The organism is Arthrobacter sp. zg.Y820 (genome assembly GCF_030125555.1).
GTDB lineage: Bacteria > Actinomycetota > Actinomycetes > Actinomycetales > Micrococcaceae > Arthrobacter_B.
In genome coordinates this window covers 57494-113833 of record NZ_JASKLX010000003.1, presented here as the reverse complement: position 1 = coordinate 113833, position 56340 = coordinate 57494, and the positions used below count along the sequence as shown (strand labels likewise).

The 56340-nt window shown below is 67.4% G+C and carries 54 protein-coding genes (2 of these 54 only partly in view); 16 read left to right on the top strand and 38 right to left on the bottom strand.

Features of this window, described 5'->3' with window-relative positions:
- The 4 genes from QNN99_RS04635 to QNN99_RS04620 form a co-directional block, all read left to right on the top strand.
- Positions 1–1276, top strand: partial view of an efflux RND transporter permease subunit gene (locus QNN99_RS04635; RefSeq protein WP_229965259.1) — the 3' portion only. It extends 1871 nt beyond the left edge of the window; only the last 1276 of its 3147 coding nucleotides appear in the window; its start codon lies off the left edge, out of view; its stop codon occupies positions 1274–1276.
- Positions 1277–1373: 97 nt separating this feature from the next.
- Entirely contained in the window at positions 1374–2474 is a 1101-nt protein-coding gene (locus QNN99_RS04630; RefSeq protein ID WP_229965258.1) for an LLM class flavin-dependent oxidoreductase, read from the top strand.
- 9 nt (positions 2475–2483) lie between these two features.
- Positions 2484–2951, top strand: a complete 468-nt coding sequence (locus tag QNN99_RS04625) for a MarR family winged helix-turn-helix transcriptional regulator (protein ID WP_229965257.1) — start codon at positions 2484–2486, stop codon at positions 2949–2951.
- 34 nt (positions 2952–2985) lie between these two features.
- Positions 2986–3909: an oxidoreductase gene (locus QNN99_RS04620; protein WP_229965256.1), complete on the top strand. Its 924-nt coding sequence runs from the start codon at positions 2986–2988 to the stop codon at positions 3907–3909.
- 6 nt (positions 3910–3915) lie between these two features.
- Here the strand turns inward: QNN99_RS04620 and QNN99_RS04615 are convergent, their stop codons facing one another.
- From QNN99_RS04615 to QNN99_RS04605, 3 genes are all read right to left on the bottom strand, one after another.
- Complete coding sequence (locus QNN99_RS04615) at positions 3916–5406, bottom strand: MFS transporter (RefSeq protein WP_229965255.1); 1491 nt, start codon at positions 5404–5406, stop codon at positions 3916–3918.
- A complete protein-coding gene (locus tag QNN99_RS04610; protein ID WP_229965254.1) occupies positions 5403–6833 on the bottom strand; it encodes a M20/M25/M40 family metallo-hydrolase in 1431 nt (476 codons plus the stop codon). Before QNN99_RS04610 ends, QNN99_RS04615 begins: the two co-directional genes overlap by 4 nt.
- 133 nt (positions 6834–6966) lie before the next feature.
- On the bottom strand, positions 6967–7434 hold the full coding sequence (locus QNN99_RS04605) for an Lrp/AsnC family transcriptional regulator (protein ID WP_229965253.1): 468 nt from the start codon (positions 7432–7434) through the stop codon (positions 6967–6969).
- A gap of 145 nt (positions 7435–7579) precedes the next feature.
- Between QNN99_RS04605 and QNN99_RS04600 the strand changes: the two genes are divergently transcribed.
- Positions 7580–8998 carry an amino acid permease gene (locus tag QNN99_RS04600; protein WP_442860479.1) on the top strand — a complete coding sequence of 473 codons (1419 nt, stop codon included), beginning with the start codon at positions 7580–7582 and terminating at the stop codon, positions 8996–8998.
- 382 nt (positions 8999–9380) lie between these two features.
- Here QNN99_RS04600 and QNN99_RS04595 read toward each other — a convergent pair whose 3' ends face one another.
- On the bottom strand, positions 9381–9512 hold the full coding sequence (locus QNN99_RS04595; RefSeq protein WP_269439146.1) for a hypothetical protein: 132 nt from the start codon (positions 9510–9512) through the stop codon (positions 9381–9383).
- A gap of 468 nt (positions 9513–9980) precedes the next feature.
- Between QNN99_RS04595 and QNN99_RS04590 the strand changes: the two genes are divergently transcribed.
- The 5 genes from QNN99_RS04590 to QNN99_RS04570 all read left to right on the top strand — a co-directional run bounded on the left by QNN99_RS04590 (position 9981) and on the right by QNN99_RS04570 (position 14455).
- Positions 9981–11111: a thiamine pyrophosphate-dependent enzyme gene (locus QNN99_RS04590; protein ID WP_229965252.1), complete on the top strand. Its 1131-nt coding sequence runs from the start codon at positions 9981–9983 to the stop codon at positions 11109–11111.
- Positions 11112–11184: 73 nt separating this feature from the next.
- Positions 11185–12150 (top strand): alpha-ketoacid dehydrogenase subunit beta, encoded by a 966-nt coding sequence (locus QNN99_RS04585; RefSeq protein ID WP_229965266.1) that lies wholly within the window; start codon positions 11185–11187, stop codon positions 12148–12150.
- Positions 12143–12472, top strand: coding sequence for a biotin/lipoyl-containing protein (locus tag QNN99_RS04580; RefSeq protein ID WP_229965251.1), 330 nt, complete (start codon positions 12143–12145; stop codon positions 12470–12472). Before QNN99_RS04585 ends, QNN99_RS04580 begins: the two co-directional genes overlap by 8 nt.
- 3 nt (positions 12473–12475) lie before the next feature.
- Entirely contained in the window at positions 12476–13273 is a 798-nt protein-coding gene (locus QNN99_RS04575; RefSeq protein ID WP_229965250.1) for an alpha/beta fold hydrolase, read from the top strand.
- A 234-nt stretch (positions 13274–13507) separates the two neighbouring features.
- The gene (locus QNN99_RS04570) at positions 13508–14455 is read left to right on the top strand and encodes a serine/threonine-protein kinase (RefSeq protein WP_229965249.1); all 948 of its coding nucleotides are present in this window, start codon (positions 13508–13510) and stop codon (positions 14453–14455) included.
- Positions 14456–14554: 99 nt separating this feature from the next.
- On the opposite strand, the gene QNN99_RS04565 is transcribed toward QNN99_RS04570, so the two are convergent.
- The 11 genes from QNN99_RS04565 to QNN99_RS04515 form a co-directional block, all read right to left on the bottom strand.
- Positions 14555–14728 carry a hypothetical protein gene (locus QNN99_RS04565; protein WP_229965248.1) on the bottom strand — a complete coding sequence of 58 codons (174 nt, stop codon included), beginning with the start codon at positions 14726–14728 and terminating at the stop codon, positions 14555–14557.
- 123 nt (positions 14729–14851) lie between these two features.
- The gene (locus tag QNN99_RS04560; protein WP_229965247.1) at positions 14852–16474 is read right to left on the bottom strand and encodes a thiamine pyrophosphate-dependent enzyme; all 1623 of its coding nucleotides are present in this window, start codon (positions 16472–16474) and stop codon (positions 14852–14854) included.
- Positions 16471–17370 (bottom strand): ABC transporter ATP-binding protein, encoded by a 900-nt coding sequence (locus QNN99_RS04555; RefSeq protein WP_229965246.1) that lies wholly within the window; start codon positions 17368–17370, stop codon positions 16471–16473. Before QNN99_RS04555 ends, QNN99_RS04560 begins: the two co-directional genes overlap by 4 nt.
- Positions 17360–18133 carry an ABC transporter permease gene (locus QNN99_RS04550; RefSeq protein ID WP_229965245.1) on the bottom strand — a complete coding sequence of 258 codons (774 nt, stop codon included), beginning with the start codon at positions 18131–18133 and terminating at the stop codon, positions 17360–17362. The genes QNN99_RS04555 and QNN99_RS04550 overlap by 11 nt, the downstream gene beginning before the upstream one ends.
- On the bottom strand, positions 18130–18918 hold the full coding sequence (locus tag QNN99_RS04545; protein WP_229965244.1) for an ABC transporter permease: 789 nt from the start codon (positions 18916–18918) through the stop codon (positions 18130–18132). Before QNN99_RS04545 ends, QNN99_RS04550 begins: the two co-directional genes overlap by 4 nt.
- 23 nt (positions 18919–18941) lie before the next feature.
- The gene (locus QNN99_RS04540) at positions 18942–19940 is read right to left on the bottom strand and encodes an ABC transporter substrate-binding protein (RefSeq protein ID WP_229965243.1); all 999 of its coding nucleotides are present in this window, start codon (positions 19938–19940) and stop codon (positions 18942–18944) included.
- A 166-nt stretch (positions 19941–20106) separates the two neighbouring features.
- Entirely contained in the window at positions 20107–21543 is a 1437-nt protein-coding gene (locus QNN99_RS04535; RefSeq protein ID WP_229965242.1) for an MFS transporter, read from the bottom strand.
- 153 nt (positions 21544–21696) lie between these two features.
- A complete protein-coding gene (locus tag QNN99_RS04530) occupies positions 21697–22734 on the bottom strand; it encodes a M14 family zinc carboxypeptidase (RefSeq protein WP_229965241.1) in 1038 nt (345 codons plus the stop codon).
- Between the two features lie 130 nt (positions 22735–22864).
- Complete coding sequence (locus QNN99_RS04525; protein ID WP_229965240.1) at positions 22865–26044, bottom strand: AAA family ATPase; 3180 nt, start codon at positions 26042–26044, stop codon at positions 22865–22867.
- The gene (locus QNN99_RS04520; RefSeq protein ID WP_229965239.1) at positions 26041–27204 is read right to left on the bottom strand and encodes an exonuclease SbcCD subunit D; all 1164 of its coding nucleotides are present in this window, start codon (positions 27202–27204) and stop codon (positions 26041–26043) included. The genes QNN99_RS04525 and QNN99_RS04520 overlap by 4 nt, the downstream gene beginning before the upstream one ends.
- Positions 27205–27318: 114 nt before the next feature.
- Positions 27319–28278, bottom strand: coding sequence for an MIP/aquaporin family protein (locus QNN99_RS04515; protein WP_229965238.1), 960 nt, complete (start codon positions 28276–28278; stop codon positions 27319–27321).
- Between the two features lie 270 nt (positions 28279–28548).
- On the opposite strand from QNN99_RS04515, the gene QNN99_RS04510 reads away from it, so the two are divergent.
- Positions 28549–29568, top strand: coding sequence for an ADP-ribosylglycohydrolase family protein (locus QNN99_RS04510; protein ID WP_229965237.1), 1020 nt, complete (start codon positions 28549–28551; stop codon positions 29566–29568).
- 14 nt (positions 29569–29582) lie between these two features.
- Here the strand turns inward: QNN99_RS04510 and QNN99_RS04505 are convergent, their stop codons facing one another.
- The 8 genes from QNN99_RS04505 to clpS form a co-directional block, all read right to left on the bottom strand.
- Positions 29583–30587 (bottom strand): 3'-5' exonuclease, encoded by a 1005-nt coding sequence (locus QNN99_RS04505; protein ID WP_229965236.1) that lies wholly within the window; start codon positions 30585–30587, stop codon positions 29583–29585.
- A 71-nt stretch (positions 30588–30658) separates the two neighbouring features.
- Positions 30659–31357, bottom strand: a complete 699-nt coding sequence (locus QNN99_RS04500) for a DedA family protein (protein WP_229965235.1) — start codon at positions 31355–31357, stop codon at positions 30659–30661.
- 83 nt (positions 31358–31440) lie between these two features.
- Positions 31441–32070: an RdgB/HAM1 family non-canonical purine NTP pyrophosphatase gene (gene rdgB / locus QNN99_RS04495; protein ID WP_229965234.1), complete on the bottom strand. Its 630-nt coding sequence runs from the start codon at positions 32068–32070 to the stop codon at positions 31441–31443.
- Positions 32067–32852 carry a ribonuclease PH gene (gene rph, locus QNN99_RS04490; RefSeq protein WP_231712144.1) on the bottom strand — a complete coding sequence of 262 codons (786 nt, stop codon included), beginning with the start codon at positions 32850–32852 and terminating at the stop codon, positions 32067–32069. The genes rdgB and rph overlap by 4 nt, the downstream gene beginning before the upstream one ends.
- An 80-nt stretch (positions 32853–32932) precedes the next feature.
- Entirely contained in the window at positions 32933–33784 is an 852-nt protein-coding gene (locus tag QNN99_RS04485) for an MBL fold metallo-hydrolase (protein ID WP_229965233.1), read from the bottom strand.
- Positions 33781–34851 (bottom strand): glutamate racemase, encoded by a 1071-nt coding sequence (murI, locus tag QNN99_RS04480; protein WP_229965232.1) that lies wholly within the window; start codon positions 34849–34851, stop codon positions 33781–33783. Before murI ends, QNN99_RS04485 begins: the two co-directional genes overlap by 4 nt.
- A gap of 59 nt (positions 34852–34910) precedes the next feature.
- On the bottom strand, positions 34911–35468 hold the full coding sequence (locus QNN99_RS04475; RefSeq protein WP_229965231.1) for a DUF2017 domain-containing protein: 558 nt from the start codon (positions 35466–35468) through the stop codon (positions 34911–34913).
- A 66-nt stretch (positions 35469–35534) separates the two neighbouring features.
- On the bottom strand, positions 35535–35843 hold the full coding sequence (clpS, locus tag QNN99_RS04470; RefSeq protein WP_229965230.1) for an ATP-dependent Clp protease adapter ClpS: 309 nt from the start codon (positions 35841–35843) through the stop codon (positions 35535–35537).
- Between the two features lie 87 nt (positions 35844–35930).
- Here clpS and QNN99_RS04465 point away from each other — a divergent pair, with 87 nt between their 5' ends.
- Both QNN99_RS04465 and QNN99_RS04460 read left to right on the top strand, forming a co-directional pair.
- Positions 35931–37256 carry a nicotinate phosphoribosyltransferase gene (locus QNN99_RS04465; protein ID WP_284015674.1) on the top strand — a complete coding sequence of 442 codons (1326 nt, stop codon included), beginning with the start codon at positions 35931–35933 and terminating at the stop codon, positions 37254–37256.
- Between the two features lie 2 nt (positions 37257–37258).
- Positions 37259–37882, top strand: coding sequence for a nicotinamidase (locus QNN99_RS04460; RefSeq protein WP_229965229.1), 624 nt, complete (start codon positions 37259–37261; stop codon positions 37880–37882).
- 139 nt (positions 37883–38021) lie between these two features.
- Here the strand turns inward: QNN99_RS04460 and QNN99_RS04455 are convergent, their stop codons facing one another.
- From QNN99_RS04455 to QNN99_RS04420, 8 genes are all read right to left on the bottom strand, one after another.
- Entirely contained in the window at positions 38022–39809 is a 1788-nt protein-coding gene (locus tag QNN99_RS04455) for a DEAD/DEAH box helicase (protein WP_229965228.1), read from the bottom strand.
- Positions 39806–41218, bottom strand: coding sequence for an MFS transporter (locus tag QNN99_RS04450; RefSeq protein WP_229965227.1), 1413 nt, complete (start codon positions 41216–41218; stop codon positions 39806–39808). The genes QNN99_RS04455 and QNN99_RS04450 overlap by 4 nt, the downstream gene beginning before the upstream one ends.
- Before the next feature lie 13 nt (positions 41219–41231).
- The gene (locus QNN99_RS04445; RefSeq protein ID WP_442860477.1) at positions 41232–41534 is read right to left on the bottom strand and encodes a DUF3039 domain-containing protein; all 303 of its coding nucleotides are present in this window, start codon (positions 41532–41534) and stop codon (positions 41232–41234) included.
- A 57-nt stretch (positions 41535–41591) separates the two neighbouring features.
- Positions 41592–43166 carry a transporter gene (locus tag QNN99_RS04440; RefSeq protein ID WP_229965225.1) on the bottom strand — a complete coding sequence of 525 codons (1575 nt, stop codon included), beginning with the start codon at positions 43164–43166 and terminating at the stop codon, positions 41592–41594.
- Positions 43148–43942 carry an ABC transporter ATP-binding protein gene (locus QNN99_RS04435; protein ID WP_229965224.1) on the bottom strand — a complete coding sequence of 265 codons (795 nt, stop codon included), beginning with the start codon at positions 43940–43942 and terminating at the stop codon, positions 43148–43150. The genes QNN99_RS04440 and QNN99_RS04435 overlap by 19 nt, the downstream gene beginning before the upstream one ends.
- Positions 43943–44088: 146 nt before the next feature.
- Entirely contained in the window at positions 44089–45201 is a 1113-nt protein-coding gene (locus tag QNN99_RS04430; RefSeq protein WP_229965223.1) for an NADH:flavin oxidoreductase/NADH oxidase, read from the bottom strand.
- 11 nt (positions 45202–45212) lie between these two features.
- Positions 45213–46181, bottom strand: a complete 969-nt coding sequence (locus QNN99_RS04425) for a tetratricopeptide repeat protein (protein WP_229965222.1) — start codon at positions 46179–46181, stop codon at positions 45213–45215.
- Between the two features lie 64 nt (positions 46182–46245).
- A complete protein-coding gene (locus QNN99_RS04420) occupies positions 46246–48114 on the bottom strand; it encodes a DUF8094 domain-containing protein (RefSeq protein WP_229965221.1) in 1869 nt (622 codons plus the stop codon).
- A 238-nt stretch (positions 48115–48352) separates the two neighbouring features.
- On the opposite strand from QNN99_RS04420, the gene QNN99_RS04415 reads away from it, so the two are divergent.
- Positions 48353–49657 carry an AI-2E family transporter gene (locus QNN99_RS04415; RefSeq protein ID WP_229965220.1) on the top strand — a complete coding sequence of 435 codons (1305 nt, stop codon included), beginning with the start codon at positions 48353–48355 and terminating at the stop codon, positions 49655–49657.
- Between the two features lie 73 nt (positions 49658–49730).
- On the opposite strand, the gene QNN99_RS04410 is transcribed toward QNN99_RS04415, so the two are convergent.
- The gene (locus QNN99_RS04410; protein WP_229965219.1) at positions 49731–50099 is read right to left on the bottom strand and encodes an Rv1322 family protein; all 369 of its coding nucleotides are present in this window, start codon (positions 50097–50099) and stop codon (positions 49731–49733) included.
- Between the two features lie 40 nt (positions 50100–50139).
- On the opposite strand from QNN99_RS04410, the gene nucS reads away from it, so the two are divergent.
- On the top strand, positions 50140–50835 hold the full coding sequence (gene nucS, locus QNN99_RS04405) for an endonuclease NucS (protein ID WP_229965218.1): 696 nt from the start codon (positions 50140–50142) through the stop codon (positions 50833–50835).
- 325 nt (positions 50836–51160) lie between these two features.
- Positions 51161–51364: a cold-shock protein gene (locus QNN99_RS04400; RefSeq protein ID WP_104101230.1), complete on the top strand. Its 204-nt coding sequence runs from the start codon at positions 51161–51163 to the stop codon at positions 51362–51364.
- A 113-nt stretch (positions 51365–51477) separates the two neighbouring features.
- On the opposite strand, the gene murA is transcribed toward QNN99_RS04400, so the two are convergent.
- From murA to atpA, 6 genes are all read right to left on the bottom strand, one after another.
- Positions 51478–52743, bottom strand: coding sequence for a UDP-N-acetylglucosamine 1-carboxyvinyltransferase (gene murA, locus QNN99_RS04395; RefSeq protein ID WP_229965217.1), 1266 nt, complete (start codon positions 52741–52743; stop codon positions 51478–51480).
- An 84-nt stretch (positions 52744–52827) separates the two neighbouring features.
- Positions 52828–53256, bottom strand: coding sequence for a DUF2550 domain-containing protein (locus QNN99_RS04390; protein ID WP_229965216.1), 429 nt, complete (start codon positions 53254–53256; stop codon positions 52828–52830).
- Between the two features lie 9 nt (positions 53257–53265).
- A complete protein-coding gene (locus QNN99_RS04385) occupies positions 53266–53559 on the bottom strand; it encodes a F0F1 ATP synthase subunit epsilon (protein WP_229965215.1) in 294 nt (97 codons plus the stop codon).
- Between the two features lie 5 nt (positions 53560–53564).
- Positions 53565–55028, bottom strand: a complete 1464-nt coding sequence (gene atpD / locus QNN99_RS04380; protein ID WP_229965214.1) for a F0F1 ATP synthase subunit beta — start codon at positions 55026–55028, stop codon at positions 53565–53567.
- Positions 55029–55105: 77 nt separating this feature from the next.
- Positions 55106–55999: a F0F1 ATP synthase subunit gamma gene (locus QNN99_RS04375; protein WP_229965213.1), complete on the bottom strand. Its 894-nt coding sequence runs from the start codon at positions 55997–55999 to the stop codon at positions 55106–55108.
- A gap of 97 nt (positions 56000–56096) precedes the next feature.
- Positions 56097–56340: the final stretch of a F0F1 ATP synthase subunit alpha gene (gene atpA / locus QNN99_RS04370; RefSeq protein ID WP_229965212.1), read on the bottom strand. Its footprint extends 1394 nt past the window's final position; the window shows 244 of its 1638 coding nt (coding positions 1395–1638); its start codon lies off the right edge, out of view — the gene reads right to left on this strand; the stop codon is at positions 56097–56099.

Genomic DNA, 56340 nt, shown 5'->3' with positions numbered 1-56340 from the left:
TTCGTACACCGTCATCACCGAGCCCGGGGTGGACCAGGTGGCGCTGCGGGAGACCGTCAGCGCCGAGCTGGACGGCCTGGACGACGACGCCGGGAACCTCACCCTGGGAACCACCGGCGGCGGTTTCGGCACCTCGAACACCGTGGACATCAGCCTCTCCGCCGGTGATCCCGCCGAGCTGCAGCCGGCCGCCGAGCAGGTCACAGAGGCGATGTCCGAGCTGCCCGCAGCCGCCGAAGTCACCAGCAACCTGTCCTCCTCCTCCCCCGTGGTCCAGATTTCGATCGACCGCGCCAAGGCGGTGGCGGCCGGGCTGAATGAGCAGCAGATCGCCGGCCTGATGGCCTCGACCCTGAGTCCGCTGCCGGGCGGAACCATCCGGATCGGCACCGACGACTTCCCGGTCCTGATCGGCGAGGGAACCACCGTCACCAGCATTGAGCAGCTCAGTGCCGTGCCGGTGCCCGCCGGCTCCGGCACGGTGCCGCTGAGCTCGCTGGCGACGGTCGAGGAAGTGGATGTCCCGACGTCGATTTCCTCCTCCGGCGGCGAGCGCACCGCCGTCGTCTCCGTGGCCCCGGCGGGCGACAACCTGGGGGCGGCGATCACCGAGGTGCAGGCCCAGCTCGACGGGCTGGAGCTGCCGGCCAGCGTCACCGCCACCCTCTCCGGTGCCGCCACCCAGCAGAACGAGTCCTTCACCCAGCTCGGACTGGCGCTGCTGGCGGCCATCGCCATTGTGTACGTGATCATGGTGGCGACGTTCAAATCCCTGGTCCAGCCGCTGATCCTGCTCGTCTCCGTGCCGTTTGCCGCCACCGGGGCGATCCTGCTGCTGCTGGTCACCGGGGTGCCGCTGGGTCTTCCCTCCCTGGTGGGCATGCTGATGCTCGTCGGCATTGTGGTGACCAACGCCATCGTGCTGGTGGACCTGATCAACCAGTACCGCCGGCCGCACGACGGGCGGCCGGGAATGAACGTCCCGGATGCCATCATGAAGGGTGCCCGGCAGCGGCTGCGCCCGATCCTGATGACCGCGCTGGCGACGGTGTTTGCGCTGACCCCGATGGCGCTGGGCGTCACCGGAGAGGGCGGCTTCATTTCCCGGCCGCTGGCCATCGTGGTGATCGGCGGACTGGTGTCCTCGACCGTGCTGACCCTGATCCTGGTGCCGGTGCTGTACCGGCTGGTGGAGGGGTCGCGGGAAAAGCGGCGGGCCGGATCCGCCGATGCATCCGGCGGGTTCGCCCCGGCAGGTGCCGGCCCCACGGAATGATTCGTGCCGAACCGTCGTTGTGGCACCATGTAGATGCAAATGCATATACTTGGAGCAGTTCGGTTCGGCAGCCGCCGGAACACCATCGGAGGACACCATGCAGATCGGCGTATTCAGCGTCAGCGACATCACCCGCGACCCCGTCACCGGGCGGATCCCCACGGAAGGCGAACGGATCAAGTCCGCCGTGGCCATCGCGAAGAAGGTCGAAGAAATCGGGATGGACGTCTATGCCACCGGCGAGCACCACAACCCGCCGTTTTATGCCAGTTCCCCCACCACGCTGCTGGGCTACATTGCGGCGCAGACCGAGCGGATCATCCTCTCCACCGCCACCACGCTGATCACCACCAATGACCCGGTGAAGATCGCCGAGGACTTTGCCATGCTCCAGCACCTCTCCGACGGCCGGGTGGACCTGGTCCTGGGCCGGGGCAACACCGCCCCCGTCTACCCCTGGTTCGGCAAGAACATGCAGGACTCCGTGGAGCTGACAGTGGAGAACTACAGCCTGCTCCGCCAGCTCTGGGACAAGGACACCGTGAACTGGGAGGGGAAGTTCCGCACCCCGCTGCACAACTTCACCGCCACGCCCCGTCCGCTCGACGGCGTCGCCCCCTTCGTCTGGCACGGCTCCATCCGCACGCCGCAGGTGGCGGAGATTGCCGCCTACTTCGGCGACGGCTTCTTCGCCAACAACATCTTCTGGCCGAAGGAGCACTACATGCAGCTCATCGGCCTGTACCGCGAACGCTACGAGCACTACGGCCACGGCCGCGCCGATCAGGCGATCGTGGGCCTGGGCGGCCAGTTCTTCATGCGGAAGAACTCCCAGGACGCCGTGAACGAGTTCCGTCCGTACTTCGACAACGCCCCGGTGTACGGCCACGGCCCCACCATGGAGGACTTCACCGCGCAGACCCCGCTGACAGTGGGCAGCCCGCAGGAAGTGATCGAAAAAACCCTGTCCTTCCAGGAATACTTCGGAAACTACCAGCGCCAGCTCTTCCTGATCGACCATGCCGGCCTGCCCCTGAAGACCGTGCTGGAGCAGCTGGACCTCTTCGGCGAATACGTGCTGCCGGAGCTGCGCCGAGAATTCGACTCCCGCCGCCCGGCCGATGTTCCGGACGGTCCTACGCATGCCGCACGGGTAGCCGCAGCGTCACGTGCATCAGCGGCTCCTTCTTTTCAGTAGGGTAGAGGCATGTCCCCGGATACCAGCAGCGTCCCCGTTCGACAGGCAGCAGAGGCCTGGGAGTCCCTTTTCCGGACCCAGGTGGGGGTGATGAGGCGGCTCCAGAAGGATCCGGCGTTCAAGAACCTGACGATGCGCGAGTACGACGTCCTGTTCAACCTCACCCGCTGCCCCACCGGCTGGATCCGCCTGAACGAGCTCAATGAGCACCTGCTGATCAGCCAGCCGAGCCTCAGCCGCATGGTGGAACGGATGGAGGCCAAGGGGCTGGTGCAGCGCCGTCCGGCGCAGAACGACCAGCGCGGCGTTGAGCTGGCACTGACCGACGAGGGCCGGGACATGCAGCGCCGCCTGGGCCGGGTCCATGTGCAGGGAATCCATGAGCTGCTCTCGCCGGCGCTCAGCAGCGAGGAACTCAACCAGCTCAAGCTCCTCACGGACAAGGTGCTGGCCAGCCTGGCCGCCAGCGACGACTAGCACCGCCTGATCCGAACCACGGCGGGAGCCAGCAGTGGAAACCTTCAGCGCCGACAGCATCCCCGACCAGAGCGGAAAAACCGCAGTCATTACGGGCGCCAACAGCGGCTTGGGACTGCAGACCGCCCTCGTCCTCGCCGCGAAGGGCGCCTGCGTGGAGCTGGCCTGCCGGAACGCAGCGCGGGGCGAAGCGGCGCTGCAGCGGATCCGCGCCGAGACCGGAAGCGACCGGGTGCGGGTGCGCCCGCTGGATCTGGGCTCCCTGGCCTCCGTGCGGGCCTTCGCCGCCGCGCAGGAGGCCCCGGTGGACCTGCTCATCAACAACGCAGGGGTCATGGCCACCCCGCACCGCGCCACGGCCGACGGGTTCGAGCTCCAGTTCGGGGTGAACCATCTGGGCCACTTCGCACTGACCGGGCTGCTGCTGCCGATGCTGCGCGCCGCCCGCGCTCCGCGCGTGGTCACCGTCTCCAGCCTCGCCCACCGCGGCGGAAGGATGTATTTCGACGATCTGGACGCCGCACGCAGCTACCGGCCCTGGGCGCGGTACAACCAGAGCAAACTGGCCAACCTGCTGTTCACCTTCGAGCTTTCCCGCCGTCTCGAGGCCCGCGGCGAGAACCTCATCGCCGCAGCGGCCCATCCCGGCTTCGCCAGCACCAACCTCACCTCCGGTATGAACTACCCCGCCAGCCTGGACGTCCTGGGTGCCTTCTTCCGCCTGCTGGGCCAGAACGGGGCACTCGGGGCGCTCCCCACGCTGTATGCCGCTACGGCTCCCGAGGTGCGGGGCGGGGACTTTTACGGGCCGGACGGTCCCGGACAGCTGCGCGGCACATTGCACGGCAAGCCCGCCCCGGTAACTCCGGCGCCCCAGGCCCGGGACCCGGACGCCGCCCGCCGGCTATGGGAGGTCAGCACCAAGCTCACCGGCGTTACGTTCCCCGGGTTGGAGTAACCGCCCCTACGGTCCGGGGGTGCCGGTGTCGGCAGCCGTCAGCGGCACGTCCGAAAACGCCAGCCGGGGCACCAGCAGCAGCAAGCCGGCGGCAAGGAAGCCCGTTCCCGAGCACACGGCCCACACCGTGAGATAGCCCGACAGGGGCGCCGCGGTCTGCAGGCCCGTGCCTCCGGCCACGGCGTCAGTCGCCGCGCTCAGCAGCGCTATTCCGAACACCGCTGAGGCAAACGACCCGCCGATGGTCTTCGTTGTGTTCGTGAGGCCGGTGGCCATGCCGGTGCGGTTTCGCGGGGCGGCAGCGGCCGCGGCGGAGGGCAGCGCGGCGACCAGCGCACCCGAGCCCAGCCCGGCAACGATCATGTTGGTCAGCGTCTGGGCCAGGGTGTCGTGGAAGGGCAGGAACAGCAGGTAGCCGATGCCCACCAGCGCCGCGGCACCGCAGAGGGTCAGCCTCGGCGTCGTGCGCCGCGCAACCACCGGAAAAATCAGGGCTCCGAGGAGCACCGACAGCACATAGGACCCGATGATGATCGACACGTCCCCCGCGTCCAGCCCCAGGCCGTAGCCGTGCACCCCGCGGTCAGTGCGGGCGAAAGTGGACATGGGCGCCTGCGCGCCGAGGACCGAAATCCCGAACAGGCCGGCGGTGAGCTGGACAGGCCACATGGATTTCTCCCGCAGCATTCGGAAGTCCACCAGCGGATCGGCCAGGCCCAGTTCGTAGCGGACGAACGGCACGAGCGCTGCCACCCCGGACAGCAGGACCAGCCAGACCCACCAGGTGCCCGGACCGTTGATCCGCAGGAAGCTCAGTCCGGACGTGATCAGCAGCAGTCCGAACGCGAGCAGCAGGAAGCCCCGGCCGTCCAGGATCCCGCCGGCGCGGTCGGTGGTTTCCGGAACACCGAAGTGGATGGCGGCGATGCACAGCGTCACGGCCGCTGCGGGAATCATCAGGGTGAGCTCCAGCCTGCCGGCGAAGACTTCCACCAGGGCACCGGCAGCCAGCGCTCCGACAATAACGCCGAATTGGAGGGCGCCGACCAGCAACCCGGCTGCCTTGCGGGTCAGGGCCGCGCCGCCCGGGGACCCGGCAGCCCTGCCGAAAATCAGCGCGATCTCCAAAGGCAGCCAGACCACGTAAAACCCCTGCAGCGACCAGGCCGCCAGGAACGTCCAGAAGTCCGGCGCAAAGGCCACGCCCCAGGACGCGGCGGCAGTTACCACGGTGGAGACCAGCAGGATCCGCTTATGCCCGTGGATATCGCCCAGCTTGGCCAGGACCGGCACGGCGAGCGCGCTGAGCATCAGCTGCGCGGCCTCGAACCAGTTGACGTCGCCGTCGCTGATGCCCAGGCGGCGGGCAATGTCGGTGAGGATCGGCGTGTAGTACCCCTGCAGGATGCCGCTGGTGATTTCGACAAGGGCCAAGAAGAACACCACCGGTCCCAGCGAGCGCAGGCTGCGGCGCCCGACGTCGGCGGCCGGCTTCACCGGGCGGCCTCGAGGCTGCGCAGCAGGCGGACGTAGAACAGGATCCCCTCGCCGAAGGTTTCCACTCCCAGCGATTCGTTGTCTCCGTGGATGCTGGCCCGGGCCTGGCGGTCCATCCGGAACGGGGCGAACCGGTACACCGCGTCGCAGATTCCGGTGAAGCGCCTGGAGTCGGTCCCGGCGAGCATGACGTACGGAGCGGGCGCGGCGTCCGGGAAGACTGCCGTGATGGTCCTGGCAAGCAGGGCGAACTGGTCATTGTCGGTGGCCGACACCGGAGACGGTTCATTGCCTTCAACCACCCGCAGCGACACCGATGGGTCCCTGATGATCCGCTTCAACCGCCTGACCGTCCCCTCCACCGTGTCCCCGACGGCGATCCGGATATTGGCGTTGGCCGTCGCCCGGGACGCCAGCACGTTGGCGGCGCTGCTGCCCCGCAGCTGGGTCACGGCCACAGTGGTGCGTGTCAGGGCACCGGGTTCTCCGCCCATGCGGGCCAGCACCGTGGTGAGCGGCCGCCGGAAGAGTCCCATGTTCCGAAAAACCAGCCGCGCCGGAAAGCGGGCGGCGGAAGCCAGCCGCCCGAACATTTCCACCGTGGGGTTGGGCAGGGAGGCAGGCAACGGGTTCTCGTCCAGCCGGACGACAGCCCGGGCCAGACGGGCCGTGGCGCCCCGGCTGTGCGGCGTGGACGCGTGACCCCCTGAATCCTCGGTGGAGAGTTCCACGTCCAGGATTCCTTTTTCGGTAACACCCACCACGGCCACCGGCCGGTTCACAAACGGAAAAGCCTGCGTGGCCACCGCCCCGCCTTCATCCAACACCAGCCAGGGCCGGATACCCCGGCTGGCCAGCAGAGCTGCAGCAACTCCGGCGGTGGTCCCCGCCGTTTCCTCATTGTTCCCAAAGGACAGGTAGACGTCCCGCGCCGGAACGAAACCCTCCTCGACCAGAAGTTCCACGGCCTGCAGGATCGCAGCCAGGGCTCCTTTGTCATCCAGTGTTCCGCGTCCCCAGATCCTGGCGTCGGAGATGGCCCCGGAGAAGGGCGGATGATCCCACGAACCCGGATTCGTCACGGGGACGACGTCGTAGTGCGCCATCAGGACCAGCGGACCGCCGTTGGCCTCCGCGCCGGCTTCCGCGCTCCCGGAGCCGGGGGCTGGGACCGCCGGAGTTGCCCCCTTCCAGTGATAGAGCAGCCCGTACCCGTTCACCCGCTCCAGCGTCAGGTTCCGGTGAACCTGGGGAAACAACTCCGGCAGCGCCCCGATGAAGCTGTCGAATTCGGCAATCTCGATGTCCTGCGGATCCCGTGTGGACACGGTTCGGCAGGTGATGAGGCGGGAGAGCTTCGCGGCGGCAGCCGACCCGGCTTCCAGCGCCGCGGCAGCCGGCGGGGGCACGATGGACTTCGATTTCATGCCCCGAGTGTAGCGAGGACCACAGCGGACGCGCCGGTGCAGCACCCGCGACCCGGGGAGCGGATGTCCACGCCGCCTGTTGTGCGGAGGCGGCCCCTTATTCGGAGGCGGCCCCTTATTCGGAGGCGGCCCCTTATTCGGAGGCGGCCCGGAGCAGGGGCAGGGTGCGGCCTTCAAAATGTGTGTTCAGCACGATCACTGACGAAGACCGCACGATGGTCCGGGTGGCGACGATCGAATCGATGACGCGCTGCAGGTCCGAATTGGAGCGGGCCGCCACGCGCGCCAGCAGATCGCTTTCGCCCGAGACGGTGTGGACTTCCTGGATTTCCGGGATCTGCTCCAGCGCGTGCACGACGGCGGCGTGCCCGGTGTCCTGGCTGATGGTCAGGGAACAGTAGGCCACCACTCCGTAGCCCAGGGCGGCAGGATCCACCCGCGGACCCCACCCGGCAATGACCCCCAGCCGCTGCATCCGGTCCAGCCGCGCCTGAACCGTGGCACGCGCCACCTGCAGTGTGCGCGACGCCTCCAGCACGGACATCCGGGGTTCGTCGGTGAACAGTGCAATGATGCGGGCGTCCAGGGCGTCGGTAGGCATGTTTCCCTCTCCTGCACCGCGATCAGCTGTGCAAACTGTAAGCATTCTGGCACACACACGGTGCATTCCTTGTAGCCGGTGCCCGAGGCATAAGATGGTTAGGCCGCTTCACGGCAATCCCCCAACCTCAAAGGCGCCTCCTTTCATGACCACCCGAACGTCCGCAACCGGTCCTTCCGGATCAGGCACCCCGATTCCGGCGGAGCCGCCCACCGTGCGGAAGATGCGCCCCCGCCATCTGGTGTTCATGAGCCTGGGAAGCGCCATCGGCACCGGACTGTTTGTCGGCTCCGGAGCCGGCATCCAGGCTGCCGGGCCGGCGGTCCTGCTGTCCTTCCTCATCGCGGGCACCATGGTCATCCTCGTCATGCGGATGATGGGCGAGATGGCCGCCGCGGATCCCAGCAGCGGCGCCTTCTCCGTCTATGCGGAAAAGGCACTGGGCAGGCCTGTCGGCACCACCATCGGCTGGCTGTGGTGGCTGCAGCTGGTGATCGTCATCGCGGCGGAGGCCACTGCTGCGGCGGCCATCGTGGCCTCCATGTGGCCCGGCTCCCAGCAGTGGGTGCTGGCACTGGTCTTCATCAGCCTCTTCACCGCCATCAATCTGGGGGGTGCGGCGAGCTTCGGCGAATTCGAGTACTGGTTTGCGCTCCTGAAGGTGCTCGCCATCGTTGCCTTCCTGGGAGTCGGCATCGCCTTCATCGCCGGCTGGCTGCCCGGTGTTCCCGCCCCGGGCCTGAGCAACCTCACCGGCAACGGCGGCTTCATGCCCCACGGCTGGAGCGGAGTGGGTGCCGGGCTGCTGCTGGTGGTCTTCGCCTTCGGCGGCACCGAGATTGTCGCCGTCGCCGCCGCCGACACCGAGAACCCGGCCACCAACATTGCAAAGGCCATCAACTCGGTGGTGTGGCGCATCCTGATCCTGTTCATCGGTTCGGTGCTCGTGATTGTCACCATCCTGCCGTGGGACAGCGATTCCCTCAGCACCGGCCCCTTTGTCGCTGCCCTTGCCGCGGCCCGGGTGCCGGGCGCCGACGTCGTCATGGCTGTGGTCATTGTGGTGGCCCTGCTGTCCGCGCTGAACGCGAATCTCTACGGCGCGTCCCGGATGGTGTTCTCCCTGGCCGAGAGGGGCCGCGCCCCCAAGGCCCTGGGCCGCAAGAGCGCCAACGGCGTTCCGCGGGCAGCCGTCGGCGCCTCGGTGGCGTTCGGTTTCCTGGCCGTGGTGCTGAACTACCTCTACCCGGAGACGGTCCTGATGATCCTGCTGAACCTCGTGGGTTCAACCTGCCTGGTGGTCTGGGGTGTATCGATCGTTTCGCAGATCATCCTGCGCCGCCGGGCTGAGGCGGCGGGCATGGAGCTCAGCTTCAAGATGTGGGCCTTCCCCTGGCTCTCCTACTTTGCCCTGGCCCTGCTGGCCGGCATCGTGCTGCTCGGCTTCCTGGACTCCGCCGTCCGCATCCAGCTCGTGGCGACACTGGCCCTGACCTGCGCCCTGGGCACTGCCGCCTGGCTGCTGGACCGCAAAACGACGCAGTCGGGCAGCCAACTCCGGTAGCCGCCCGGCGGGTGGTGGCCTGCTCCACGGAATGCGGCGGGGTTTCTTGGGGAAATTACCGGGCAATTCAACCCCGCCGCGTTGTTTATACCTGAGTACATAACGACACATTTCCACCCCGGGCATAAAAAGAAAGACCATGTTCGGAAATGTCGCGACTATTCCCGACATAAAAGTCCCCAAGCCGCCACAGGCGGCGTGACGCCGCCTGGGCCACTCGAGTCCGGCATGATCCCCCACCCGGTGGCGCGCAGCCCTGAACCGCCGAGGTGAAGTGAGGCGGGCCGCAGGGTGCTGCCCGGTGCTGGGCGGTGCTGGGCGGTGCTGAGCGGGCGAACACACGGCCCAGCCCGGGCGAGGTCAGTGCCGGCAAACGCCCCTGCTACTGCCCCTTGCGCTTCTTGGGAATCAGCTCTGAATCGCTGGAGTTTTTTGCTCGTTTTTCAGCCCGCTTGTCCTTGATCGACTTGCCCGGCTTCTTCTCGTTTGAACCCTGTGGGGATTTACCTGACAATTTAGGCTCCTCATAAAGAAAATACGGATAGCTCAGACCATACGCGGTAAATAAATAAAAGCCAGTCTTCGCGCAAAACTGTGCAAGACCACGCTGGACGCCCGGCCGATCGGGGCGCCTGCGGTGCCGAGTGTGCACCTATGGCGGCTTGGATCGGGCTGACTGCATTGAGGGTGCAGCTATGGCGGGTTCCGCGGCGTCGAGCCCGCCACACCTGCACTCTCGATGAGGCACGGGAGCAGGTATCCCGGCAAAGCTGCACTCTCGGGGAACCGATCCCGCCGAAGCAGGCCCGGCCCCGCACTGCGAGCCGGCCCCGGAGCCACCGCTCCGAAACAACCGGTGCGCACTTTGCACACTGCACACTTTGTACAGGGCATCGTCCTGTCGATGAGCAGGATCAGGCAGGCTGTACATCCCGCGGCGAACGGATTGCACTGCAGAACCGCGCCGGTTAGGTTTCGACATATGGTCCCAGTCACAACACAGGTTCCGGAACTTTCCGGTGACGAACTGCGCCGGCTCTATCGGCTGCTCACCGCGGTGCGGCAGCTCGACCTGGCCGCCGTCGCCTGGCAGCGCCAAGGCATCATTCCCGGTTACGCGCCGGAGCTCGGGCAGGAGGCAGCCCAGGTGGGCAGCGCCTTCGCCATGGACACCAGCCGCGACTTCATCTTCCCCACGTACCGGGAAATGGGCACCGCGCTGACCCTGGGCGTGGACATGGTGCAGTACATGGCCACGCACCAGGCGTCCTGGCACGGCGGGCTGTACGATCCGGTGACCACCCGGCTGGCGCCCATCCAGGCAGTGGTGGGCGGGTCGGTGCTGCACGCCGTGGGCTGGGCTCACGGCCAGCGGCTGGCCGCGCAGGCAGACGCCACGCAGGCAGACGCCACGGCAGAGACCGCCCCTCCCGACGGCGCCCCCGCAACCGCCACCCCGTCCGACGGCGAGCCGGACGCCGCCCCGGCAGCCGGCCTCCCGGCGGCGCTGACCTACTTCGGCGACGGAGCCAGCTCGCAGGGCGACGTCCACGAAGCCATGAACTTTGCCGCGGTGCTCAAGGCCCCCGTGGTCTTCTTCGTGCAGAACAACGGCTGGGCCATCTCGCTGCCCACTGAGGCTCAGGTGGCCGGCGGCCGTGTGGCGGCCCGCGCCGCGGGCTACGGCATGAAGTCCCTGACGGTGGACGGCAACGACGTCACCGCCGTCGTCCGCGCCACCCGTGAAGCGTTGGCCCACGCCAGGGCCGGCCACGGACCGGTGCTGATTGAGGCCATGACCTACCGGCGCGGCCCGCACTCCACCAGCGACGATCCCGGCCGCTACCGCACGCTGGATGAGGAACGGCGCGACGCCGGCGCCGATCCCGTCGCACTGCTGGCGGAGCAGCTCCTGGCGTCCGGCCACGCCGACTCCGACTTCCTGGACGCCGCGCAGGCCGACGCGCTGGCCGCCGCCGACACCGTCCGCGACGGAGTGCAGGCCCTGAGGCCGCGGCCCGGCTCGGAGATGTTCGAGTTTGTCTTCGCCGAATCCACGCAGCAGCTGACAGATCAGGCCAGTGCCTGGCGGAAGGAATCCGAACATGACTGACCAGATGACCGGCAGCTCGGACCTGGCCGCAGATTCCGGAACCGCCGGCTCCGGCCCGGCAGTAACGTTGTCCATGCAGGCTGCCCTGATCCGCGCCCTGACCGAGATCATGGAGCAGAACCCGAGGGCGCTGATCCTGGGCGAGGACGTCGGCCGACTCGGCGGCGTCTTCCGCATCACCGACGGCCTGCAGCAGCGCTTCGGCGCCGACCGGGTCCTGGACACCCCGCTGGCTGAGTCGGGCATCCTCGGCATGTCGGTGGGACTGGCGATGGCCGGGTTCCATCCCATTCCCGAGGTGCAGTTCGACGGCTTTGCCTACCCCGCGGTGAACCAGATCGTGACCCAGCTGGCGCGAATGAACTACCGCAGCCGCGGAACCCTGCCCATGCCGGTCACGCTCCGGGTGCCCAGCTTCGGCGGGATCCGCGCCCCCGAGCACCACGGCGAATCCCTCGAGGCGCTGTTTGCCCACGTTCCGGGCCTGAAAGTGGTTTCGCCGTCGAACCCGCACGAGGCCTACCACCTGCTCAAGTACGCCGCCGCTCGCCCCGATCCGGTAATTTTCATGGAGCCCAAGTCCCGCTACTGGCAGAAGGGCGAAGTTCTCCCGGCCGACGGCGGCTCTCCCCTAGGCTCCAAGGTGGTCCGTTCCGGCAAGCACGTCACGCTCATCGCCTGGGGGGCCATGGTGGCCCGCTGCCTGCAGGTGGCCGAGCTCGCGGCCGAGGACGGCATCGAGGTGGAAGTCCTGGACCTGCGCTGGCTCAAGCCGATCGACGCCGCCGGGCTGGCGGCGTCGGTGGCGCGGACGCGGCGCGCCGTCGTCGTGCACGAAGCGCCGCTGACCTCGGGACTCGGGGCGGAGGTCGCCGCGCTGGTGACCGAGCGCTGCTTCGGCACCCTGCGGGCGCCGGTTGAGCGGGTCACCGGATTCGACGTACCGTATCCCTCAGGTGACCTGGAAGATGAATACATCCCGAACATTGACCGCATCCTGTTCGGGATCCAGCGAGTATTGGAGTATCGACGTGGCTGAAATCCCCTTTCCCCTGCCGGACCTCGGCGAAGGCCTGATTGAGGCCACCGTGCTGGAATGGCTGGTGGCCGAGGGCGATCAGGTGGAACGGAACCAGCCGCTCGTGGAGGTGGAAACCTCCAAGTCAGCGGTCGAGCTGCCGTCACCGCAGGCGGGCCGGGTAGCCCGCACCTACGGATCGCCGGGCGAGAAGATCAACGTCGGTGAACCGCTGATCATCTTCGAGGTGCCGGACAACACCGCGGGCATCGTGGGAACCGTACCGCAGGAGGCACCGGCGCGCCGCCGCTTCCGCCTGACCGCGGCACTGGACGAGGACTAAGCCATGGAACTGAGGACACACACCGTCGAGGGCACCGATCCGCAGCTTTTCGCCGAAATCATAACGCCCGACGACGGCGGCGCCGCCTCCCGGCCGATCCTCCTGCTGCACGGCTTCGCCTCCTCGTCGCAGCTGAACTGGCACGATTCCGGCTGGATCGGCGCCCTGACCGCCGCGGGGCGGACGGTGCTCACCGTGGACCTGCCGGGGCACGGCCGAAGCGCCGCGCCCGCGGATCTGGACGCCTACCGTCCCAGCCGGATCCGCGCGGACCTGCTGCAGCTGCTGATGGACGCCGGAGTGCTTCCACTGGCCGCCGACGATCCGGCAACCGGCGTTGACATCATCGGATATTCGCTGGGGTCCCGGCTGGCCTGGGAGTTCGGCGCCACCCAGCCGGAACTGGTGCACCGCATGGTCCTCGGCGGACCCGGCAGCGGCGATCCGCTGGCGGACTTCGACTTCTCCGCAGCCCGGGAGAACCTGGCGGGAGGCGGAGCGGTGGCCGATGAAACCACTGCCGAACTGCTGCGCATGGCCACCCTCGTTCCCGGCAACGACGTGCCTGCCCTGCTGAACATGGTCGAGGCCGCCAAGGAAGAGCCGTTTGTCCCCGCGGAGGCCGTCCCCGCCATGCCGCTGCTGCTGGTGGCCGGGGACCGGGACATTCTCGCAGCGGGCGCCCCGGAGCTGGCGGCTCTGTCCGGACAGGCCGAGCTGCTGTGGCTGCCGGGACGGACCCACGCCAACGCCGTGACGTCCCGGGCCTTCAAGCAGGCGGCCATCAACTTCCTGGCCTAGCCGCGTCCAGGGACCGCCCCAGCCTCCTCCAGTGAGAAGACACATAATTACGGCTTGATAAAGCCGCGCCCGCCTCCCGGGATCCGCCGCTGGCGCAGGATAGGGTGGAATGGTGAGTGGGGCAGGACCGAATTAATCAGGCGGCTGATCAATTCCCCCTCCGGTGGTGAGCAACAGACCCGGACCCTCCTGCCCATTTCTTCTTTCTTCGACACACCCTCTAGGAGGACACCCGTGGATGTACTCCTTGGGAAGCGCTACCGGACCACCGAGCTCATCGGTTCGGGCGGCGCTGCCTCCGTTTACCGGGCGGCCGATGAGCACCTGGGGCGGGAAGTGGCGGTCAAGCTATTCCATCCCAGCGTTAACGACGACGACGAGAACCGCCGCCAGCAGACCGAAATCCTCCTGCTGGCCACTCTGAACCACCCCGGCCTGGTCACCCTGCTGGACGCCGGCACCCTGGAGGACGACGACGGACGCCTCTCCACCTTCCTGGTCATGGAGCTCGTGGACGGCCCGGACCTGCGCCGCACGCTGAAATCCGGACCGCTGGGCCCCATCGCCACAGCTTCCCTGGGCGCCGATTTGGCCGACGCCCTGAACTATGTGCACTCCAACGCCGTGATTCACCGGGACGTCAAGCCCGCAAACATCCTCCTGTATCCGCAGGCCGAGAACGATACGCGCCTCTATCCCAAGCTCACCGACTTCGGCATCGCACGGATGACTGAGGCAACGATGGCCACGGCGCACGGCGCCACCATCGGCACCGCCAATTACCTCAGCCCGGAACAGGCTTTGGCCGGAGCGGTGGATCCGCGGACCGACATCTACTCCCTCGGGCTGGTGCTGCTCGAATGCCTCACCGGCGAAAAGGCGTTCCCCGGCCCGATCGTGGAGTCCGCCGTCGCACGCCTGGTCCGTGACCCGGAGGTGCCCGCGGAGCTCGGCTCCGACTGGGTTGAACTGCTGCGCGCCATGACCGCCCGAACCGTCGACGCCCGGCCGGACGCCCATGACGCCGCCGCGGCGCTGCGGGGCTTCGGCATGGAAGCCGAAGCCCCGCACAGCCCGGACTCTCCGGCGGATTCCGGGCCCGACGACGCCGTAACCGGCGGTGTCACCACCGGCAACATCTACATTCCGCTCCCGCCGGCCCACGCTCCCAGCCTGGGCTAGACCCGCTCCCGCAGGGATCGGCCGGCAGGGCAGCACACGGACAAAACGAAGCCCGGACCGGGTGCTCCCGGTCCGGGCTCCTGCGTAGCGTTCTGCGGGCTACTTGGATCCGCCCTCGGCGGATTCCTGGTCTTCCTCGGGCTCAAAGTTCGACGCTTCATCGGTGGACGCCGCGGCCACGCCATCCTTGGTGTCAGGAATGGTCCCCTCGGGTCCCGTTGTCTTCTCGCCGTCCTTGGAGTGATCCTCGTTGGCGTTCTTTTCGCTGCCCATGGTGGGTCTCCTCATCCGCTGCGTCTCCGCCGAAAATTCCGGCGCTTCCTTCGATACTAAGCCACCTGAGGGCTCGCCCGACAGCGGGACCGGCACCCGGCACGCCGCGGCCGAGCGTGGACGTCACGGGGCGAAGACCACTTCGGCAGCGACTGAGACCTCCAGCAGCAGCGGCGCTCCATTCGTGGTGGCGGGGCCGGCCAGGACCGCGAGCTCGGCTTCCAGCGCGGAGAACTCCGTGACTCGGCGGGCCGGAACTCCCAGGCCTTCGGCGAGGGTGGCAACGGAGATCTGCGGAAACGCCGGCCACGGCGCCTTGCCTCCGCGCTTGTCGGCCAGCCTGTCCATTACCGCGTAGCTGCCGTTGGCCAGGACGATGAAGACCACCGGGACTCCCCGTTCCGCGGCCGTCCAAAGTGATTGGATGGCGTAGAGCGAGGACCCGTCGCCGACCACCGCAACCACCGTCCTCCCTGGCAGGCCCATCTTGAGTCCGATGGCGGCCGGCAGCGCGAACCCCAACCCGCCCATCGCCGCCGAGACGAACCCCAAGGGGGCCTGCGCCGGCACCATCGCCTGCAGCGCCGGGCGGGACGACGGCGCCTCCTCGACGAGGACGGCGTCCCGGGGCAGGTACCGTGCCAGCAGCTCGAAAACGTGCGCCGCCCGCAGTGCCTCCCCCTCCGCCGGCGGGTCCAAACGAAACGCCGCAGCCGGGGCTGCCGCGGCTGCGGGCCGCGCCGGGCGCCGGAGGGGCATCTGCTCCGCAAGCAGACGGGAAATGCCGGCCACCAGCACCGCGGGATCGCCGACAAGCGCGAGGTCTGCGGGTGAACGGTTGGCCTCTGCGGCGTCGGCGGTCAGCACCACTATGCGGGTTTGTTCCGGCACGAGCGGTCCCTCGGCATAGGGGTATTGCCGGATGGCTGCGGTGCCGGCGACGAGCAGCACGTCATGGCCCGACAGCGCGGCACGCACCCGGGGACGGTCTGCCGGAAGCTGCCCCTGATACAGCGGATGTGTCTGAGGAAAGCCTGCCCGGGCCCCGAAGGGCTCGATCCAGACCGGGGCCTGAAGAGTTTCGGCCAGCTCCGTCAGGGCTGCCCAGCCGGCTTCGGTGTCGTTTCCCGCGCCGGCCAGGATCGCCGGATTGTGAGCGGCTGCGAGCATGGCGGCGACCTCCGCGGCGGCCGCAGGCAGTCCGGGCGGAGCAAGGACGACGCGCCCGGCTGCCGCCGCAGCATGCGGCTCCATCGGTTCATCCCAGTCCCCCATCGGCACAATGACCAGGACGGGACCGGACCCCTGCTCGGCCCGCAGCGCAGCCCGCGATACCGCCGACGGGACATCTGCGGCCCGGACCGGGGACAAAATCTCCAGCGGATAGTTTCCTGCCAGCCCGTCCAGCTGCCCGGTAAGGAACGGCTCCAGGGCCAGATGCCGGCGGTCCTGTTGGCCCACCATGACCACCAGCGGCGCCCGGTTTACCCGCGCCGTGGCGATGGCGCCAACCGCGTTGCCCAGCCCCGCGGTAGTATGCAGCAGCGCGAAAGCGCAGCGTCCCGTCGCCAGGGCGTAGCCGGTTGCCATGCCCACCACCGATCCTTCATGCAGGGCAAGAATGAAGTCGAAGTCATCCGGCAGGTCGACCAGGAACGGCACTTCGGTGGAACCCGGATTCGAGAACAATGTGGTGAGGCCGCGAAGCCGCATCACGTCAAAGGTTTCCTCCCTGACGGTCTTCATTGGCGGACCGCGCTTTCGCCGCCCGTGCCAGAGCCGGGCAGCACGGGTCGGCCGCCGCCCCCGCCGTCGGCTTTGCCTGCCCGGGAGCCGCCCGCGTTGTGCTTGGCTAGCTGGATCTGCTCGTAAACGTGGTTGCGCAGTTCGACGAACCGCGGCAGCGAGCGGGTGGTGAGCTGGTCCCGCTCAGCAGGCAGGTCGATGAGGATATCCTCCTGCACCACGGTGGGCGAACTGGAGAGGACGACCACCCGTTCACCCAAGTACACGGACTCATCGATGTCGTGGGTGACGAACAGGATGGTTACCCCCAGCTTTGCCCAGATACTCCGAACCAGGTCCTCCAGATCGGCACGGGTCTGCGCATCGACGGCGGCAAAGGGCTCATCCATCAGCAGGACCTTGGGCTGATACGCGACCGCCCGGGCAATGGCCACCCGCTGCTGCATACCGCCGGAGAGCTGCCACGGGTAGCTGGTGGGCACATGGTCCAGCCCGACCGCCTGCAGGGCGTCATCGACCAGCCGTGTGCGCTCGGCCTTGGGCATCCCGGCGGTCTTGAGCGGCAGCTCGACGTTGGCCCGCACCGTCATCCAGGGAAAGAGGCTGCGTCCGTACTCCTGAAAGACGACGGCCATGTCCTTGGGCGGATCGGTGATCTTTCTGCCTTCCAGGACCACCTCCCCCGAGGTAGCTGCCATGAGGCCGGCGATGATCTTCAGCAGCGTGGTCTTGCCGCTGCCCGACGGGCCGACAAGACAGACCAGCTCCCCGGGGCGGAGATCGAAGGTAAGGTTCCGCACCGCTTCCACCTCACCGGCGTCGACCTTGTAGATCTTCTGAATGCCGCGGACTTCCAGCAGCGGCTTTCCAGCCGCCTCCGGGGAGTTATTCTGCATGTTCTACCTCTCTTAACCCGTGGTACCAGCCAAGAACGCGGCGTTCGGTCCACTGGAACAAAAATGACATGACGACGCCGATCAGTCCCAGGACCACGATGCCGCTCCACATCTCGGGGATGGCGAAGGAGCGCTGGAACTGGACGATCGTGAAGCCCAGGCCCTCCGAGGACGCGAACATTTCGGAGATGACCATGAGGATCAGGCCGATCGACAGGCACTGCCGGATGCCCGCCATGATCTGCGGACTGGCGCTGGGCAGGACCAGATAGCGCAGCCGGTGGAAGCCGGTGATGCGGAAGGTCTTGGCGCTGTCGCTGAGCGTGCCGTCCACGGCACGGACGCCCTCGATGGTGTTCAGCAGCACCGGCCAGATGCAGCCCGAGACGATCACCGCAACCTTCATCTGGTCGTTGATGCCGATCAGCAGCATCAGCACCGGAATGAGCACCGGCGGCGGGATGGCACGGAAGAACTCCAGCATCGGTTCCAGCAGGCTGCGCAGCCAGCGGATCGTGCCGACGAGCACGCCCAGCACCGTGCCCAGCACAATTGCCAGCAGGATGCCGATGATCAGGCGGGTGACACTGGGCAGCACATCCTGCACAAAGCGCTCCCCCACCCAGACCGTGACCAGTTTGTCTGCGAGGATCCCTGGCTTGGGAACGAAGAAGTTCGTGCCGCCCAAGGTGGATGCCCACCAGAGCAGGATCAGCAGCACCGGCAGGCCCACGAGGTAGCCGAACTTTCGGAGCAGTTTCATACCACCACATCCCCGCGTACCGAACTGTGCCAGCGCAGGGTGCGCCGCTCAACGAAGCGCATGCCCATATTGATCACGATGCCCAGCACTCCGGTGGTCAGTACCAGCGCATACATTTGGGCCACCGCCCCTCCGGACTGCGCCAGCGCGATCTCGTTGCCCAGGCCGGGCGAGCCGATGATCAGCCCGGCGGTAATGGCCAGGATCAGCGCAACAGCTGCAGCCAGCCGGATTCCCGTCATTAAATACGGCAGCGTGGTGGGCCACACGACGTACCGGATTCGGTCCAGCCGGCCCAGCCCAAAGCTGCGGGCGGTGTTGCTGGCCACCGGGTCAACGTCGGCCACCCCGTAGAGCACCTGGATCAGGACCTGCCAGAACGAGGCGTAAACCACCAGCAGCAGGGTCGATTCCAGCTTGAAGCCGAACAGCAGCACGGCCAGGGGAATCAGTGCCACTGACGGAATCGGCCGCAGGAATTCAATGGTCGAGTTGGTGGCGCGGCGCAGGAAGGTGCTGGAGCCAATGATCAGGCCCAGGATCACTGCGGCGGTCGCTGCGATCAGCAGGCCCAGCGCCCAGCCGGTCATCGTCTGGCCGACCGCAGTCCAAAAAGCGCCCAGCGCCAGGTTGGAGAAGAAGATGCCGAGGATGTCGCTTGCCGGCGGCAGGTAGGCGGGATTAACCAGCCCGGTCCGGGGAATAAGTTCCCAGGTCAGGAGGAAACCCGCGATTCCGGCCATGCCCAGGAGGGGCCCGGCCGGAAGACGCAGCGGGGTTTTCATGAGTCGCGTCGTTCCGGTCGCCGCTACTGCTGCGCGGGCAGCATGAGGTCCAGGTCCGGTGCCTCTGTCAGGGTGCCGTACCGGGTTGCGGCATCACCAAGCACGGCGGCTGCGTCCCGGTCGAACTCTACGCGGAAGGTCGGCAGGATCATTTTGGCGCGCATCGCCTCGTCGATCTTGGTGTAGGTGCCCACCACGTCGCGGACCGCTTCCGGGTTCTCCTGGGCATACACCAGAGACTTGTTCATGGCCTCGGTGAAGTTCTCCACCAGCTCCGGATTCGCCTCAATGTACTCGGCGGAGGTGAAGTACCCCGAGATGTCCAGGTTCGGGTCGGTCTCGGCAAAGTTGTAGGAGATGACCCGGGCGCCGGACTCCACAGCCTGGGTCAGGAAGGGTTCGACGATCCAGGCGGCATCCACCTGGCCCGATTCAAGGGCGGCCGGAGCGTCCGGGAAGGGGATCTCCACAAACCTGATGGCGGACTCGTCGCCCCCGTCGTCCTCGACGACCTTGCGGATGGTGGTGTCGCCAATGTTCGAGAGGTTGTTGACCGATACCGTCCGGCCGGCCAGGTCGGCGGGGGCCTGGATCTCGGAGTCCGCGGGAACCACGACGGCCCCGAAGTCGGAGGAGGTGTCACCAGTGGTGGAGTTGCCGTTCGCTACATATCGGACGTCCAGGCCCTTGTCATTGGCGACCATGACGGACATGGTGTTGCCGAAGGCGAATTGGAAGTCCCCGCTGACCACGCCGGGCACCGCTGCGGCGCCGCCGGTGGTGGTCTGGATATCGAGGTCAAGGCCCGCGTCCTCGAAGAAGCCCTGTTCCTTTCCCAGCCAGATCGGCGCAGTGTCCACAATCGGGATCACGCCGACGGCGACCTTCGTCAGATCTCCCTCGGCCGCACCGCCGGCACCGCCTGATTCGGTCGATTCCCCTCCGGAGAGCGAACCTGATCCGCAGGCAGAGAGGGCCAGCGCAGCGACGGCTGCTCCGGCAAGGGAGATGGCACGTTTCATGGATCGACTCCTTTGTCACCGGCATCCGGGGCCACAACAATGGTCCCCGGATACCCGTTCGCATGATGAACATTTGTTCTCTGCGCAAACGTAAGGAGTCGGGCCCTGCTCAGTCAAGAATTTTCATGGAATAGATCACATCGATAGGAGACCGTGACCTTGACGCTCAGCCTGCCGCGTGGTTGGCGGCACCCCGGCGGGACGCGATTGCCCACCGGACGCACAGGCTCAGGATGAGCAGTACGACAGCTGCTCCCACCGGCACCAGGAACGCCGCCTGATGGCCGTCGCTGTCGGCCAGCCGTCCGGCCAGGGAAGCGCCGATGGCGGTTCCGGTGACCACGCCGCTGGCGAGCATCGTCATGACCGTGCCCATCAGGTGCCGAGGGGCGACGACCGCGCCAATGCCGAAGATGCTCACCATGGTGGGACCCACGGGGATGCCCAGGACGAAGAGCGCCACCAGCATGGTGGGGATATCCGCGGGGAAGAGCAGGAGGACCGAGAAAGCGGCCATGGCCGCCGCGGAGACCATCCAACGCGCGGCCGCCGTAAAGCGCTCCGGCCAGAAGGCCACGGACAGTGCCGCCGCGGCCGAGCTGATGCCCATGACGGCGTACAGCAGGCCTGCGGCGGAGGCAATGTCAAAGAGACCGCCAAAGGCGGTGAGGCTCGTCTGCGTTCCGCCAAAGAAGGTTCCCATCGCCACCATGCCTAGGACGGGAAGGGCGATGAGCAGCCAGTCCGCGCGCGGATGGACCGCATCGGCTTCGACCGGATTGCCTGCCTTCTCTGCGTCAGCATCACGTGCAGCCTTAGCTGCGCGTGCCGCCCGCGCGGGGACAACGGAACGGACCGTCGGGTGCACGGCAAAGGCGCTGACCATGGTCAGCGTCAAAACCGCGGCTATGGCCAGCGGCAGCCAGGGCGCGACGGCGGCTGCCAGCAGACCGACGAGCGCCGGGCCGAGCACGAAGCTGAGCTCATCCGCGGTGCTCTCGAAGGACATCGCGGTGTCCAGGTCACGTGCGCCCGCGGTGTCGGCACCGCGCCTGCGCTCGGTCATGGCCATCCAGCGCACACGGGCCAGCGGACCGACCTGGGGGCAGGTGGCGCCCATCAGGAAGGCAGCGGCCAGTGCCGCGAACGGAGTCGCTGCATCGGGCAGCTGGAAGGCCATGTACAACGTCAGCGCGATGGCCAGCGGGTTGACGACGGCGGTGGTCAGCAGGACCGGCCGCTGACCGACGCGGTCCGCCACATATCCGAGGACGGGAGCGCCCAGTGCCGAGCCGATTCCGACGGCGCCGGCGGCCAGGCCGCCGGTCGCATAGGATCCGGTAACGCTGGTGACCAGGGTGAGGGCGCCGACGGTCAGCATGGCCAGCGGCAGCCGGGCCAGGAAGGCGACCGGCACGAATCCCCGGCCCGCCAGCGCGAAGATCCGCGCGTACCGGCCGGCGGTTGCTTCTGCGGGAGTGCGCTCAGCTTCGGCCGGCGACGCTTCGGCGGTCACCGGCTCGCGGGGAGCCTGCTCGTTCGGAGGAGGGGTACCCGGAGTGCTGCTCCGGGGCGCAGTGGGGGCAGACGGAAGATTGTTCATGCGGTTCCAGACACGTTTCAGCGCGCATCGTCCCCCCTCCCGATGCGCCCAACCCGGCTACCCCGCTATTCTATCCGATTCCGTGCCCCCGCCGCCGTGATGTTCCTTGCACTGTCCGCCGGCCGGTGTTGTCCACCGGCGGACAGTCCGGGGTTATTCGCTGTCGCGCGTGGTCTGCTCGGCAAGGGTGTCCCAGAATGAGGTCTCCGCGGAACGGATCGAACCGTTTGCGATCGCTCTGGCGGTCGCATCCAGCGTGGTGACCGTTTGCTTGATCAAATATCCGTTGCTCTTCTGGCCGAGGACAGCCGAGGGATTGGTGTTGTCCGACATGCCGCGCATCTCAAAGAGCAGCGTGGAGATTCCGTACTCAACCGAAATCCCGTTGCGGCTGATTGTTTCAGCAGATCCTCCGACGTACCGTCCAAGATGTCCCCATCCGGTCGGGTCCACGGCGCCGAACACCACCGCGCCCAGTTGCTTGGAACCCTCGACCACGACCGGGTCAGCATTCGGCGTCGTGGGATAGAGAATCGACCCGGACACGAGCCGGCCGTCGCGTTCGCTCTGTGTGCCCTGATGGTGAAGATCGATCATGTAGTCGACGTTGTACGCCTGCAGAACGTTCCGGTGCAGAGCTTGGGTTTCCGGCTGGATCTTTGCCACATGGTCACGGTTCAGGTCCGTGCCGGTGGCATTAGCGCGGGTCAGGGTCCGACCGCCGTCTGCGATGTAACCGTCCAGGGGAAAGTCGACATCACCCATTGCTCCGTCGGGATTGAGCATGGGGACAACCAGGATGTTCACCCCGTTCAACACCCCTTTGGTTTTGCCGGTGCCGAGGTGCTTGACGAACTCCAGCGCACCCTCGGTGGTCAGCTGTTCATTGCCGTGCTGCTGCGTCAGATAAAGGATCGTGGGATTGTCCGGGTTGGTGATGAACTTCGCGAGATACAGGTCCCGGCCCTTTACCGACTGCCCGATCACTTCCAGCTCCATCGCCGGTTGACGTGCATCCTGTTTATGGAGCTCAGCCACGACCTCGTCGTAGGTGCGCAGAATCGAGGTGTTGATGGTCTCGTTCCCGCCGTAGTTGGGCCCCTCACCGACTGCATATGCCGGGGCCGCCGCGGTCCCTGCCGCCAACAGCACGGCAAGCGACAGGGCGGTGATGGTTTTGGATGTCCTCATGGTCGGTCTCCTCAAAAAGGGTGTGACTGCTGTGAAGGAAGTGAAACCTGACTACTTGGATCTGTCAATCATCTCTACCGGAGTCTTCCCTTTTGGGTTCTCTTCCCGTATAGGCGGCATGTACCGCCGGTCAGACACCCACCGGGTCACCGGCGGAGAAGCGCACGGAGGACCCGTTCCGGCCCTTCGTGATCTGCAGCTGCGCTCCGATGCGCTGCTTCATTTCGGCCACGTGGCTGACGAGGCCCACCACACGGCCCCCGTCGCGGAGCCCTTCCAGCGCATCCATCACCTGTTCCAGCGACGTTTCATCCAGGCTGCCGAACCCCTCGTCCACAAACAAAGTCTCGATGCTGACGCCGCCGGCCTCCTGCTGGACGACGTCGGCCAGGCCCAACGCCAGGGCCAGGGACGCCATGAAGCCCTCCCCGCCGGAGAGCGTGGAGGTGTCCCGGTGCTGCCCCGTCCAGGCATCGGTGACGTGCAGGCCCAGGCCGGCTTTCCTGTTGCCGGAGGTGGAATCGCTGTGCACCAGGGCATAACGGCCACCGGTCATGGCCGACAGGCGTTCGGTTGCCGCCGCGGCGACCTGTTCCAGGCGCGCGGCCAGGACGTAGGTACTCAGCGTCATCTTGTAGCCGTTCTCGCCGCCGCCACGCGCGGTGTCGGTCACCGAGCGGAGCAGTTCGTGGCGCTGTTCCAGGGGGCGGATGCGTTCGGCCGCCTCGGCCAGCTCACGCGCGTACTCCTGCAGAGCGGCGGTTGAGGCCTCCAGGAGGCCCAGCCGCACTGAACACTGGGTGAGCCGGGTCCGGGCCGCTGCCGTGCGGTCGGCGGCAAGCACCAGGTCTTCCTCATCCGGCACGGGAAGCGGTTCTCCGCGTCCGTCCAGGGCTGCCGCTGACTCCTCGCTCTCGCGGCGCAATGCCAGCCGCTGCCCCGCCTGGTCGTAGCCGGTCACGGTGAGCTTGAACGCGGCGGCCTCTTCGTCAGCCAGCAGGGCGTCCCGCACTGCCTGGACGGTTTCGAACTCCGAAGCCTTCAGCCGTGCGGGAAGGTCTTCCTGCGCTTCAGCGGCATTTTCCCCGGCCGCTTGCCGGTCCGCCAGCGTCCGTCGTGCGGCTGCCACCAGGCCGCGAAGTCCGGTCAGGGAGTCAACCCGTTCCGCAAGCGAGGCGAAGCCGTCCCGGGCGGCCTCAACGCGTCCGCTGAGTTCAGCGATCTGCCGCTGCGCCGAGATGCACTGTTCATCTGCCTGCGCCGCGGCGATCTGGGCGGCCGATTCCTCCTCGGCCAGCTGCTCGAGTTTGGCCGACAGTTCTGTGCAGCGCTTCAGCGCTGCGTCCAGTTCCCGGCCGGCGGCGGTTGCCTGGGCCAAGGCATCCTGTGCTTCGGCTTCCAGTGCACGGGCGGTTTCCGGGTCGCCGTCCCCGCCCTGGATCCGCAGCTCGGCCAGCCGGCGGTTGGCGGCATCCGCCTCCGCACGGGCGGCTTCGAACTCCTGCTCGGCGCTTTCGGTGAGCAGCCGGGCGTTGTCCTCATCCAGCTTTGTCACCGCGCTCTCGCCGTCAGGCAGGACCGCCGGGGCTGGGTGTTCAGCGCTGCCGCACACCGGGCAGCCCTGCCCGGATTCCAACCGTCCGGCCAGTTCCGCGGCGGCCTGCTCCAGCCGGCGCTGCAGCTTGTCCTGCCATTCCTGGCGCCGGTCCTGGTACGTTCCGCGCAGTTCGGCAGCGGCCTCGTCGGCGGCTGCTGCCTCCCGGGCGGCCCGGGCATATTCCCCGATGGCCCGTGTCAGGGCGCGTGCCCGGTCCACGTCTTCCGCCGCCGCTTCCCGCCCGGAGGCCCGCTCCCGCAAGGATTCGAGTTCGCGGGTCAGTTCACCCTCTTCAGCCCGAAGCGCGGCGGCCGCGGCGCCCGCGGCGGCAGCCGCCGCGCGCCGGGTCCCGGCCCGCCCGGCGGCTTCAGCGAGCTCAGTTTCGAGCACGCTGATGCGCTGTTCCTCGGCCAGTGCGGCTTCCGCCGTTCCCAGCTCCGTGGTCAGCCGGGCATCCGCCGCTGCCAGTTCGGCTGCAAGCTCCGCAGCCTCCTCCGGAATCTCCTCCGCTGCATCTTCCGGGGAATCCCCGGCCAGGCCGTACGCCGCGGCGCGCGGATGGGCGGACAGCTCCGCCAGGGCCTGCGCTGCCGCGTCCTCCCGGAGCTGGAGCCGGGCTGCGGCGGCATCAACGGCCCGGACGTAGCCGCCCAGTGCTTCGGCCTGGCCGTGCCGGGCCAGGGCGGCGCGCAGCGGTTCCACCTCGGCCAGCTGCCGGGCGTGCGCCTGTTCATCGCGTTCCAGCTGCTGGCGGGCGAGGCCGCGGGAGCGGCGGTGCTCGATGTCCAGCTGGGCGGCTTCCGCTTCCCGCAGGGCAGCGGAGAGTGCGGCGGAGGTTTCCCGCGCCGCGGCAGTCCGGGCCGCCAGCGTGCGGCGGAACTTCTCCACCGCGGCGGTGTCGGTGCTGCCGCCCCCAGCTCCCGCGCCCGCTTCGTCAGCAGCGGCTGCCGCGTCTGCCGCGGCGTCTGCGGCGGCGCCTGCGTCGGCATTGCCGTCGCCGTCGGCGTCACCCTCAGCTTCCGGGTCGGTGTCCCCGGCCCAGCGCTGCATTTCGTCACGGGCCCGGCGCAGCACATGCTCAGCTTCGGCCCGGGCGGCCTGCAGCTCGCGGGAGGCCGCCGCGAGGTCCTCCTTGAGCTGGTCTTCAATCTCTTCGAACCGGGTGGTGCCAAAGAGCTTCTGCAGCAGATCCGCCCGTGTTTTGGCGTCAGCGCGCAGGAACGCCGCGAAGTCGCCCTGCGGCAGCATGACCACCCGGGTGAACTGTTCCTTGTCCATGCCCATGAGGGCCTGGATCTCGGCACCGGCCTCATCGTTGCGGGCGGACTTTGTCACCCATTCCCCGTTGACGAACTCGCGGAGAGTCGTGTGCGCCTGCTCGGTCACGGTTTTTCCGGTGCCGCGCTTGGCGGGACGGTCCCAGGCCGGGTTCCGGACCACCTCAAAGCGGCGGTCGCCGGAACTGAATTCGCACACGACTTCCGGCGCGGTGTCCGGCGCCGCGTGGTCGCTGCGCAGCCGTTTGGCGGTCTGCCGGGCGCCGGGGACCCCGCCGTAGAGGGCATAGCAGATGGCGTCGAGGATGCTGGTCTTGCCGGCGCCGGTGGGGCCGTTCAGCAGGAACAGCCCATGGGCCCCGAGTTCGTCGAAGTCGATGACCTGGCGGTCGGCGAAGGGGCCGAACGCCTGGATTTCCAGCCGGTGAATCCTCATTTCGCCGCCTCCGCAGACTGGACCTTGGTGAGGACGTCCGCAAACAGCTGCTTTTCCTGCTCATCGGCCTGCCGGGAGCGGACATGGTCCAGGAAGCCGCAGCAGATCTCCAGGTCGTCTGTGGCCTTGGCCAGCCGCTGGCTGTAGGTCTGGCCCGCGGCACGCGGCCCCGAGGCTGGTTCGAAGGCCAGGACCAGGGTGTCCGGAAACCTGCTGCGCACTGATTCCATGGCCTTGGCCGGGCGTTCGTCATCCGTCAGGGTCACCTGGCAGTAAGCGGTTTCGGCATCCGTCAGTTCAGGGTCCGCCAGCAGCTCGGCCAGGGTGCCCCGAAGGACGGCGAGCCGGCGCGGCGCCGGCCACAGGACCGGTTCCACGGACACCAGGCCGGCGGCGTCGAATTCCACCAGGAGCCCGCCCTTCTGCTGGCGTGCCTCGGAGAAGGAATAGGGCAGCGGAGAACCGCTGTACCGAACGGAGGGACTCAGTTCCTGCCGTCCGTGCAGGTGGCCCAGGGCGGTGTAGGTGAAGCCGTCAAAGAGGTCCAGCGGAACAGCTCCGACTCCCCCGACGGTGAGGTCCCGCTCACTGTCCGACGTGATGCCGCCGCTGGCGAAGACATGGGCCATGGCCACCGGCAGGACCGGCTGGCCGGCGTCGGCCCGGCGCTGCACATCCGCAGCGATGCGGCGGACGGCTTCGGCCACGACGGTGGTGTGGTGCGGCGTGTCAACGCCGAGCTCCGGGGCGGCCAGCCGCGGTTCCAGATAGGGGATGCCGTAGACGGCGACGGGCGTGCCGCCGGTGTCGAGCAGGACCGGCTCCGGAATCTCACTGATCCGGGTGCGCAGGTACACGCCGCCGCGCTCAAAGATGCGGCTGCCGAAGCCCAGCCGGGCGGCGGAATCGTGGTTGCCGCTGGACAGGATGACCTTCGCCCCGGCGGCCGTGATCCGGTCCAGTGCCGAATCGAGCAGGCGGACGACGTCGACCCCCGGCAGGGCACGGTCATAGACGTCACCGGCGATCAGCACCGCGTCAACCGCCTGCTCGCGGACGGTGTCCACGAGCCGGTCGATGAACTGCTGCTGGGCGCCGAGCATTCCCACGCCGTGGAAAGAGCGGCCCAAATGCCAATCGGAGGTGTGCAGTAATCGCATACTCCTAAAACTACCTCCCGGCACCGACACTCCCCGGACACCGGGGACATGACAACGCCCACCCCCTCCGGCAAGTGGTGCGCCGGAGGGGGTGGGCGTGGTCGGGCGTGTGAGCTAGGAGGACTTGTTGGCGCGCTTGCCGCCGTCGTCGTCGCCGTTGAAGAAGCCGCGGGCCTCATCCCCGTTGATCCGGGCGGAGGTGCCCTGACGCGAGGCGTCGGGGGCTGCAGCCGGTGATGCGGCGGCCGGAGCAGCCGCCGAGTCGGCGTCGTAATCGGCATCGAAGTCGTCGTCGGCCGCATCGGCGACCGTGAGGTCGATGCTGCGATAGATCAGGCCGGCGATCAGGGCGCCAAGGATCGGAGCGACCCAGAAGAGCCAGAGATGGCCCAGCGCATCACTGTCGGCGAAGAGGGCAACCGCAGTGGAGCGTGCCGGGTTGAGCGAGCCGCCGGTGATCGGTGCCAGGAACGTCAGCAGGACCACGTAGGTCACGCCCACGGCAAACGCCGCGGTGGCCGCAGGCTTGCGCCCGGCCGTGGCTCCCAGGAACACGGCGGTGAGCAGTGCGGCACCGATGACCTCGGTCAGCAGGGCGCTGGCCAGCGGGAAGCCGGCACCGTACTCCACGCCGTACCCGTTGGACAGGGCGGAGAAGACAGTGCGTGTTTCATTGAGTTCGGGAACGCCCTGGATGACAACCCAGAGGATCAGCACAGCCAATGCTGCGCCGATGAGCTGCGCGATGACGTAGACCGGCAGTGCTTTCAACGAGGTGCGGCCGGCCGCGGCGCTGGCAACGCTGATGGCCGGATTGAAGTGTCCGCCGGAGACGTAGCCGAAGGCCACCATGGTCGCAGCCGCGGCCAGGCCGACGCCCAGGGGCGAAGAGACGCTGCCCGTGGCGCTAAAGAAGGCAAGGCCAACGCCGACAAAGACCAGAAGGAACGAGCCCACGGCCTCTGCTGCGCTGCGCCCAACCAGCCCGTAGGTGTGCAGGCGCTTGCGGGGTGCTGTTCCGGTGGCAGGGTGCGCAGCACGTGCGCCGCCTGTGGAGATGGGCTCGGCATTCATTCGCAAAAAGTGTCCTCTTCCTAGGGGGTGTGGCACGGCGGAATCCATCAGGGAAACCGCCGCAGGCCCGGAGCGGTAAACACGCGCCGGGCAAACTCACCCAGCTTGCCATTGCCAGCTGGGAGGATACTGAAGGCTCGCGCAGGCCGGGACGCTCGATATGCTGGAACGGTGAGCCTAAACCCCAAAGAACCGCCCGCCGCTGATCCTTTTCCGACGGAACCGGGTGCGTCCTCCTTCCATCTTCCCCTCGATGGACAGGGAGGAAAAGTGTTTGGCTGCCTGCTTGCCGGCGCACTGGGCGATGCGCTCGGCCACGCCGCCGGATCTTCCGGTTCCGCGGAGGTCCGCCACGCCTTTGGACCGGACGGAACCGGGACCCTGTCCGGCGTCGCCGGGCCCGTTCCGTTCTCCGCTGCCACACAGATGACGCTGTACACGCTCGACGGGCTGCTGGAAGCCCTGGAATGGGCCAACGCGGGGGTGGGTGCCGACGAAACCGCCTGCCTCTGGCTGGCGTACCTGCGCTGGCTGAAGACCCAGGGTGTCTCCCCGGACCCCGGCGCCCCGAATCCTCCGCTGCGGTGGATCGATGCGCAGCCGGTTCTGCATCAGCGCCGCGCTCCCGGAAACACAAGCCTCTCCGGGCTTTCCGGGCCGGACATGGGAACCAAGTTCCGGCCGGTCAATCCGGATTCCAAGGAAAGCGGGACCGTCACCCGGTCCGCACCGTTTGGCCTGCTTCCCTATGTGGAACCGGGCATGGTGTACCGCCTGAGTGAGGACGCAGCGTCGCTGACGCACGGACATCCGTCCGCGCGGCACAGCGCCGCGGTGTTCAGCGCGCTGATCCACGATCTGCTGTCCCCTGCAGCGTCGCTGCAGCAGGCCGCGGAGGCGGCGGTGCTCCGCGCAGCCGAAAGCGGCGTGCCCGAACTGTCCGCCCGGATAGCCGCTGCCATTGAGCTGGCGCGTTCCGGGCCGGTTTCCCCGGAGGAACTAACTGCGGCCCTGGGCGAGGGCCGGGTGGCAGAAGAAGTCCTGGCCCGCGGGCTGTACGCCGCGCTGGCCACCTCCGGAGCCGGCTCGCCGCAGGAGCACTTCCGTGCCGCGGTGGCCTTGGCCGTCCACCACGACGGCGCCGCCGGCTCCACGGGCTCCGTCACCGGAAACATTCTGGGCACGCTCTACGGCGCAGCAGCCCTGCCCGGCGACTGGCTGGCCGTGCTGGAGGGCCGGGACCTCATCGAAGAGCTGGCCCGGCAGTTCGTCGCCGCCACGGGCGGGTAGCCGCAGCGCCGGCGTTACCGGGAGCCGCCGGTGCCGCCGAGCATCTGCAGGAACTCGGCCTCGGAGAGCACCTCGATGCGCTGTCCCTTGCCGTGCAGGTCCAGGACCCGGCGTGCCTTGCCGGTCAGGACCCCGTTGCGCAGGTCTCCGGCCTCGAAGCCGTCGCCCATCACCAGCATCGTGGTGGCACGGGTGACGTTGGAGGCCGGGCGGGCGCCGAAGTCCGCGGCGGCGTTCTTGGCTGACTGGCGCGACATGCCGAGGTTTCCGCTGAAGACCACTGTGTGGCCGAAAAGCGGATGAGCGGCATCGGCCAGCGGATTGGGCGGCGGGTTGTCCCCTTCGGAGGGCCATCCCGACCAGCCGGTGGCCGCCGCCTTGGCCTCCGAGCCGGTGCCGCGTTCCAAGGCGGCGCGTGTTGCCTTTGACAGGTTATCGATGCCCGGAAGATAGGCTTCCAGCCGGGACGGGACCATCCCCTGGAGCGCAAAAAAACCGGCCATGTCGGCGGCACCGCTGCGGCGGACAATGTCGAGCATGATCCCGGCGCAGGCGCGGGAGTCCTCCACGGCGTCGTGGTGGTTCAGCAGCGGCACGCCGGCAGCCTCGGCCGCGAAGGGCAGCGAGTGGGACACCAGGCTGTAGGTGCGGCGGGAGTGCACCACCGAGCAGGTGTAGTCATAGGCCGGACCCGGCAAGCCGGAAACTTCCAGGGCGGAGCGGATCACGCCCATGTCGAAGGCTGCGTTGTGGGCCACCAGCAGGTCTCCGCCGATGAACGCTCCGATTTCCGGAAACAGATCGCCGAAGCGCGGAGCTCCGGCCACCATGTCAGCTTCGATGCCGTGGATGCGGGTGTTGCGCCGGTCAAAGAAGTCGTGCCCCTGCGGTGGGCGCATGAGCCACGAGGCTTCCTCGACGACGACGCCGTCGCGCACCTTGACCAGCCCCACCGAACAGGGCGATCCCCGGAATCCGTTGGCCGTTTCGAAGTCTATGGCCGTGAATTCAATTCCCACGCGGTGTTCGGTTCCTTGCTGAAGATGGGGGCAAAACGGTGAAGATGCGGGTCAATCAGAGGCGGCGGACGTTACTCGCCCTCGGCGGGCTCGGGCGGCAGGACGGACTTCTTCCGCCGGTGGGAGCGGACCTTGCTGACCACGAACCAGACGGCCACCAGGACGCAGGCCACGATGACGATCTTCTGGAAGACGTCGGCATAGGCCTCCACGAGGTGCCAGCTCTCGCCAAGGTAGAACCCGGCGATGATGAAGATGGAGTTCCAGATGAGGCTTCCGGCAGTGGTCAGTCCCAGGAACTTCCAGACCGGCATCCGCTCGATGCCGGCCGGAATGGAAATCAGGCTGCGGAACAACGGGATCATCCGGCCAAAGAACACTGCCTTGTAGCCGTGCCGGTTGAACCAGGCCTCAACCTTGTCCACGTCTTCCAGGTCAACGAGGGGCACCTTGGAGACGAGGCGGCGCATCCGGTCCCGGCCCAGCCAGGCGCCCAGGCCGTACAGGGCCAGGGCGCCAACGACGGAGCCGAGGGTGGTCCAGAACAGTGCGGCGACAATTGAGAAGTTTCCCTGGCTGGCGGTGAAGCCGGCCAGCGGCAGGATCACTTCGCTGGGCAGCGGCGGAAAGAGGTTTTCGATGGCGATGGCCAGGCCCGCACCGGGAGCCCCGATGGTCTCCATCATGTCAACGGCCCACTGCGCGATCCCTCCCAGCGCCGATCCGTCGGTACTGGCGGTGGCAACTGAGGCAAGAATCTGTGTAGTCATATTGCCCTCAATTCTGCCCTACGAATCGGCCCGGGCGGAAACCCGGGCCATCCGGCGGGCAGCCGGGCAGGTCCCCGGGCCGCTCAGGCCAGGGCCACCACGATCGCCGGCAGCAGGGCGCGGAACGCCTGCCCCCGGTGGCTGATGGCGTTCTTTTCCGCCGGCGCCAGCTCGGCGCAGCTGCGGTCCGAACCTTCGGGCCGGAGCACCGGGTCGTAGCCGAAGCCGCCGGTTCCGCGCGGGGCTGGAAGCAGCGTCCCGCGCAGCTCTCCGCGCTCCACGGATGCGGTGCCGTCCGGCAGCGCGAGTGCCGCGGCGCACACAAACGCCGCGCCCCGGTGCTCCTCGGAAATGTCGGCCAGCTGGGCCAGCAGCAGCTCCAGGTTCGCGGCGTCGTCGCCGTGCCGTCCGGACCAGCGGGCGGAGAAGATCCCCGGGGCACCGCCCAGGACGTCCACGGCCAGCCCGGAATCGTCGGCAATCGCGGCCAGCCCGGTGGCCGCGGCCACGGCACGGGCCTTGAGCAGCGAGTTTTCCTCGAAGGTGACGCCGGTTTCGGCAACGTCGGGAACCCCGGCGGCAGCCGCATCGATCACCTGGGTGTCGACGTCGAGCCCCTCGATCCGTCCGCGCAGCAGCTCACGCAGTTCCCGCAGCTTGCCCTGGTTGCGGGTGGCGAGGACCAGCCGGGCCCCTGCGGGAACCGGGCTCATGCCGACTCGCCCAAGGTGCTGCGCTGGATCTCCGCCAGCTCGGAGGTGCCCAGCAGCGCCAGGTCCAGCAGGGCATTGAGTTCATCGCGGTCAAACGGTGCGCCTTCGGCGGTGCCCTGGACCTCCACGAACTTGCCCGAACCGGTCACCACGACATTCATGTCGGTTTCGGCGCGGACATCTTCGACGTACGGCAGGTCCAGCATGGGCACGCCGTCGATGATGCCGACGCTGATGGCCGCCACGGTGTCCAGCAGGGGCTCCGCGTTGCGGGCGATGAGTTTGTTGTCCTTGGCCCAGGTCAGGGCATCGGCCAGCGCCACGTAGGCGCCGGTGATGGCGGCGGTGCGGGTGCCGCCGTCGGCCTGCAGCACGTCGCAGTCCAGCACGATGGTGTTTTCGCCCAGCGCCTTGGTGTCGATGATGGAGCGCAGCGAGCGGCCGATCAGCCGGGAAATCTCGTGGGTGCGCCCGCCGAGCTTGCCCTTGACCGATTCACGGGCGTTGCGGGTGTTGGTGGCCCGGGGCAGCATGGCGTATTCGGCCGTGACCCAGCCCTTGCCCTCGCCCTTGAGCCAGCGCGGCACGCCAGGGGTCAGGGAGGCGGTGCACAGCACGCGCGTGTTGCCGAACTCGATCAGCGCGGAGCCTTCGGCCTGCTTGGACCAGCCGCGGGTGATGGTGATGCTGCGCAGCTGGTCGGGGGTGCGGCCGTCGGAGCGCACGACGGCGGAACCGGCGGCGGGCGTGGAAGAAACAGGGCTGTTTGCAGCGGTAGTCATGCGCCCAGTCTATCGGCCGGAACGGGGCACCCGCCGGGCGGGGCCGCCCGGCGTGCGGGTGGGACCGCCCGCGGAGCCGCTCAGCCTGCGGGCTGGACTCCGGGGTTGACGGCCAGCGGCGCGGCGAACGGGCTGCCGACGTCGTAGGAGACACCGGCGACGGCCACCGCCAGGTCACCGGCATAGGTTTCCCTGGCCTCGGCCACTGACGTGTTTGCGTCGTTCCAGACCGGCAGGTGGGTCAGGAGCAGACGGCGGGCGTGGGCTGCGGAGGCCGCGGCACCGGCACGCTTGCCGGTCAGGTGCACACCCTCGATGGCATCGTCGCGGCCTTCATGGAAGGCGGCTTCGCAGAGGAAGACGTCGCTGTCACGGGCGGCTTCCTCCAGGCCGTCGCAGGAGTCGGTGTCTCCGGAGTACGCCAGCGTGTGCAGCACGGGCTTGCCGTCGGCGCCGATGCCGGTTGCCTCGATCCGCAGCGCATACGCCTCATCGGCCGGATGCCGGACCGGATAGGGCGTCACGGTGAACGGGCCGATGGTCACGGTTTCCCCGCCGGTCCAGTGCAGGAACTCGAAGTCCTCGTGCATGCCGGGATCGGTCGGCAGGCCGTAGGCCGTGGCCATCCGGTCAGCGGTGTCCTGCGGCCCCCAGACCTTGATCCGGTCCCGGTTCCAGCCCGCCGGGTCCCAGTGCACTGCCACGTGCAGGCCGCAGAGGTCCATGCAGTGGTCCGGATGAAGGTGGGTCAGCAGCACGGCGTCAATGTCGCGCAGGTCCATGTAGCGCTGCAGCGCGCCCATTGAGCCGTTGCCCAGGTCCAGCAGGATGCGCCAGTCGCGGACGCCGTCGTTGGCGGTCACGAGATAGCAGGAGGCGGGCGACGCCGGGCCGGGAAAGGAGCCGCTGCAGCCCACGATGGTCAGTTTCATGGAGTGCCGTTCCGAAGGGCGCCGGGCGGCCTTCCGTGTTCGTTGTGGATGGAGCGGTCTGCGGGAGAACGGCGTCCGGAGCGGTCCGCGGTCACCATTTCCGGGGTGATCCGGGCCAGGCTGCCGGTGGGATAGTGCGCCGCGACGTTCTCGACGTGTTCAACGCTGAGGACCTCGGGGCCGAGGAAGCGGCGGGCGAGCAACTCAAACGACGTCGAATCCCCCGTGGCCACGAAGTGGTGTTCGGGCGCTGTGGCGGCGGTGCGCTGCAGGTCGTGGGAGATCAGCGCCCGGTAGACGTCCTTGGCGGTTTCTTCTGCGCTGGACACCAGCGTCACGCCGTCGCCCATGACGTAGGAAATCACGCCGGTGAGCAGCGGGTAGTGGGTGCAGCCCAGCACCAGGGTGTCCACGTCCCGGGCCTTCAGGGGTGCCAGGTATTCTTCGGCGCTGGCCAGCAGGTCCGGGCCCGCCGTGACGCCGGCTTCGACGTACCGGACAAACGCCGGGCACGCCACCGAGGCGATCTCCAGATGGGGAGCGGCCGCGAAGGTGTCGTTGTAGGCCCGCGATCCGACGGTGGCCTCGGTGCCGATCACGCCGATCCGGCCGGACCGGGTGGCCGCGACGGCGCGGCGCACGGCGGGCTGGATCACTTCGATCACGGGAATGCCGTAGCGGCGGGTGTAACGCTCGCGGGCGTCCCGGAGCACTGCGGCCGAGGCGGTGTTGCAGGCGATGACCAACAGCTTGACGCCGGAATCCACCAGCTCATCCATCACGCCCAGCGCGTTGGCCCGGACTTCGGCGATCGGAAGCGGGCCGTAGGGTCCGCGGGCGGTGTCGCCCACGTAAAGAATCGACTCATTGGGCAGCTGGTCAATGACCGCCCGGGCGACGGTAAGCCCTCCCACCCCGGAGTCGAAAATGCCGATGGGGGCGTCCGCATTGTTTTTCCGCGGCAGGCTGTCGTGCTGCGGCTGGCTGGCGCGCTTGCGCAGCGGTGTGCGCGGGGCGTCCTTCAGCGGTTCCGTCGTCAGTGAGGAACTATCCGGGTCAGAGCTCATAATGTATCGAGAATAGTCCCCCCGTCCCCCGGGGCGTACTCAACGGGACGTGCGCTTGATCACAGCAGCGAGCGGGTCATGGCCTGCATCAGGGTCTCCTGAAGCCAGGTGACAAAGTTGTAGACGAGGGCAAGGTAGCCGTCCACGTCCTGCGCCTGGGAGGGCTCGGTGATCCCGTGCAAGCGCTCGGCGTCTTCGTCGGTTTCCAGGTTCAGCCGGTCGGCGAGGACAAGCCGCACATCGTTGAGGGCACGGGCAAAGTACTGGGCCTGCTCACCGTTCAGGAGCAGCGGCTTGGACTCCAGCAGCAGGGCCGCGGCGCGCAGTGCTCCGGTCTTGTCCTCCCGCAGCGAGCGCTCGGTGAGGCGGCGGAATTCCAGGGCTTCGCCGTCGTCCCCCTGCACCCCGTCCGGCAGCAGCCGCCGCAGCGCGGAGTCTGACGGGACACGGGCACTGGTGTCCAACCCCACCATCGCGGCGAGCGGATCGGCGTCGGCCGGGGTGTCCGGTTCGAGCATGCCCAGCACGTCGTTGAACAGGCTGCGCAGCAGCTCCCGCTCCCCCGCATCCAGTGATGCCGAGATTCCCTTGCGGGTGGTTTTGAATCCGCTTGCCACGTCTGTCCTATCCGCCGGCCCGGGGCCGGTCTGTCCTGCTGGTGGTGCCTGCCTGCGTGCCGCGGGTCAGGGCTCGTCGGTCTTTTGGAACGTGGCCCACAGCCCGTAGGAGTGCATCGCCACGGTGTCCCGCTCCGCCGATTCGCGGGAGCCGGTGGCCACGACGGACTTTCCGTGCTCATGCACTTCCATCATCAGCTTGTTGGCCTTGGCTTCGGAGTACCCGAAGTAGCTGCGGAAAACGTAGCTGACGTAACTCATGAGGTTGACCGGGTCATTCCAGACGATCACCACCCAGGGCACGTCGCTGCTGACCATGGACTCCGTTTCAGCGCGCTCGAGTGTGTCGGTGCCGGGCGCAGTGCTCAAAGTCATGAGTCCAATTGTAGGTTGGCTCCCGGTGGCCAAACCGCCAGCGGAGGTCTTCTACTCAATAAGCGAACGGGGGATAGAGTTTTGACTGTGAACAGCCCTAACGCTTGGCGCCAGCCCAATGCCGCCCTGTATACAGACCATTACGAGTTGACCATGCTGCAGGCTGCCCTGCACTCGGGCACCGCCTCCCGCCGCTCGGTGTTTGAGGTCTTCGGCCGCCGGCTGCCCGACGGCCGACGATACGGCGTCGTCGCCGGCACCGGCCGGATCCTCGAGGCACTGGCCGCCTTCCGGTTCGACGACGAGCAGCTGGACTTCCTGGAACGCACCTCGGTGGTGGATGCGCCCACGCTGAAGTGGCTGGCCGATTTCCGCTTCTCCGGCAACATCTTCGGATACGCGGAAGGCGAGGCGTACTTCCCGCATTCGCCCATCCTGACCGTTGAATCGACCTTCGCCGAGGCCTGCATCCTGGAGACCCTCCTGCTGTCGGTCCTGAACCATGACAGCGCCATCGCGTCCGCGGCATCGCGGATGGTCAGCGCCGCCGGCGACCGTCCCTGCATTGAAATGGGATCGCGCCGCACGCACGAGGAGGCGGCAGTGGCCGCCGCCCGGGCTGCGATCATCGCCGGCTTCGATTCCACGTCGAACCTCGAAGCCGGGCGCCGCTACGGTTTGAAGACCGTGGGCACCGCCGCCCATTCCTTTACCCTGCTGCATGACACGGAGCCTGACGCCTTTGCGGCCCAGATCGGCTCGCTGGGTGTTGGCACGTCGCTGCTGGTGGACACGTACGACGTCGAACAGGGCGTGCGCAACGCCGTCGCCGCCGCCGGTCCGGAACTTGGCGGGGTCCGGCTGGATTCCGGCGACCTGGTGGCCCAGGCCAAGTGGGTGCGCGAGCTGCTCGATGACCTGGGCAACACGGACACCCGGATCATGGTGACCTCGGACCTGGACGAATACGCCATCGCCGCCCTGGCCTCCGCCCCGGTGGACGCGTACGGCGTGGGAACGTCCCTGGTCACCGGATCCGGTGCGCCCACGGCCGGAATGGTCTACAAACTGGTCAGCCGCGAAGGGGACGACCACGAGTTTGTCTCGGTGGCCAAGGCCGCCAAGAACAAGGCGTCCCGCGGCGGACGCAAGTATGCGCTGCGCCGGCTCAATGAGCGCGGCACGGCCACCGCCGAGGTCATCGGCATCGGCCACCGGCCGGTCGATGACGGCAACGACCGCCCGCTGCTGGAGCAGTTTGTTGCCGACGGCGAAATCCTTCCCGGCTGGACCGGGGCTGAAGCCGTGGACCGGGCCGCCAAGCGGCATACCGCGTCCCTGGCTGAACTTCCAACCGCGGTGAACCGCCTGCAGCGCGGCGAACCGGTAATCCCCACCGAATACGAGGAGTGAGAATGACGCGTGCCCTGATTGTTGTCGACGTCCAGAACGACTTCTGCGAGGGAGGATCGCTCGCCGTTCCCGGCGGCACCGACACCGCCTCCGAAATCACCGACTACATCGAAACGACGCTGGGGCGTTACGACGTGGTGGCCGCCACCCAGGACTGGCACATTGAACCCGGCTCCCATTTCTCCGACACCCCCGACTACAAGAATTCCTGGCCCGTGCACTGCGTCGCCGGTTCCACCGGTGCCAGCCTGCATCCGGACCTGGACACCGAACACATCGATGCGTTTTTCCGCAAGGGCCAGTACGAGGCGGCCTACTCCGGTTTCGAAGGGGTGCTCGCCCCCGAAGACGAAGTCCCCACCGGCGACCTGGATACCGCGGCGGTTCCCCCGGACCCGGCAGAAACCGTCAGCCTCGATGACTGGCTGCGCGAGAACGACGTCGAGGAAGTGGTGATCGTGGGCCTGGCCGCCGACTACTGCGTCCGGGCCACGGCCTTGGACGCCATTGCCGCCGGCTACGACACGTTCGTCATTCCGGAGCTGTGCCGCGGAATCGACCGCGCCGAAACCCGGGCCGCCCTGACCGAGCTCGAAGATGCCGGCGTGGAGCTGCTGGACCTCTAGTCCGCCTTCCCCCCCTGCTCTTCCCTGGCCCCTCCCCGAGATGCCAGATGGGGCTGTACCCAGCGCGGGGAACGGCACCTTCTGCCATTTCGCGGGACACTGACGCGGAGAAGCCCGGAATGGCCGACTCCCGGCAGCCTTACTTGCGGCCGATGAACCAGTCCTGCAGCTTCTTCAGCCGCTGGTTGAGCTGCTCCTCATTGGCCTGGGCCACGGGCGGCCCGCCGCAGATGCGGCGCAGCTCGCTGTGCACCATTCCGTGCGGCATGCCCGAGCGCGCCGACCAGGCGGAAACGTTCTTCGCCAGCTGGCCGCGCAGCTCGGTCAGCTGCCGGTGGTCCATGACCGCCGGTGCCGGTTCGGGTTCGGGGGCTGCGGCAGCTTTGCGGCCGCGGCGGGACAGCTGTTCGTGCTGGCGCTGGCGCAGCAGCACACCCATCTGGTCCGCGTCCAGCAGCCCGGGGATGCCCAGGAAGTCCTGTTCCTCTTCGCTGCCGAGCTCGCCGCCGGTGCCGAATTCGCCGCCGTCGAAAAGAACCCGGTCAAAGGAGGCCTGGGATTCCAGGGCCTCGAACTTCTGCTTGGTGAGGGAGTCCGAGGCCTTTTCCTCCTTGTTGGCCGCTTCCATGAGGCTGTCCTCCAGCCCAAAGCCCTCCTCCTCGAGGTGGCTCTCCGGCCGGTCCAGGGCGTGGTCGCGCTCCATTTCCAGCTGGTTGGCCAAGGCCATCAGGTTGGGCACCGAAGGCAGGAAGACCGACGCCGTTTCCCCGCGTTTGCGGGCACGCACAAAACGGCCCACAGCCTGCGCGAAAAACAGCGGCGTTGCGGTGGAGGTGGCATACACGCCGACCGCCAGCCGCGGCACATCCACACCTTCGGAGACCATCCGCACCGCGACCATCCAGCGCTGCTGCCCGGCGGAGAACTCGTCGATCTTGTCGGAGGCCTTGGCGTCGTCGGAGAGGATCACCGTCGGAGACTCTCCCGTGATCTTCTTAAGGGTGCCGGCATAGGCCCGGGCGTCGTCGTGGTCAGTGGCAATGACCAGTCCGCCGGCGTCGGGCACCGCCCGCCGGACTTCGGTCAGCCGCCGGTCGGCGGCGGCCAGGACGGCGGGAATCCACTCGCCCGTGGGATTCAGGGCGGTGCGCCAGGCCTGGGCGGTGATGTCCTTGGTGACCGATGCCTCGCCCAGCGAGGCGGCCATTTCGTCGCCGGCGCTGGTGCGCCAGCGCATGTTGCCGGAGTAGGCCATGAACATCACGGGACGGACCACGTGGTCGCGCAGGGCTTCGCCGTAGCCGTAGGTGTAGTCGGCCTTGGACCGGCGGATGCCGTCCCGGTCCTTCTCGTATTCAACGAACGGGATCGCCGCCGTATCCGACCGGAACGGGGTTCCCGTCAGTGAAAGCCGTTTCACCGCCGGTTCGAAGGCCTCCCGGATGCCGTCGCCCCAGGAGAGGGCGTCGCCGCCGTGGTGGATTTCGTCGAGGATCACCAGGGTGCGGGCGGCTTCGGTCTTCGCCCTGTGCAGCATGGGTTTGGACGCCACCTGGGCGTAGGTCACGGCAACGCCAATGAAGCCGTCGCCGTGCCGTCCGTCCGCGTTCTTGAAATTGGGGTCCAGGGCCAGTCCCACCTTCGCGGCGGCGTCGGCCCACTGGCGCTTGAGGTGGTCGGTCGGTGCCACGACGGTGATCCGCTTGACGATCCCGCGGTCCACCAGCTCCGTGGCGACACGCAGGGCGAAGGTGGTCTTGCCGGCGCCGGGGGTAGCCACGGCGAGGAAGTCGTCGGCGTCGGACGCGAAGAACTTCTCGAGGGCTTCGGCCTGCCACTGGCGCAGCTTCGGGGCGGTGCCCCAGGCGGCTCGTTCCGGATAGGCGGGCGGCAGGGCCGGCCCGCCAAAGAGGGTGTCGGGGCTCACGCTGTGAACGGCACCTTTCCTGTGTTCGGGGTAACTATTGCACTGCGCGCACCGGAGACAATCCCCACGCACGCAAAAATGGCCAGGACCAGCCACATGACGCTGAACACGCCGGACTGGCCGGAAGCGGCAGGGTTCTGCAGCAGGGCGAAAAGAATCCCTGCCACTGTGGTTCCTGCAACGGCTCCGACCTGGTCGGAAATTTGGAGGGACGCGGAATTGCGTCCCCGGTCCGCGGAAGTGGACAGCGCCAGCACCATCACTGAGGTGCTGGAGAGGGCCAGGCCCATGGCTGCTCCCGCGAAGGACCACACCACCACGATGACCCAGAAGGGCACTGACGGCGAGGTAAGCAGTCCGATTCCCCCCACTGCCGCAGCCAGCATGGTTGCGCCAATGACCAACAGTCGGTGACGGCGTCCGCCGGCACGCGCCTGCAGGAAAGAACCCACAGCCCAGCCTACCGCTCCTGCGGTCAATGCCAGTCCGGCAGTGGCCGGGTCCACACCGTGCGTCGCGAGCACCATGAGCGGCAGGAAGGCCTCCGCGGCGACAAATCCGGCGCTCAGCAGGCCGCGCGTGGCCACCACGCTGGGCAGGCCGCGCGCAAGCCGCAGCGTGCCCGCCGGCAGCAGCCGCCCCAGCGCGACGCCGGCTGCCGCGGCTCCCACTGCGGCCACCGACCAGAGCAGCACTGAGGACGCCAAGGCTGCTTCGTTGCCGGCCCACTGGGCGGCGAAGACCGCGGCCGCCAGCACGGTGCCCCACAGCGCGCGGCGCCGACCCAGGGCCGGATCCAGGGCGGGATAATCGGGCGCTCCCAGGGAACGAACCCGCGGCCAGACCATGAGGCCCGCGACCAGCACAATGGGGATGACGGCGGCAAAGACCCAGCGCCAGCTCACGTACTGGGCCAGCAGCCCGGCGGCCAGGGGTCCGGCCATGGACGGCAGGATCCAGGCCGTGGCCAGCCAGCCGAAAAGCACCGGCTGCAGTGCCGCGGGATAGATCTCGCCGATGATCACGTAGACCGCCACGATCATGGCTCCGCCGCCGAGCCCGGACACCGCCCGGCCGGCGGTGACAATCCAAAACTCGCCGGCCAGGGCGGACAGCACCAGGCCGGCCGTCATCAGGGCCAGGCCGGCGGCCAGCGAGGGCAGCGGCCCCTGCACATCGCATCTGCTGCCGGCCACGACGGTGCCCAGCAGCGAGGCGGTCAGAAACATCGAGAACGCCAAGCCGTAGCCGGCACCGGCCGAGAGCTCCTCGGCGACCACGGGCATCGCCGTCGTCACGGCCATCGCTTCAAACGCGGAGCAGGTGATGATGGCCAGGATGCCCAGGGTCAGGGCACGGTATGCGGCGGAAAGGGCGCCGGCGGGGCGCGGTGCAGCAGACGAACCCATGGACGGACCGGGACTATTTGCCGCCGTCCTTGGGCGCGCTCAGCCCTTCGTAAATTTCCTTGCAGGTGGGGCAGACGGGGAACTTCTTCGGATCCCGGCCCGGCGTCCAGACCTTGCCGCACAGGGCGATCACGGGTTCGCCGGAAAGCGCCGACTCCATGATCTTTTCCTTGCGGACGTAGTGGGAAAACCGCTCGCTGTCGCCGGGTTCTGTGTACTCACGCTGCTCTTCGCGCTCGATGACGGCGGTCGAACCGCCGCCGTCGTCCAGGCGCCGGGCAGGGTCATTTTCGAAAGGATCAGGAGGCAGACTCATGGTTTCCATCTTAGTACCCCAACAGGTTCCGAGGCCGGGCCGACTGACCGGGCCGGCTCATTTGTGAACCGAGACCGCACCCAGCATCTCCGGCCCGCGCCGGTCCAGCCACCGTCCGCCGATCCGGATTCCGGCCGCCAGCAGCCCTGCCCCGAACAGCACACCGCCAATCAGGGTCAGCCAGTCCCAGAGCGGATTGTCGTTCAGCAGCGCCACGAGCGCCAGGACCAGCACGGGAAGCACAATCACGATCTGCGCCAGCATGCCCAGGCCCTGCACGAGCATGCTGCGTCCGCCGGAACCCGGCGGAGTCTTGAACGCGTTCTCCCCCGGCAGCGGAACGTTGTAGGTATACCGCGCCGATACGACGGCGGACAGACCGAACCCGCCCAGGAGGACGGCCAGGGACACCCCGAGAAGCACCGGAATCAGGTCCGTTTCCCCAAGCACCAGACATGGCACCACTGCGGCCAGGACCGTCACCGGGAGCGCAAAAATGCCGCAGGCGATGACCCGCCCGGCCCGGTCCGCTGTGCCGGAAACCCCGGTGCTGATGTGCAGGGCAAAGGCCGTGTTGTCATACGAGACATCGGCGGAAATGCAGAAGGCGAGCAGGTAACCCAGCAGCGGTCCCGCGAACAGCAGCAGCGCCGGGCCGTTGCCCTCCTGCGTGCCGAGGAACACCAGCAGAATCACCAGCAGCGGAATGATCAGCAGGGACGCGCCGTAACGCGGGTCCCGGATCCAGTAGGTCAGCGACCGGGCGGCCACGGCACCGGTGGGCGTGGCCGGGAAAAGGGCAAAGAACCCAAGCTTTCCGCCCTTGCGCCGGGGACCGGCGTTGTGCGGCGGAGTGATCAGCGCCCGCACCAGCAGCAGTTTCCAGACCCAGACCAGCGCGGCCAGGAATACGACGGCGATGGCCAGTTTGGCGGCGGCCGTTCCCGGCTGGTTCAGCGCCACGTCGCCGGGCACCGCCCAGGCTGCACCCAGCGGCGTCCAGGACAGGGTACGGGCCAGCGACGGCAGGTAGTCCTGGGCACTGCTGATGCCCGAACTGATGCCGGCGATGATCGGGCCCAGCAGCATGAGGGGAATGATCGCCACCAGGCCGGAGATGTCCTTGAACCGGCGCGAAGAGGACATCGATGTGCTCGCGGCGACCATTACCCGGGCTGCGATGAAGCATGTGAACACCGCGATGACGGCTGACACCACGCCCGCAGCCAGGGCCGCCGGGTTCCGCCACCAGACAGCGGCCGAGCCCAGCGCCGCCAGCAGCGTCATCGCGCCGGGGATGCCGATGAGCCCGCCCAGCGCCAGGCCGGCCAGGAGCTTGGGCAGGGGGACGGCGAAGGTCACAAAACGCGCCGGGTCCAGGGTCAGGTCCACACCGGTGGCCAGAATGGGTATCAGCGCCCACCCCAGCACGGCCACGGTGCCGGCGAGGACGGTTACGGTGCGGGCCAGCTCCGGCTCGCTGAAGCTCAAATAGAACAGGCCGCCAAACAGCAGGCCGAGCATGCCCAGGCCGTACAGCGCCCCGAAGACAAGTCCCACGATCTGCCACGGGCTCCGGCGCAGGGAGTTGCGCAGCAGGAGAAGCTTGAGCCTTAGGAGGTCCGCAACCATGGCAGGCCCTCCGAGCGGGTGCGTCCGCCCACCAGCTGCACAAAACGCTCTTCCAGGGTCTCGCCGCCGCGGACCTCGTCCACGGTGCCGGCGGCGAGAAGGTTGCCGCCGGAAACCACCGCAACGTGGTCACACATGCGCTGGACCAGGTCCATGACGTGGCTGGAGACAATCACCGTGCCGCCGGAATCCACGTAGCCGGAGAGGATATCCCGGATATTGGCGGCGGAGACGGGGTCCACCGCTTCGAACGGCTCATCCAGCACCAGCAGCCGGGGCGCGTGGATCAGCGCCGAGGCGAGGGCGATTTTCTTGGTCATGCCGGCGGAGTAGTCCACCACCAGGGTGCCCGCGTCATTGGTCAGGTCCATGGCCTCGAGGAGATCCCGGACGCGTCCGGTGACGGTGTCGCGGTCCATGCCGCGCAGCAGGCCGGCATAGGTGACCAGCTGCTCGCCGGTGAGCCGGTCGAACAGCCGGACGCCGTCGGGCAGCACGCCCATCAGCCGCTTGGCCTTGAGCGGTTCGGCCCAGACGTCCGTCCCGTGCACCCACACCTGTCCGTGCTCGGGGCGCAGCAGGCCGGTGGCCATGGACAGCAGGGTGGTCTTGCCCGCGCCGTTGGGCCCCACCAGCCCGTAGAAGGACCCGGCAGGGACATCCAGGCTGATCCCGTTGACGGCGATCTTCTCGCCGAAGCGCTTGCCGAGGGCACGGACGGTCAGCGCCGGGGCGGCGGGAACCGCCGCGGTATTCGGAACCATGGACTCGGTCATGTCAGCAGCACTTTCGTCATGATCCCCAAGGTACCTGCCGTTCGGCGGAGGCGGATCGGCCGCAAGGACCAGAATCCGGGCCCCTGTCCGGTTTCCGGCCGCCCCTGACCCCGTCCTGCGGACCAGACGCCGGGGTTTCGGTACGGCTAGGCCGGCCGCGCCCGCTCATACTGCGGCGCCCAGGGAAGCTTGGCGTCCAGTTCGCCGGCCGCCCGCATCCACCAGTGCGGGTCCCGCAGCGCGGCCCGGGCGATCAGGACGGCGTCGGCGCGGCCGGCGCGGAGGATGTCCTCCGCCTCGGACGCCGTGCTGATCAGGCCGACGGCGGCGGTCGGAACACCGGCAGCCGCACGGATGTGCTCGGCAAATCCGGTCTGATATCCCGGTGCCACCGGAATACTGGCGTCGGGCACGGCTCCGCCGGTGGAGACATCCACCAGGTCGACGCCGCGGTCGCGGGCGGCGGCGGCCAGGCGCGCCGAGGTGTGTTTGTCGACGCCGCCGTCGGTCCAGTCCGTCGCGGAGATCCGCAGGAGCAGCGGCATCGACTCGGGGATGACCGCCCGAACCGCATCGACGACTTCCAGTGTCAGGCGGCTGCGGGCTTCCTCGGACCCGCCCCAGCCGTCGGTGCGGGTGTTGACCAACGGGGTCAGGAACTGGTGCAGCAGATACCCGTGCGCGGCGTGGATCTCGATGGTGTCGAACCCGGCATCCACCGACCGCTCGGCGGCCTGCGCGTAGTCCGAAATCACCTGCCGGATGCCTGCGTCGTCCAGCATCTGCGGGGCGGCGTAGCGGCCAAAGGCATCGGCCGTGGGGCCCACGGTCCGCCATCCGCCGTCGGCCTCCGGAACACTGCCGCGCTGCTCGGCGAACGGAGCAAACGTGGAGGCCTTGCGCCCCGCATGAGCCAGCTGCACGCCGATCTTCGTGCCGGCGGCACCGTACCGATGGACGAAGTCCGTGATGCGCCGCCAGGCCGCCGTCTGCTCGGAGGTGTAGAGGCCGGTGTCCTGCGGGCTGATCCGCCCCTCGGGGCTGACCGCCGTGGCTTCGGTGATGATCAGCGCCGCTCCCCCGGCGGCGAAGGAACCCAGATGCATCAGGTGCCAGTCGTTCGGCACTCCGGGTGCGGTCACGGGGTCGGCCGAGTACTGGCACATGGCGGCCACCCAGCCGCGGTGGGACAGCTCCAGGCCCCGCAGCGTCACGGGGTCGAACAGGCCGGGGTTCAGGGGCGCTGCGTGTTCACTCATGCCGCGGCCGCTTAGAAGAGGGCCCGGGCAAGGGCGGAACGTGCCTTGGTCACCCGGGGGTCCGTGGTGCCCACCACTTCGAACAGGTCCAGCAGGCGCAGCCGGGCCTTTTCCCGGTCGTCGCCGAAGACGCGGGCGATCAGCCGCACCACGCGGTTGAAGGCGTCCTCCACGTGGCCGCCGGTAATGTCCAGGTCGGCGACGGCCAGCTGGGCCTCGACGTCGTCGGGGTTCTCCGCCGCGTTGGTGCGCAGCTTCTCGGCGTCAGCGTCCTTGACCCGTGCCATGAGTTCCACCTGGGCCAGGCCCGCCTTGGCCTCGGCGTCGGCGGGCTGCTCCGCCAGCGCCTTGCGGTAGGCGGCGGCGGCGCCGTCGTAGTCCCCGGCAACGATCGCGTCGTAGGCTTCCTGGTGCAGCGGAGGCAGCGGAGCTTCTTCCGCCGGCTCCCCGGCACCGCCCTCGTTCAGGGTTCCGGTGACGCCGTTGGCCGCTGCCACCTGCAGCAGCTCGGCGATCAGGGCGCGGATCTGTTCCTCCGGCACCGCCCGGTCGAAGAGCGGCACCGGCTGGCCCTTAAGGACCGCTGAGACGGTGGGAACCGCCACGGCCTGGAAGGCCTGGGCGATCTGCGGATACGCCTCCACGTCCACCCGCCCCAGCAGCAGCTTGCCGTCCTGTTCCGTGACGACGCTCTGCAGCACCGCACTGACCTGGGCGGATTCGGGGCTGCGCGCCGAGTACAGGTCGATGATCACCGGAACCTGCTCGGACAGCTGGACCAGCTGGGGGAAGGTCTGCTCGGACACCTCAACGATGTACGGGCTTGCTGCCGGCTGGCCGGGACCGGGCCGGCCCGCCCGGTCGGAGCCCGCGGCTGCCGGCGGCGCCGTGGCTTTGGCCTTCAACCCGGAGAGGTCGACGGCGCCCCTCAGGTTCATCGTGGAAGCGGCCGGTGCGGGACGGTGGTTGGGAGTGCTCATGGCTTCACCTTATTACGCAGTCTCGGGTCACCGGCAACCCCGGTTTCCCTGATGGAGGGTGGGGCTATTTCAGGGTGGCGGAGAGCAGCTCCTGGACGGCGCCGATCACTTGGAGCGGTGCCGTGCTGCCTGCCGGCGGAACGTACAGCATGACTCCTTCGCCGTACTTGACGTCGATGCCGGCGTCGGTGCTCGTCTCGCCGGTCAGCGTCTGGTAGATGGTGCCTTCCAGGTTGATGGAGTCGCCGGCTTCGCGGGGAACACTCGTATAGCTGCTGTCCATATAGCCGAACACGATGGCTCCGCCGTCAGCGGTGCGCAGGGCGCTCGTGTCTTTGGGCACCGGCGTGTGCTTGAAGGTGATCTTGGCGAACTCGTTGTCCGGGCTGGCCGTGACATCGGTCTGGAACCTGGTCACGGCCTCGGCGAAGGTATTCGGCGAGAAGGTGTCCTTGTTCTTGCCGGCCGGGTTGGTCAGGGCGTCAGCCAACGCGTCCACCGCAGCCTGCGGGGAAGCGGCAAGGCCCTCGGCGGAATCTGCCGGCGCCGGATCCACACCGGCGTTGCCGGCCGGACGCGGCGGGAAGCTGGTTCCCGGAAGCATCCGAACGGACGAAACGAGCTTGTAATTCTCACGCGCCGAGTTCTGCACCAGCAGAAGTGCCTGCGGGACCTCGTTCTCGGGCCCCTGGGTCACCGCCACGATGCTGCGCGGAAACTCGGTTCCGCCCATGATCAGGTCGGTCTTCAGCGGCTCGGCGGAAACCGCCTCCGGCGCCGCGTGGGTGGGCACCTTGGCTGCCGTGGCATAGCCGGCCTTTCGCAGCGCCGCTGCGGGGCCGCCGGCGCGAGTGGCCAGCAGCGCGGGGTCCTTGGCGGCATCCGCTTCCTGGACCGTGGTGGCCACGTCGTCAAGGATTCGTTCCAGCTGCGCGTCCAGGACCACGGGCGGCACGGGTTCATCGGCCTCATCGGCGGCTTCGGAGGCTTCGGAGGTGGGAGCCGCGGTCAGCGGCAGGGCGGCAAGGGCCGGCGCCGGAACGGCGCCGAAGGCCAGGACGGCGGCGAGGGCGGTGCCGAAGGCCGCAGCCGGTCCACGGCGGCGCAGGGCGGGCACAACGCTGAACGACGACGAACCGGCCGGGTCAGAGGTGCGGCTCTTTCCGGAATCTGCGGCCGGTGCGGGCTGCCCGGACGGGCTGGCGGGCACCGGCTTATCGGCAGGGGCCGCTGGGTCCGCTGCCGGCAGCGAGGTGGTGCTGGCTGTTGCCGGATGCGCTGCCGCTGCGGTGTCCCGGGCAGGACCTGCGGTGGACGGTCCGCTGCCGCCGGAACCGCGTCCGCTGTTGCCGCGGCCGGCGACGAAGGCCAGCGCCAGGCCGAGAACGGCGAGGAGCGCGCCTCCCACGATCAGCGGCACGGCAAAGGGTGTTGTGGCATCGTTGGCGTAGGTGACCGATACGTCGGCGGGCGCCGGAGCGGTGCCGTCCGTGGCCAGCAGGATCTGCCAGTCACCCGATGCCGGAGCTTCCCAGGTGAAGGTCGTTTCGCCGTCGACTTCCTGTTCGGAGACCCAAAGGTCGGATCCGGCGGGGTTGGGCACGGTCGGCGTGCCTTCGGCGAGCTCGGAGGTCAGGCTCTCGCCGTCGGCACCGACGCGCACGGCGGAGGCGTCGCCCACCCAGGCGTCCACGTCGTCAGCCCGGCCCACGGCCATCAGGAAGGGGCCATCGCCCGCTACCGTCAGGTCCACGCCCCCGGGGTGTGCGGTGAGGACATCAGCGCCGATAACAGTCAACGGGGCCTGCTGGTTTTCGGACGGCGCTTCGGCTGTGACAGTGCTGGGCGGAGCCCAGACCGTTCGCTGCCCGATGCCGAGAAGCATCAGCAGGACTCCGATCACGATCAGCGGAACTGCAATTTTGTTTCGCACAACTTACCTATCTTCAGTCTCGGTGCAATCGCCTCACCTGTAGGCAGGCTGAAACGGGACGTGGAGTCTCTTGGCTATCGGGCGGTAATTGGGTTTATAACCCAATGGTAACGAAATCCCCGGAACGGTCACATTCCGGTGTGTGCGGCGGTCGCCGCTCCGCTATCCGAGCCCCGTGCGGCTGATAATCTGGCGCTTCGTACCCGGGGCGTTCGCTACATACAGGAGACATGCAAAAATGGGCGAGAACCAGGACCGGCCGGCCGAGGAACCGCGGAAGGATCCGCAGCAGGCAGGGGAACCGGCGCGTACTTTTGACCGCACGCCGCGGCAGGGCTTCCTGGCAGCGGCTTCCGGCCGGCTGCGGCAGGCTGTTCCGCATGGCGTACCCGGCGCTCGTCCGCGCCCCAGGTTTGAGTTTCCTCCAGAGGTCAACGCGCCTGCGGAGGCGAGCTCCGGCGAAAGTTCGGCCAGCGGGACGCCCGGCAACGCTGACGACTCGGCCCGCGGCATGACCGCCCCCATTCATTTCGGCTTCATGTTTTCCGTGGGCGTGGGATTCGCCCTGCTGGTTTTCTTCATTCTGACCAATGTCGGAGAGCTCCTGGTGTGGATCGGTGCCGCGCTCTTTATTGCCCTGGGACTGGATCCGATTGTGCGCTGGCTGGGCGCCCGCCGCATTCCCCGCCCCGCCGGAATCGCGATCACGCTGCTGATCCTGGCCGGCATCGTGGCCAGTTTTTTCGCCACTCTGATTCCCACGATTGTCCGGCAGACCTCGGAAATCATCAGCAACGCCCCCGGTTATGTAAACACCTTCCTGGAATCCGATTTCTTCGTGAACATCGATGAACAATTCCATGTGAGGGAGCGCATCGAAGAGGAAGTCAACAAGTTCTTCACGAACCCCGACGCCCTCGGCGGTGTTTTCGGCGGCGTTTTGTCGGTCGGCACGGTAATTGCCAACGGGCTCTTCGGCGCGCTGATCATTCTGGTGCTGACCCTCTATTTCCTGTCCTCGCTGCCCTCCATGAAGATGTGGGCCTACCGGCTGGCCCCGCGCAGCCGCCGCCGGCGCGTTGAGTCGCTTTCGGAAGAAATCACCAGCAGCGTCGGCAACTACGTGTTCGGACAGGCAATAGTTGCGGTGCTGGATGCCAGCTATGCCTTCATCGTGATGTCCATCGCGGGCGTGCCGTTCTCCGTGCTGCTGGCCTTCGTGGTGGCGCTGCTGGCTTTTATTCCGCTGGTTGGTCCCCCGATTGCCCTCATCCTGGTTTCCCTGGTGGCGCTCACCGTCAGCTGGCAGACGGCCGTGGTCTTCGCCCTCTTCTACCTCGCCTACCTGCAGTTCGAGGCGTACTTCGTCTCCCCGCGCATCATGCAGCGCGCCGTGGCGGTGCCCGGAGCGGTGGCCGTCATTGCGGTTATTGCCGGCGGCACGCTGCTGGGGGTCCTCGGCGCGCTCATCGCGATCCCGACCGCCGCAGCGGTGCTGCTGCTGCTCAAGGACGTCTTCATCTCCCGCCAGGACCACCGCTAACCGGGATGCGTCCCGTGCCGCCGCCGGAGCCGCCCTCAGCCCTGCCGGCCGCCAGCGGCGGCCCAGGCGGCCGTCAGCGGCGGCCCAGGCGCCCGCCGCCGGACCTGCGGGTGCGCCAGCAGCGATCGTGCCAGTGCCTGCGGTCCGACACCGCGGTGTCCCGGCCCAGCAGCGAATCCTCCTGCCACACCACCAGGTGCGGCACGCCGGGCGGAATGATCATGCCGCATCCGGGGCATTTATAGTCCTTGGCCGCGTTCCGTGCCGTGATTTGCCGCACTGACCATTCGCCGTCGGGCGCGCTCTCGCGGTGCGGGATTCCGGCCCGCGTCCGCTCCAAATCCACCTCGGCCGCGGGGGTTGCCCACTTGCTGCGGGCGCTGCGGCCCAGATTGGCGTTGGCTGCGCCCGGCGGGCGGCGGGGACGGTTGGAACGGGGCATACAAGTCATTTTGCCCGAGCGGAGCCGGTAAAGTGCAACTGTGCGTTTAGTTATTGCCCGCTGCTCTGTTGACTACATCGGCCGCCTCCGTGCCCATCTTCCGCTCGCCGCCCGTCTGCTGATGGTGAAAGCCGACGGTTCCGTCCTGATCCACTCGGACGGCGGCTCCTACAAACCCCTGAACTGGATGAGCCCGCCGGCCACCCTGCGGATCACCGCGCCCGAGGACGACGACGCCGAAACGGGCGTCATCGAAACCTGGAACGTCCAGAGCACCAAGACGGATGACAAGCTCGTCATCAGCATCTACGAACGGTTCTCCGAGACCTCCCACGACCTGGGCGTGGACCCCGGCCTGATCAAGGACGGCGTGGAGGCCGACCTGCAGCGCCTGCTGGCGGAACAGATCACCAAGCTCGGCGACGGCTTCACGCTGATCCGGCGCGAGTACATGACGGCGATCGGACCGGTGGACATCCTGGCCCGCGATGCCAAGGGCGCCACGGTGGCCATCGAACTCAAGCGGCGCGGCGACATTGACGGCGTGGAGCAGCTGACCCGGTACCTTGAACTGCTGAACCGGGATCCGCTGCTGGCTCCCGTCCGCGGCGTTTTCGCTGCGCAGCAGATCAAGCCGCAGGCCCGCGTGCTGGCCGCTGACCGCGGAATTGACTGCCTGACTTTGGACTACGACGCCATGCGCGGCGTCGACGATTCGGCCTCGCGCCTCTTCTAGCCGTCTTCTAGCCGTCGTCCAGCCAGGCCGAATTTCGTCGCCGAAATGCCTAACTGGTGCCTCGCCCAACGGGGCTGGAGCGCTTAGTTCGCAGGCCCGAAAATACTTGGAAGTTTTTTCGGCAAATTCGTTGACCACTCATTGGCGGTGTGTAATCCTATAACCAGTCTTTGTGTAGGTGTTATTCATGCTCGCAAGACCGTTGCGAGCGTGAAGCTCCTCAAGGAACTGCTGAATGGCAAGGATCTTGAGCCTTCCCGTTTCAGTAACAATAGGCCTCCGCGGGGTGTGGCGGCCGGAAGTTCCACTTATGAGGAGAAACAAAATGGCACAGGGTACCGTCAAATGGTTTAACGCTGAAAAGGGCTTCGGCTTCATCACTCCCGACGATTCAGACGGCGACGTCTTTGTTCACTACTCTGAAATCCAGACCGGTGGATTCAAGACCCTCGACGAGAACCAGCGTGTTGAGTTCGAAATCGGCCAGGGCGCCAAGGGCCCCCAGGCCACCGGCGTCACCGCGCTCTAAGCGCCACTGCGCTTAGCGTCACCACGCTTTTCGGCTCCGGTTCCTCCGGACCAACAACAAAGTCCCCGGCATTCGCCGGGGACTTTGTTGTTGGGAGAACGTACCTGTGGCCGTCAGCTCCGCCGGCGGACGACCTGCGCGCCCAGGCCGCGGAGATTCTCCATGAAATGCTCGTACCCGCGGTCGATGTGGTCCACGCCCCGCACCTCGGTGGTCCCCTCGGCAGCGAGCCCGGCGATCACCAGGGCGGCGCCGGCCCGGATGTCGTTGGCCTCCACCGGAGCCCCGGAGAGTCTCGGGACGCCCTGGATCAGGGCATGGTGCCCGTCCAAGCGGATGCCGGCCCCCAGCCTCGCCAGCTCCGAGGTGAACCCCCAGCGCGCCTCAAAGACGTTCTCCGTGACCATGCCGGAGCCGCTGGACACAGCGTTCAGGGTGACAACGAACGGCTGCAGATCGGTGGGGAATCCCGGGTAGGGAAGGGTGGAGACGTTGATCGGCTCCGGGCGCTCCGGACCCTTCACGGTGAAGCTGTCCTCCCCCACCGTGACCGAACAGCCGGCCTGTGTCAGCTTGTCCAGCACCACGGCCAGGGCAGAGGCGTCGGCGTTCCGCACCTCTATGCAGCCGCCGGTGACAGCCGCCGCGAATGCCCAGGTGCCGGCAACAATGCGGTCAGGCACCACACGGTGAACCACCGGTTCCAGCCGCTCCACGCCTTCGATGACGAGGGTGTTGGTTCCGATCCCGGAGATCCGCGCGCCCATCTCGTTGAGCATCTCGGCGATGTCGGTGATCTCCGGTTCGCGCGCCGCGTTGTCGATCACCGTGGTGCCGGCGGCCAAGGTGGCAGCCATCATCAGGTTCTCGGTGGCACCGACGGAGGGAAAGTCCAAGAGATGCCGGGCGCCGATCAGGCCTTCAGGCACGGAGGCGACAAGGTAGCCGTGGTCAATGGTGATGGTGGCGCCCATCAGCTCCAGTCCGGCGCGGTGCATGTCCAGACCGCGGGAGCCGATGGCGTCCCCGCCGGGGAGCGCAACTTCGGCCTGCCGGCAGCGGGCCACCAGAGGACCCAGAACGGAGATGGAGGCACGCATGGCCCGCACCAAGTCGTAGTCGGCCTGGTGCCCCGGCACTTCGGGGACCTCCACTGAAACGGCGGCCGCTTCGACGTCGTAGTCGACGGTGCAGCCCAACCTGCGCAGCAGCTCGGCCATGATCCAGACATCCTGGATGTTGGGAACGTTGGTGATGGTGGAGCGTCCCTGCGCAAGCAGCGTGGCTGCCATGAGTTTCAGGACGCTATTTTTGGCTCCGGGGACACTGACAGCTCCGTTGAGCGTGGACGGCCCGGTAACAACTATGACGTCTTCCATCCCTTAATACTAAGGTGGGTTCGAATTACCAAGACGCCCAACCAACTGGGAAAGGTCAAAGGCGGCGGACGTTTTGGTCTTGCGTCAGCGCCAGGTTCCGATGCCGATGACGGGGCCGGCTTCCAGCCACGAGGAGAGGCCCGTGTAGACCTCGTAACTCATGGCGACCAGTACTTCGCGGCCCTCGTATTCAAGGTTCACCACAATGGCGCCCGGTTGGATGCGGGCACGCTCAGCTTCGGTCGGCTGCCGCCAGCTGCCGATCTCCAGGGAGCTGCGCAGGAAGCGGTGGGGCGGACGCGGGCTGAGCGAAATAAGGCGCAGCCACTCCAGGTGGGTGTCCGTATAACGACAAACCCCCATCTGCCACCCGCCGGGCGGGAGGCAAATGGAGGCATCGAAAGTACCGAGGGCGCGCCGCAGCTGGCTGCGGCGCACCCCGAACAGAACCACTGCCAGTACCAGCAGGCAGAGAAGCCCTGCCAGCGCAATGAACACATAAGAGCTGCTCATTGGGAAGGGTCAGCGAGTCCCAGCGTTGGCTGCGTCGTTCATCTGAGCGTTGTCAGCGACAATCACCACGCGGTCGCGGTCGACGGAGAAGAAACCACCGTCAACGTTCACCGTAAAGCGCGCGCCGGACACCGGTTCAATGGCCATTTCGCCTTCGGCCAGGATGGCCAGCAGCGGGGTGTGGCCGGGAAGGATCCCGACGTCGCCCTCGCTGGTACGTGCCTTGACCATCTTCGCCGCGCCGGACCAGACAAAATGGTCAGCGGCAACAATCTCAACTTCGAGTTCAGCAGTGTTCGCCATAGGGCTTACTTCCCGGTCTGCTCTTGGATCTTCGCCCAGTTGCGCTCTACATCGTCCATGCTGCCGACGTTGAAGAAAGCCTGCTCGGCGATGTGGTCAACGTCGCCGTCGCAGATGGCCTTGAAGCCCTCGATGGTTTCCTTGATGGTGACCGTGGAGCCCTCGACGCCGGTGAACTGCTTGGCGGTGTAGGTGTTCTGCGACAGGAACTGCTGGATGCGGCGTGCACGTGCCACAACAATCTTGTCCTCTTCGCCCAGCTCGTCGATGCCGAGGATGGCGATGATGTCCTGCAGTTCCTTGTTCTTCTGAAGGATCTGCTTGACGCGGACAGCCGTGTCGTAGTGCTCCTGGCCCACGTACTGCGGGTCGAGGATGCGCGACGTGGACGTCAGCGGATCCACGGCCGGGTACAGGCCGCGCGAGGCGATTTCACGGGAAAGTTCCGTGGTGGCGTCCAGGTGCGCGAACGTGGTGGCCGGGGCCGGGTCGGTGTAGTCATCAGCAGGCACGTAAATGGCCTGCATCGACGTGATCGAGTGACCCTTGGTGGACGTGATGCGCTCCTGCAGGAGACCCATCTCGTCAGCCAGGTTCGGCTGGTAGCCCACGGCGGACGGCATGCGGCCCAGAAGCGTTGAAACTTCGGAACCTGCCTGCGTGAAGCGGAAGATGTTGTCGATGAAGAGCAGCACGTCCTGGTTCTGCACATCGCGGAAGTACTCCGCCATGGTCAGGCCGGACAGGGCCACGCGCAGACGCGTTCCCGGCGGCTCATCCATCTGGCCGAATACAAGGGCGGTGTCCTTCAGGACGCCTGCCTCTTCCATTTCAACCCAGAGGTCGTTGCCCTCACGGGTACGCTCGCCGACACCGGCGAATACCGACGTACCACCGAAGTTGCGGGCAACACGGGTGATCATTTCCTGGATCAGCACGGTCTTGCCGACACCGGCGCCGCCGAACAGGCCGATCTTTCCACCCTTGATGTACGGGGTGAGAAGGTCGATCACCTTGATGCCGGTTTCCAGCATCTCGGTGGAGCCCTCAAGGTCCGCAAAGTTCGGAGCCTTGCGGTGGATCGGCCAGTGCTCGGTGATTTCGAGCTCGTCTTCGCGAACGTCCAGGGGCTTGCCCAGGACGTTGAAGATGTGGCCCTTGACGCCGTCGCCCACGGGGACATGGATCGGTGCGCCGGTATCCTTGACGGCTGCGCCGCGGACCAGGCCGTCGGTGGCCTGCATGGAGATGGCGCGCACGAGGTTGTCGCCGAGGTGCTGGGACGTTTCGAACGTAATGGTGCGGGTCTCACCGTTGAGCGTCAGCTCGGTGGTCAGCGCGTTGTAGATGGTGGGAATTGCGTCAGCCGGGAATTCGACGTCGACAACCGGGCCGATGACACGGGCGATACGGCCGGTGGCACCCGAGGCTACGGAATTAGATCCGTGCTCGACAGTTTGGGCAGTCATCTCTCTCACTTCACTCAGTTAGATGGCGTGTGGACTAAGTTTGCTTCTGGTGGAACTACGCCGGTTGGCGGCTGGAGCTAGGACGCGCTGAGCGCGTCGGCACCGGCCACGATCTCGGACAGTTCCTGGGTGATCTCGGCCTGGCGGGCGTTATTGCGAAGTCGCGTGTACTTCTTAATAAGGTCGGAGGCGTTGTCCCCTGCGGACTTCATTGCGCGCTGGCGGGCGGCGAGCTCGGAAGCGGCTGCCTGAAGCATGGCTGCGAAGATGCGCGACTCGATGTAGCGCGGCAGCAGTGCGTCAAGAACCTTTTCGGGCTCGGGCTCGTACTCGTAGAGAGGCAGCAGCTCAGTCTCGGACTGTGCTTCTTCCTCGACTACTTCCAGCGGAAGCAGGCGGATCACCGTGGGTTCCTGGACAACCATCGACTTGAAGCGCGTGTAGACAATGTGGATTTCATCCACGCCGCCGTCTTCGTAGTCAGTGTTGAAGTCATCAAGAAGTGCCTGGCCGATTTCGCGGGCTGTTTCAAAGTCCGGTGCATCGGTGTTTCCGGTCCAGACACGCGCAGCTTCGCGCTCACGGAAGTCGTAGTAGGCCTGCGCCTTACGTCCCACCAGGTAGGTCTTGACCTCTTTGCCCTCTTCACGGAGCAGTTCGGCCAAGGATTCGCTTTGCTTCAGCACACTGGCGGAGTACGAACCAGCAAGACCGCGGTCGGAAGTCAGAACCACCATGGCTGCCCGGCGGATTTGCTCCGGCTCGGTAGTCAGCGGGTGATCGATTTCCGACTGGGACGCCACAGCAGAAACGGCACGGGTGATCGCATTGGAATACGGCAATGACGCAGCCACACGGGTGCGTGCCTTTCCAATGCGAGAGGCAGCAATCAGCTCCATCGCCTTGAAGATCTTCTGCATCGACGTCGTCGAAGCGATCTTCTGACGGTAGACCCGAATTTGGGCTCCCATACTTTTCCTTTCAGTTCCTAGCGTTCTACTAGGGGCTAAGGCTTTGGCAAGGGTTCCGCGTCCGGATCAGATGATCCGGACGCGGAACGAAGAGCCGCTAGCGCTTCTGCTTGACGATCTTTTCCTGGTCAACAGCGTCTTCGCCCAAGGCTGCGTACTCTTCGTGGCCGGCGGCAACCATGTGGTTGTCTCCTTCGCCGAAGAATCCTTCCTTGAACGCGACTACGCGCTTCTTGAGTTCCTCCACAGTGGAGTCCTCAAGCTTGCCCGTCTGCGCCAGGGTGGTCAGCACCGAGGTGCTGTGCTTCAGGTGGTCGATGAACTCGCCTTCAAAGCGGAGA

Bases quoted from the DNA above. Each gene is read 5' to 3' on its own strand.
- QNN99_RS04535 (WP_229965242.1), bottom strand. From the start codon at position 21,543: ATGAACAATCTTCCGTCTGCCCCCACTGCGCCCCGGAGCAGCACTCCG.
- QNN99_RS04450 (WP_229965227.1), bottom strand. From the start codon at position 41,218: ATGGGTTCGTCTGCTGCACCGCGCCCCGCCGGCGCCCTTTCCGCCGCA.
- QNN99_RS04590 (WP_229965252.1), top strand. From the start codon at position 9,981: ATGGTCCCAGTCACAACACAGGTTCCGGAACTTTCCGGTGACGAACTG.
- QNN99_RS04425 (WP_229965222.1), bottom strand. From the start codon at position 46,181: ATGAGCACTCCCAACCACCGTCCCGCACCGGCCGCTTCCACGATGAAC.
- QNN99_RS04545 (WP_229965244.1), bottom strand. From the start codon at position 18,918: ATGAAAACCCCGCTGCGTCTTCCGGCCGGGCCCCTCCTGGGCATGGCC.
- QNN99_RS04460 (WP_229965229.1), top strand. From the start codon at position 37,259: ATGACGCGTGCCCTGATTGTTGTCGACGTCCAGAACGACTTCTGCGAG.
- QNN99_RS04385 (WP_229965215.1), bottom strand. From the start codon at position 53,559: ATGGCGAACACTGCTGAACTCGAAGTTGAGATTGTTGCCGCTGACCAT.
- QNN99_RS04625 (WP_229965257.1), top strand. From the start codon at position 2,484: ATGTCCCCGGATACCAGCAGCGTCCCCGTTCGACAGGCAGCAGAGGCC.
- QNN99_RS04445 (WP_442860477.1), bottom strand. From the start codon at position 41,534: ATGAGTCTGCCTCCTGATCCTTTCGAAAATGACCCTGCCCGGCGCCTG.
- atpD (WP_229965214.1), bottom strand. From the start codon at position 55,028: ATGACTGCCCAAACTGTCGAGCACGGATCTAATTCCGTAGCCTCGGGT.
- QNN99_RS04585 (WP_229965266.1), top strand. From the start codon at position 11,185: ATGCAGGCTGCCCTGATCCGCGCCCTGACCGAGATCATGGAGCAGAAC.
- QNN99_RS04390 (WP_229965216.1), bottom strand. From the start codon at position 53,256: ATGAGCAGCTCTTATGTGTTCATTGCGCTGGCAGGGCTTCTCTGCCTG.
- QNN99_RS04520 (WP_229965239.1), bottom strand. From the start codon at position 27,204: ATGCGATTACTGCACACCTCCGATTGGCATTTGGGCCGCTCTTTCCAC.
- QNN99_RS04410 (WP_229965219.1), bottom strand. From the start codon at position 50,099: ATGCCCCGTTCCAACCGTCCCCGCCGCCCGCCGGGCGCAGCCAACGCC.
- QNN99_RS04375 (WP_229965213.1), bottom strand. From the start codon at position 55,999: ATGGGAGCCCAAATTCGGGTCTACCGTCAGAAGATCGCTTCGACGACG.
- QNN99_RS04525 (WP_229965240.1), bottom strand. From the start codon at position 26,044: ATGAGGATTCACCGGCTGGAAATCCAGGCGTTCGGCCCCTTCGCCGAC.
- QNN99_RS04430 (WP_229965223.1), bottom strand. From the start codon at position 45,201: ATGAGTGAACACGCAGCGCCCCTGAACCCCGGCCTGTTCGACCCCGTG.
- QNN99_RS04440 (WP_229965225.1), bottom strand. From the start codon at position 43,166: ATGGTTGCGGACCTCCTAAGGCTCAAGCTTCTCCTGCTGCGCAACTCC.
- rdgB (WP_229965234.1), bottom strand. From the start codon at position 32,070: ATGAGCCCGGTTCCCGCAGGGGCCCGGCTGGTCCTCGCCACCCGCAAC.
- QNN99_RS04435 (WP_229965224.1), bottom strand. From the start codon at position 43,942: ATGACCGAGTCCATGGTTCCGAATACCGCGGCGGTTCCCGCCGCCCCG.
- QNN99_RS04610 (WP_229965254.1), bottom strand. From the start codon at position 6,833: ATGAAATCGAAGTCCATCGTGCCCCCGCCGGCTGCCGCGGCGCTGGAA.
- QNN99_RS04600 (WP_442860479.1), top strand. From the start codon at position 7,580: ATGACCACCCGAACGTCCGCAACCGGTCCTTCCGGATCAGGCACCCCG.
- rph (WP_231712144.1), bottom strand. From the start codon at position 32,852: ATGACTACCGCTGCAAACAGCCCTGTTTCTTCCACGCCCGCCGCCGGT.
- QNN99_RS04555 (WP_229965246.1), bottom strand. From the start codon at position 17,370: ATGCAGAATAACTCCCCGGAGGCGGCTGGAAAGCCGCTGCTGGAAGTC.
- QNN99_RS04560 (WP_229965247.1), bottom strand. From the start codon at position 16,474: ATGAAGACCGTCAGGGAGGAAACCTTTGACGTGATGCGGCTTCGCGGC.
- QNN99_RS04485 (WP_229965233.1), bottom strand. From the start codon at position 33,784: ATGAAACTGACCATCGTGGGCTGCAGCGGCTCCTTTCCCGGCCCGGCG.
- QNN99_RS04540 (WP_229965243.1), bottom strand. From the start codon at position 19,940: ATGAAACGTGCCATCTCCCTTGCCGGAGCAGCCGTCGCTGCGCTGGCC.
- QNN99_RS04515 (WP_229965238.1), bottom strand. From the start codon at position 28,278: ATGAATGCCGAGCCCATCTCCACAGGCGGCGCACGTGCTGCGCACCCT.
- murA (WP_229965217.1), bottom strand. From the start codon at position 52,743: ATGGAAGACGTCATAGTTGTTACCGGGCCGTCCACGCTCAACGGAGCT.
- QNN99_RS04415 (WP_229965220.1), top strand. From the start codon at position 48,353: ATGGGCGAGAACCAGGACCGGCCGGCCGAGGAACCGCGGAAGGATCCG.
- QNN99_RS04530 (WP_229965241.1), bottom strand. From the start codon at position 22,734: ATGAGGACATCCAAAACCATCACCGCCCTGTCGCTTGCCGTGCTGTTG.
- QNN99_RS04400 (WP_104101230.1), top strand. From the start codon at position 51,161: ATGGCACAGGGTACCGTCAAATGGTTTAACGCTGAAAAGGGCTTCGGC.
- murI (WP_229965232.1), bottom strand. From the start codon at position 34,851: ATGAGCTCTGACCCGGATAGTTCCTCACTGACGACGGAACCGCTGAAG.
- clpS (WP_229965230.1), bottom strand. From the start codon at position 35,843: ATGACTTTGAGCACTGCGCCCGGCACCGACACACTCGAGCGCGCTGAA.
- QNN99_RS04565 (WP_229965248.1), bottom strand. From the start codon at position 14,728: ATGGGCAGCGAAAAGAACGCCAACGAGGATCACTCCAAGGACGGCGAG.
- QNN99_RS04605 (WP_229965253.1), bottom strand. From the start codon at position 7,434: ATGCCTACCGACGCCCTGGACGCCCGCATCATTGCACTGTTCACCGAC.
- QNN99_RS04630 (WP_229965258.1), top strand. From the start codon at position 1,374: ATGCAGATCGGCGTATTCAGCGTCAGCGACATCACCCGCGACCCCGTC.
- QNN99_RS04575 (WP_229965250.1), top strand. From the start codon at position 12,476: ATGGAACTGAGGACACACACCGTCGAGGGCACCGATCCGCAGCTTTTC.
- QNN99_RS04500 (WP_229965235.1), bottom strand. From the start codon at position 31,357: ATGACTACACAGATTCTTGCCTCAGTTGCCACCGCCAGTACCGACGGA.
- QNN99_RS04550 (WP_229965245.1), bottom strand. From the start codon at position 18,133: ATGAAACTGCTCCGAAAGTTCGGCTACCTCGTGGGCCTGCCGGTGCTG.